49 protein-coding genes and 2 pseudogenes (2 of these 51 cut by a window edge) are annotated in these 57,428 nt (G+C 60.5%); 27 read left to right on the top strand and 24 right to left on the bottom strand.

Annotated features, from left to right (window positions below; translation table 11 throughout):
- The 8 genes from PSEBG33_RS11850 to PSEBG33_RS11885 all read left to right on the top strand — a co-directional run.
- Positions 1-328 carry the end of a transporter substrate-binding domain-containing protein gene (locus PSEBG33_RS11850; protein ID WP_005788838.1) on the top strand. The gene continues 521 nt to the left of window position 1, outside the view, so 328 of the gene's 849 nt are visible here — the last part of the coding sequence; its start codon lies beyond the left edge, outside the window; its stop codon occupies positions 326-328.
- A 52-nt stretch (positions 329-380) separates the two neighbouring features.
- Positions 381-1,043 carry an amino acid ABC transporter permease gene (locus tag PSEBG33_RS11855; RefSeq protein ID WP_005788836.1) on the top strand — a complete coding sequence of 221 codons (663 nt, stop codon included), beginning with the start codon at positions 381-383 and terminating at the stop codon, positions 1,041-1,043.
- 12 nt (positions 1,044-1,055) lie between these two features.
- A complete protein-coding gene (locus PSEBG33_RS11860) occupies positions 1,056-1,718 on the top strand; it encodes an amino acid ABC transporter permease (RefSeq protein ID WP_005788834.1) in 663 nt (220 codons plus the stop codon).
- Positions 1,715-2,497, top strand: a complete 783-nt coding sequence (locus PSEBG33_RS11865) for an amino acid ABC transporter ATP-binding protein (protein ID WP_005788831.1) — start codon at positions 1,715-1,717, stop codon at positions 2,495-2,497. Before PSEBG33_RS11860 ends, PSEBG33_RS11865 begins: the two co-directional genes overlap by 4 nt.
- A 15-nt stretch (positions 2,498-2,512) precedes the next feature.
- Positions 2,513-2,902, top strand: a complete 390-nt coding sequence (locus PSEBG33_RS11870) for a RidA family protein (protein WP_005788829.1) — start codon at positions 2,513-2,515, stop codon at positions 2,900-2,902.
- A gap of 106 nt (positions 2,903-3,008) precedes the next feature.
- Complete coding sequence (locus PSEBG33_RS11875; RefSeq protein ID WP_005788826.1) at positions 3,009-3,773, top strand: IclR family transcriptional regulator; 765 nt, start codon at positions 3,009-3,011, stop codon at positions 3,771-3,773.
- A 9-nt stretch (positions 3,774-3,782) separates the two neighbouring features.
- Positions 3,783-4,991: an amino acid deaminase gene (locus PSEBG33_RS11880; protein ID WP_005788824.1), complete on the top strand. Its 1,209-nt coding sequence runs from the start codon at positions 3,783-3,785 to the stop codon at positions 4,989-4,991.
- Positions 4,992-5,100: 109 nt separating this feature from the next.
- Entirely contained in the window at positions 5,101-6,006 is a 906-nt protein-coding gene (locus PSEBG33_RS11885) for a sugar kinase (protein WP_005788821.1), read from the top strand.
- A gap of 110 nt (positions 6,007-6,116) precedes the next feature.
- Here PSEBG33_RS11885 and PSEBG33_RS11890 read toward each other — a convergent pair whose 3' ends face one another.
- The 12 genes from PSEBG33_RS11890 to PSEBG33_RS11945 form a co-directional block, all read right to left on the bottom strand.
- Complete coding sequence (locus PSEBG33_RS11890; RefSeq protein ID WP_003174397.1) at positions 6,117-6,392, bottom strand: peptidylprolyl isomerase; 276 nt, start codon at positions 6,390-6,392, stop codon at positions 6,117-6,119.
- A 43-nt stretch (positions 6,393-6,435) separates the two neighbouring features.
- Positions 6,436-8,973: a PAS domain-containing protein gene (locus PSEBG33_RS11895; RefSeq protein WP_005788817.1), complete on the bottom strand. Its 2,538-nt coding sequence runs from the start codon at positions 8,971-8,973 to the stop codon at positions 6,436-6,438.
- Positions 8,974-9,114: 141 nt separating this feature from the next.
- Complete coding sequence (locus tag PSEBG33_RS11900; RefSeq protein WP_005788815.1) at positions 9,115-11,070, bottom strand: acetoacetate--CoA ligase; 1,956 nt, start codon at positions 11,068-11,070, stop codon at positions 9,115-9,117.
- A gap of 60 nt (positions 11,071-11,130) precedes the next feature.
- Positions 11,131-11,904 (bottom strand): 3-hydroxybutyrate dehydrogenase, encoded by a 774-nt coding sequence (locus PSEBG33_RS11905; protein ID WP_005788813.1) that lies wholly within the window; start codon positions 11,902-11,904, stop codon positions 11,131-11,133.
- A gap of 7 nt (positions 11,905-11,911) precedes the next feature.
- Positions 11,912-13,303, bottom strand: a complete 1,392-nt coding sequence (locus tag PSEBG33_RS11910; RefSeq protein WP_005788811.1) for a GntP family permease — start codon at positions 13,301-13,303, stop codon at positions 11,912-11,914.
- A gap of 292 nt (positions 13,304-13,595) precedes the next feature.
- Positions 13,596-14,987: a sigma-54 interaction domain-containing protein gene (locus PSEBG33_RS11915; protein ID WP_005788810.1), complete on the bottom strand. Its 1,392-nt coding sequence runs from the start codon at positions 14,985-14,987 to the stop codon at positions 13,596-13,598.
- A gap of 22 nt (positions 14,988-15,009) precedes the next feature.
- Positions 15,010-16,581, bottom strand: a complete 1,572-nt coding sequence (locus tag PSEBG33_RS11920) for an ABC transporter ATP-binding protein (protein ID WP_005788809.1) — start codon at positions 16,579-16,581, stop codon at positions 15,010-15,012.
- Between the two features lie 10 nt (positions 16,582-16,591).
- Complete coding sequence (locus tag PSEBG33_RS11925) at positions 16,592-17,614, bottom strand: ABC transporter permease (protein ID WP_005788807.1); 1,023 nt, start codon at positions 17,612-17,614, stop codon at positions 16,592-16,594.
- The gene (locus PSEBG33_RS11930) at positions 17,614-18,672 is read right to left on the bottom strand and encodes a microcin C ABC transporter permease YejB (RefSeq protein ID WP_005788805.1); all 1,059 of its coding nucleotides are present in this window, start codon (positions 18,670-18,672) and stop codon (positions 17,614-17,616) included. Before PSEBG33_RS11930 ends, PSEBG33_RS11925 begins: the two co-directional genes overlap by 1 nt.
- Positions 18,672-20,531: an extracellular solute-binding protein gene (locus tag PSEBG33_RS11935; protein ID WP_005788803.1), complete on the bottom strand. Its 1,860-nt coding sequence runs from the start codon at positions 20,529-20,531 to the stop codon at positions 18,672-18,674. The genes PSEBG33_RS11930 and PSEBG33_RS11935 overlap by 1 nt, the downstream gene beginning before the upstream one ends.
- A gap of 130 nt (positions 20,532-20,661) precedes the next feature.
- Positions 20,662-20,943 (bottom strand): peptidylprolyl isomerase, encoded by a 282-nt coding sequence (locus PSEBG33_RS11940; RefSeq protein WP_005788801.1) that lies wholly within the window; start codon positions 20,941-20,943, stop codon positions 20,662-20,664.
- 107 nt (positions 20,944-21,050) lie between these two features.
- Positions 21,051-21,545 (bottom strand): DUF1543 domain-containing protein, encoded by a 495-nt coding sequence (locus PSEBG33_RS11945; protein WP_005788798.1) that lies wholly within the window; start codon positions 21,543-21,545, stop codon positions 21,051-21,053.
- Between the two features lie 106 nt (positions 21,546-21,651).
- On the opposite strand from PSEBG33_RS11945, the gene PSEBG33_RS11950 reads away from it, so the two are divergent.
- On the top strand, positions 21,652-22,473 hold the full coding sequence (locus tag PSEBG33_RS11950; protein ID WP_005788796.1) for an aldo/keto reductase: 822 nt from the start codon (positions 21,652-21,654) through the stop codon (positions 22,471-22,473).
- A gap of 54 nt (positions 22,474-22,527) precedes the next feature.
- On the opposite strand, the gene PSEBG33_RS11955 is transcribed toward PSEBG33_RS11950, so the two are convergent.
- The gene (locus PSEBG33_RS11955) at positions 22,528-23,043 is read right to left on the bottom strand and encodes an Hcp family type VI secretion system effector (RefSeq protein ID WP_005788794.1); all 516 of its coding nucleotides are present in this window, start codon (positions 23,041-23,043) and stop codon (positions 22,528-22,530) included.
- Positions 23,044-23,525: 482 nt separating this feature from the next.
- Here PSEBG33_RS11955 and tssA point away from each other — a divergent pair.
- The 15 genes and pseudogenes from tssA to PSEBG33_RS12020 all read left to right on the top strand — a co-directional run bounded on the left by tssA (position 23,526) and on the right by PSEBG33_RS12020 (position 40,834).
- A pseudogene (gene tssA / locus PSEBG33_RS28025) lies at positions 23,526-25,079 on the top strand (type VI secretion system protein TssA).
- A gap of 28 nt (positions 25,080-25,107) precedes the next feature.
- Positions 25,108-25,605: a type VI secretion system contractile sheath small subunit gene (tssB, locus tag PSEBG33_RS11965; protein WP_005788788.1), complete on the top strand. Its 498-nt coding sequence runs from the start codon at positions 25,108-25,110 to the stop codon at positions 25,603-25,605.
- A gap of 27 nt (positions 25,606-25,632) precedes the next feature.
- Entirely contained in the window at positions 25,633-27,111 is a 1,479-nt protein-coding gene (tssC, locus tag PSEBG33_RS11970; protein WP_005788785.1) for a type VI secretion system contractile sheath large subunit, read from the top strand.
- 14 nt (positions 27,112-27,125) lie between these two features.
- Entirely contained in the window at positions 27,126-27,527 is a 402-nt protein-coding gene (gene tssE, locus PSEBG33_RS11975; RefSeq protein ID WP_005788783.1) for a type VI secretion system baseplate subunit TssE, read from the top strand.
- Positions 27,517-29,304, top strand: coding sequence for a type VI secretion system baseplate subunit TssF (gene tssF / locus PSEBG33_RS11980; protein ID WP_005788782.1), 1,788 nt, complete (start codon positions 27,517-27,519; stop codon positions 29,302-29,304). Before tssE ends, tssF begins: the two co-directional genes overlap by 11 nt.
- Positions 29,268-30,291 (top strand): annotated as a pseudogene (gene tssG, locus PSEBG33_RS28020) (type VI secretion system baseplate subunit TssG). Before tssF ends, tssG begins: the two are co-directional and overlap by 37 nt.
- Positions 30,292-30,299: 8 nt before the next feature.
- Positions 30,300-31,820, top strand: coding sequence for a sigma-54-dependent Fis family transcriptional regulator (locus PSEBG33_RS11985; protein ID WP_005788779.1), 1,521 nt, complete (start codon positions 30,300-30,302; stop codon positions 31,818-31,820).
- Positions 31,821-31,855: 35 nt separating this feature from the next.
- A complete protein-coding gene (locus PSEBG33_RS28805) occupies positions 31,856-31,987 on the top strand; it encodes a hypothetical protein (protein ID WP_005788777.1) in 132 nt (43 codons plus the stop codon).
- 11 nt (positions 31,988-31,998) lie between these two features.
- Entirely contained in the window at positions 31,999-33,195 is a 1,197-nt protein-coding gene (tagH, locus tag PSEBG33_RS11990; protein ID WP_032803580.1) for a type VI secretion system-associated FHA domain protein TagH, read from the top strand.
- 5 nt (positions 33,196-33,200) lie between these two features.
- A complete protein-coding gene (tssJ, locus tag PSEBG33_RS11995) occupies positions 33,201-33,686 on the top strand; it encodes a type VI secretion system lipoprotein TssJ (protein ID WP_005788774.1) in 486 nt (161 codons plus the stop codon).
- 1 nt (position 33,687) lies between these two features.
- Entirely contained in the window at positions 33,688-35,016 is a 1,329-nt protein-coding gene (tssK, locus tag PSEBG33_RS12000) for a type VI secretion system baseplate subunit TssK (RefSeq protein ID WP_005788773.1), read from the top strand.
- A 5-nt stretch (positions 35,017-35,021) separates the two neighbouring features.
- Complete coding sequence (gene icmH / locus PSEBG33_RS12005) at positions 35,022-35,882, top strand: type IVB secretion system protein IcmH/DotU (protein WP_005788772.1); 861 nt, start codon at positions 35,022-35,024, stop codon at positions 35,880-35,882.
- A gap of 16 nt (positions 35,883-35,898) precedes the next feature.
- The gene (gene tssM / locus PSEBG33_RS12010; RefSeq protein WP_005788770.1) at positions 35,899-39,267 is read left to right on the top strand and encodes a type VI secretion system membrane subunit TssM; all 3,369 of its coding nucleotides are present in this window, start codon (positions 35,899-35,901) and stop codon (positions 39,265-39,267) included.
- Complete coding sequence (locus tag PSEBG33_RS12015) at positions 39,264-39,995, top strand: PP2C family protein-serine/threonine phosphatase (protein ID WP_005788769.1); 732 nt, start codon at positions 39,264-39,266, stop codon at positions 39,993-39,995. The genes tssM and PSEBG33_RS12015 overlap by 4 nt, the downstream gene beginning before the upstream one ends.
- Positions 39,992-40,834 carry a serine/threonine-protein kinase gene (locus tag PSEBG33_RS12020; RefSeq protein WP_005788768.1) on the top strand — a complete coding sequence of 281 codons (843 nt, stop codon included), beginning with the start codon at positions 39,992-39,994 and terminating at the stop codon, positions 40,832-40,834. Before PSEBG33_RS12015 ends, PSEBG33_RS12020 begins: the two co-directional genes overlap by 4 nt.
- Positions 40,835-40,842: 8 nt before the next feature.
- Here PSEBG33_RS12020 and PSEBG33_RS12025 read toward each other — a convergent pair whose 3' ends face one another.
- The gene (locus tag PSEBG33_RS12025; RefSeq protein ID WP_005788766.1) at positions 40,843-41,172 is read right to left on the bottom strand and encodes a DUF6388 family protein; all 330 of its coding nucleotides are present in this window, start codon (positions 41,170-41,172) and stop codon (positions 40,843-40,845) included.
- A gap of 10 nt (positions 41,173-41,182) precedes the next feature.
- Complete coding sequence (locus PSEBG33_RS12030; protein WP_228309798.1) at positions 41,183-41,437, bottom strand: hypothetical protein; 255 nt, start codon at positions 41,435-41,437, stop codon at positions 41,183-41,185.
- Positions 41,438-41,780: 343 nt separating this feature from the next.
- Between PSEBG33_RS12030 and PSEBG33_RS12035 the strand changes: the two genes are divergently transcribed.
- Positions 41,781-43,850: a PTS sugar transporter subunit IIC/EAL domain-containing protein gene (locus tag PSEBG33_RS12035; protein WP_005788763.1), complete on the top strand. Its 2,070-nt coding sequence runs from the start codon at positions 41,781-41,783 to the stop codon at positions 43,848-43,850.
- Between the two features lie 72 nt (positions 43,851-43,922).
- Here the strand turns inward: PSEBG33_RS12035 and PSEBG33_RS12040 are convergent, their stop codons facing one another.
- Entirely contained in the window at positions 43,923-45,380 is a 1,458-nt protein-coding gene (locus PSEBG33_RS12040) for an alpha/beta hydrolase (RefSeq protein WP_005788762.1), read from the bottom strand.
- A 173-nt stretch (positions 45,381-45,553) separates the two neighbouring features.
- Between PSEBG33_RS12040 and PSEBG33_RS27440 the strand changes: the two genes are divergently transcribed.
- Positions 45,554-46,141, top strand: a complete 588-nt coding sequence (locus PSEBG33_RS27440) for a LysE family translocator (RefSeq protein ID WP_032803577.1) — start codon at positions 45,554-45,556, stop codon at positions 46,139-46,141.
- On the opposite strand, the gene PSEBG33_RS12045 is transcribed toward PSEBG33_RS27440, so the two are convergent.
- The 8 genes from PSEBG33_RS12045 to gloB form a co-directional block, all read right to left on the bottom strand.
- Positions 46,083-46,976 carry an AraC family transcriptional regulator gene (locus tag PSEBG33_RS12045; RefSeq protein WP_005788760.1) on the bottom strand — a complete coding sequence of 298 codons (894 nt, stop codon included), beginning with the start codon at positions 46,974-46,976 and terminating at the stop codon, positions 46,083-46,085. The genes PSEBG33_RS27440 and PSEBG33_RS12045 overlap by 59 nt on opposite strands.
- A 77-nt stretch (positions 46,977-47,053) precedes the next feature.
- Positions 47,054-48,655, bottom strand: a complete 1,602-nt coding sequence (locus tag PSEBG33_RS12050; protein ID WP_005788759.1) for an ABC transporter ATP-binding protein — start codon at positions 48,653-48,655, stop codon at positions 47,054-47,056.
- 1 nt (position 48,656) lies between these two features.
- Positions 48,657-49,676: an ABC transporter permease gene (locus tag PSEBG33_RS12055; protein ID WP_005788757.1), complete on the bottom strand. Its 1,020-nt coding sequence runs from the start codon at positions 49,674-49,676 to the stop codon at positions 48,657-48,659.
- Position 49,677: 1 nt separating this feature from the next.
- Positions 49,678-50,751 carry a microcin C ABC transporter permease YejB gene (locus PSEBG33_RS12060; RefSeq protein ID WP_005788756.1) on the bottom strand — a complete coding sequence of 358 codons (1,074 nt, stop codon included), beginning with the start codon at positions 50,749-50,751 and terminating at the stop codon, positions 49,678-49,680.
- Complete coding sequence (locus PSEBG33_RS12065) at positions 50,752-52,590, bottom strand: extracellular solute-binding protein (RefSeq protein WP_005788754.1); 1,839 nt, start codon at positions 52,588-52,590, stop codon at positions 50,752-50,754. It abuts the gene before it with no gap.
- Complete coding sequence (locus PSEBG33_RS12070; RefSeq protein ID WP_005788753.1) at positions 52,587-54,416, bottom strand: extracellular solute-binding protein; 1,830 nt, start codon at positions 54,414-54,416, stop codon at positions 52,587-52,589. Before PSEBG33_RS12070 ends, PSEBG33_RS12065 begins: the two co-directional genes overlap by 4 nt.
- Before the next feature lie 211 nt (positions 54,417-54,627).
- Complete coding sequence (locus PSEBG33_RS12075; protein ID WP_005788751.1) at positions 54,628-56,028, bottom strand: transglycosylase SLT domain-containing protein; 1,401 nt, start codon at positions 56,026-56,028, stop codon at positions 54,628-54,630.
- A 98-nt stretch (positions 56,029-56,126) separates the two neighbouring features.
- Positions 56,127-56,894 carry a hydroxyacylglutathione hydrolase gene (gloB, locus tag PSEBG33_RS12080; RefSeq protein WP_005788750.1) on the bottom strand — a complete coding sequence of 256 codons (768 nt, stop codon included), beginning with the start codon at positions 56,892-56,894 and terminating at the stop codon, positions 56,127-56,129.
- Between the two features lie 65 nt (positions 56,895-56,959).
- Here gloB and PSEBG33_RS12085 point away from each other — a divergent pair, with 65 nt between their 5' ends.
- Positions 56,960-57,428 carry the 5' portion of a class I SAM-dependent methyltransferase gene (locus PSEBG33_RS12085; protein ID WP_005788749.1) on the top strand. The gene runs 290 nt beyond the window's last position, so 469 of the gene's 759 nt are visible here — the first part of the coding sequence; the start codon lies at positions 56,960-56,962; its stop codon lies beyond the right edge, outside the window.

Below are 57,428 nucleotides of genomic sequence, written 5' to 3'. Positions count from 1 at the left end.
CAAGGTCGACCAGTACGACAGTGTCGACCTGATGTACCAGGCCGTGAACTCCGGCCGCGCCGATGCGGCTGCCACCGATCAGTCCTCGGTCAAATACCTGATGGTGCAGAACCCCGGTCGCTACCGCAGCCCCACTTACGCCTGGAGCCCGCAAACCTACGCGTGTGCGGTCAAGCGTGGCGACCAGGATTGGCTGAATTTCGTCAACACCGCGCTGCATGAAGCCATGACCGGTGTGGAGTTTCCCACCTACAAGGCTTCTTTCAAGCAGTGGTTCGGCGTTGACCTGCCAGAACCGGCCATCGGTTTTCCCGTGGAATTCAAATGATCCGGAACAGCCGGGGCGTGCTTGAGCACGCCTCACTCAGGTATTGCCGACCATGAACTATCAGTTGAATTTTGCCGCCGTCTGGCGTGACTTCGACACCTTGCTGGCGGGGCTCGGCCTGGGCCTGCAGTTGGCCTTGCTGTCGATTGCCATCGGCTGCGTGATCGGCCTGCTGATGGCGTTTGCCATGCTGTCCCGGCACCGCGCGTTGCGCATCCTGGCCTCGGTGTACGTGACGGTGGTGCGCAATACGCCGATCCTGGTGTTGATCTTGTTGATCTATTTCGCCTTGCCGTCCCTGGGGATTCGCCTGGACAAAATCCCTTCGTTCATCGTCACCTTGTCGCTGTACGCCGGTGCCTACCTGACCGAAGTATTCCGCGCCGGGTTGTTGAATATTCCCAAGGGCTTGCGCGAAGCGGGGTTGGCGATCGGCCTTGGCGAATGGCGGATTCGTGCCTATATCACCGTGCCGGTGATGCTGCGCAACGTGTTGCCGGCACTGTCGAACAACTTTATCTCGCTGTTCAAGGACACATCCCTGGCCGCCGCGATCGCGGTGCCGGAGCTGACCTATTACGCCCGCAAGATCAACGTTGAAAGCTACCGGGTGATTGAAACCTGGCTGGTGACGACCGCGCTCTATGTGGCTGCCTGTTACCTGATTGCCATGCTGCTCCGTTACCTGGAGCAGCGTCTGGCGATCCGTCGTTAAGGAAGGGTTTGCATGTATGAATCCCCCAGTTGGCTGCATGAATTGTGGATCGCCCGCGAGACCCTGTGGGTCGGCTTCCAGGCCAGTGTGTCGGTCTCGGCACTGGCGATTATCTTCGGCACCCTGATCGGTATCGTCGCCGGGTTGATCCTGACCTACGGCAAGTTCTGGATGCGCGCGCCGTTTCGTCTGTACGTCGATCTGATTCGAGGCACCCCGGTGTTCGTGCTGGTGTTGGCGTGTTTCTACATGCTCCCGGCCCTGGGCTGGCAGATCAGTGCATTCCAGGCCGGTGCGGTCGGGTTGACCCTGTTCTGTGGCTCCCACGTGTCGGAAATCGTGCGCGGTGCACTGCAAGCCATTCCCCGTGGGCAACTGGAAGCGGGCAAGGCCATTGGCCTGACGTTTTACCAGTCGTTGGGCTATGTGTTGTTGCCCCAGGCGTTGCGACAGATTTTGCCGACCTGGGTCAATTCCTCTACCGAAATCGTCAAGGCCTCCACCTTGCTGTCGGTGATCGGCGTGGCCGAATTGCTGCTCAGCACCCAGCAGGTGATCGCCCGCACCTTCATGACCCTGGAGTTCTACCTGTTCGCCGGTTTCATGTTCTTTGTCATCAACTACGCCATCGAATTATTCGGGCGCTACATTGAAAAGCGGGTGGCCTTGCCATGAACCAAGCTCAAACCAAACCAGCGCTGCTGGACATTCGTGGCCTGCGTAAACAGTACGGCCAGGTGGAAGTGCTCAAGGGTGTCGATCTGTCGATGCAGCGCGGCAATGTGGTGACGTTGATCGGCTCCAGCGGCTCGGGCAAGACCACCTTGCTGCGTTGCGTGAACTTGCTTGAGGAGTTCCAGGGCGGGCAGATCACCCTGGACGGCGAGTCCATTGGCTACAGCGAGGTCAGCGGCAAGCGCGTACGGCACCCGGAGCGGGTGATTGCCCAGCACCGCGCCATGACCGGCATGGCGTTCCAGCAATTCAATCTGTTCCCGCATCTGACCGCGCTGCAAAACGTCACCCTTGGCTTGCTCAAGGTCAAGAAGATGGGCAAGGATGAAGCCGTGGCCCTGGCCGAAAAGTGGCTGGACCGCGTCGGCCTGCTGGAGCGGCGCAACCACTTTCCCGGCCAATTGTCTGGTGGTCAGCAACAGCGCGTGGCGATTGCCCGCGCCATTGCCATGAACCCCAGTCTGATGCTGTTCGACGAGGTCACATCGGCCCTCGATCCGGAGCTGGTAGGCGAAGTGCTCAGCGTGATCAAGGGGCTGGCGGAGGAGGGCATGACCATGTTGCTGGTCACCCACGAAATGCGCTTTGCCTATGAAGTCTCCGACCAGATCGTCTTCATGAACCAGGGCTGCATTGAAGAGCAGGGCACTGCGAAGGACATCTTCGAGCGGCCGCAGTCGCCGCGGCTGGCGGAATTTTTAAAGAACATTCGTTTTTAACAAGGAGCAACTTTTATGAGCATTACTCGTTACGGTACCGGCAGCACCGCAGGTGGCGGCCAGCCACGCCCGTTCGCACGCGCGGTGGAGGCCGATGGCTGGCTGTATGTGTCGGGCCAGGTGCCGGCGGTGGATGGCGAAATCATCAGTGGCGGCATCGTCGAGCAAACCCGGCAGACCATGCGCAACGTGGTGGCGATCCTCGAAGAAGCCGGCTATGAACTCAAGGATGTTGTACGCGTGGGCGTGTGGCTGGAAGATCCACGGGACTTCTGGAGTTTCAACAAGGTCTTCGGCGAATACTTCACCCCCGAGCACGCCCCGGCGCGGGCTTGTGTGCAGGCCAATATGATGGTTGATTGCAAGGTTGAGATCGACTGCGTGGCCTACAAGAAAAAGGGCTGAATCCACATTCTAAAGCCCACAGAAAATCAACTGTGGGAGGGAGCAAGCCCCCTCCCACAGGGAATCTCTGCCAAACCCTGGAACTTTGACCGGACCCATCACTGCCATGACCGAAGACACCATCAAACGCCGCGCCAAAGGCCTGGACCGTGCGTTCGATATCCTCGATTTTCTCAAGGAAGTCGGCCAACCCCTGCGCCCGAATGACATTGCCAGCGGCATCGGCAGCCCCAAGTCCACGGTCTACGAATTGGTCGCGTCGCTGCTGGAGCGGCGCATTCTGGAAACCGTGGGCAAGGACGGTCACGTGTATCTGGGGCGCCAGTTGTATTTCCTCGGCCAGGCGCACCTGCGGCACTTCGACCTGACCCGCGAGGCCGATCACGCCCTGCAGGAAATCGTCAGCCAGACCCACGAAACCGCGCAGATGTGCCTGCTCAACGGGCGCAAGTACACGGTGGCGCTGATGCGCGAAGGCCAGCGGCATTTTCGTATTTCTTCGGATATCGGTGAAAACGCGCCGATCCCGTGGACCGCTTCCGGGCGTTTGTTGCTGGGGCATTTGAGCGACCAGCAGATCATCGAGCTGATCGACCCCGACGATTTCATCCTGCCGGACGGCCTGCGCCTGCCGCTCGATACCTTCCTGGTGCAGATCCGCCAGGCCACCGTCGATGGGTTCTTTTCCTTCGACAGTGTGGCCGACACCTTCACCCATTGCTTCGCCGCCCCGGTGCGGGACGCCCAGGGCATCAGCATTGCGACCCTGTGCATCGTTGCCCCGCGAGCCGATGCCAGCAAGCACTACCACGACTATCGCCGGGTGCTGATCGACAGCGCCAACAGCCTGGCCCGGCGCATCAACGAATAGGAGTTTTCCATGTCTGCCCTCAATGCCGTTGAAAAAGGTGCCGCCGCCGTCGGTGCCCATTTGGTCCGCGATGTCAGCCTGCCGGCGCTGGTGCTGCACCGTGACGCCCTGGAGCACAATATTCGCTGGATGCAGGACTTTGTCAGCCACAGCGGCGCCGAGCTGGCGCCCCACGGCAAGACCAGCATGATGCCTGCGCTGTTCGAGCGCCAGATCACCGCCGGTGCCTGGGGGATCACCCTGGCCAACGCCGTACAAACCCGCGCCGCCTACGCCGGTGGCGTGCGTCGTGTGCTGATGGCCAACCAATTGGTGGGGGCGCCGAACATGGCGCTGATCGCCGACCTGTTGGCCGATCAGGATTTCGACTTCCATTGCATGGTCGATCACCCGGACAACGTCGCGGACCTGGGCCTGTTCTTCGCCGCGCGCGGCCTGCGTCTGAACGTGATGATCGAGTACGGCGTGGTCGGCGGCCGGTGTGGCTGTCGCAGCGAACAAGAAGTGCGTGAACTGGCCCGGGCGATCAAGGCCCAACCGGCATTGGCGTTGACCGGCATCGAAGGCTACGAAGGGGTGATCCACGGTGAGCACGCCATCAGCGGCATCCGTGACTTCGCTGCCAGCCTGGTGCGCCTGGCGGTGGACCTGCAAGACAGCGGCCTGTTCGACCTGCCCAAACCGATCATCACGGCGTCGGGCTCGGCCTGGTACGACCTGATCGCCGAGTCGTTCGAGGCGCAGAACGCTGCCGGTCGTTTCCTCAGTGTGTTGCGCCCAGGCAGCTACGTGGCCCACGACCATGGCATCTACAAAGATGCGCAATGCTGCGTGCTCGACCGACGCAGCGACCTCAACGAGGGCCTGCGCCCGGCGATGGAGGTCTGGGCGCACGTGCAGTCGCTGCCGGAGCCGGGGTTTGCGGTGGTTGCCCTGGGTAAGCGCGACGTGGCCTATGACGCCGGCTTGCCGGTGCCGCTCAAGCGCTACAAGGCCGGGATCGTCCCGGCGCACGGTGATGATGTGAGCGCGTGCAAGGTCACGGCGGTGATGGACCAACATGCGTTCATGACCGTAGCGCCGGGGGTTGAGTTGCGCATTGGCGACATTATTTCGTTTGGCACGTCCCATCCCTGCCTGACTTTCGACAAATGGCAGGTGGGTTGCCTGGTGGATGAGCAGTTGCAGGTGGTCGAGTCGCTGCGTACCTGTTTCTAGACCGAGCCGCACCTATCGGGGGCAAGCCCCCTCCCACATTTGGAATGCATTCCCCTGTGGGAGGGGGCTTGCCCCCGATGAGGCCATCAGCCCCACCGAGACAGCAGCCATGACCACCCAACCCCGCATCGCCCTTATCGGCGAATGCATGATCGAACTGCAACACCGCGCCGACGGCAGCCTGCACCAGAGCTTCGGCGGCGACACCCTGAACACGGCGGTGTACCTGCGCCGTGAGCTGGGCGAGTGCGCCAGTGTCGACTACGTCACCGCCTTGGGCGATGACAGTTTCAGCGACGCCATGTGCCAGCAGTGGCAAACCGAGGGCCTTGGCCTGGGTATGGTCCAGCGCCTGCCCGGGCGTCTGCCGGGCTTGTATTGCATCCAGACCGACGCCAATGGCGAGCGCAAGTTTCTCTACTGGCGCAACGAAGCGGCCGTGCGTGACTGCTTCACCACGCCTGCGGCCGAGCCGATCCTGGCAGCGTTGCCGGACTATGACGTGGTGTATTTCAGCGGCATTACCCTGGCGGTGCTGGGCGAGGTCGGGCGCGAGCGCTTGCTGGACACCCTGGTCGAAACCCGCCGCCGAGGTGGCAAGGTGGTGTTCGATAACAATTACCGGCCACGGCTATGGGCCGATGTGCAAGCGGCCCGTGCGGCTTATCGCAAGGTCTTGGCTGAAGTGGATATTGCCTTGTTGACCGAGGATGACGAGCACGCGCTGTTTGGCTATGAGGACAGCGAGCAGGTGTTTGCGGCCTATCCATCGATTGCAGAAGTGGTGCTCAAGCGTGGCGCGGATGCGTGTTTGATTCGCTGTGCGGGAGAGCGTTTTGCGGTGCCGGCGTTGAAGGTGGAAAAGGTGGTGGACACTACGGCGGCGGGAGATTCGTTCAGTGCGGCGTATCTGGCCGGGCGGCTCAAAGGTGGCTCGCCGCAAGAGGCTGCATTGGCGGGGCATCGATTGGCGAGCCGGGTGATTCAGCTGCCGGGGGCGCTGATACCGAGGTGAATGGCCGCTTGCGGCGGATCGCGGGCAAGCCCGGCTCCCACATTTTACCGGGTGTACACCGCTAAATGTGGGAGCTGGCTTGCCTGCGATAGCGGTCTGGAGCCAAGTGCTCAATCCCGGTAAAACACCTGCACCAGGTGATAGCCAAACTTGCTCTTGATCGGCCCGTGCACCACCTTCACCGGCTTCTTGAAGATCACCGCATCAATCGCGCCTACCATCTGCCCGGGCCGCACTTCGCCCAGATCGCCGCCACGCTTGCCCGACGGGCAGGTGGAGTACTTCTTGGCCAGCACGTCAAAGGCTTCGCCCTTGGCAATGCGCTGCTTGAGTTGTTCGGCTTCTTCGCTGGTTTTCACCAGGATATGACGGGCTTGGGCTTTCATTGATTTCTACCAGGTGTGCGACGGCGCGCGATTATGCCTGAACTCAGGCCTCGACGCCGATCATGCTGCGGATTTTGGTGGCCAGCAGGTCGATCGAAAAGGGCTTGGCGACCATGTCCATGCCGTCTTCCAAAAAGCCCTGGCGCTCAGCGGCTTTCTCGGCATAGCCGGTCATGAACAACACCCGCAGGCCGGGGCGATGCTGGCGCGCGATTTCCGCCAGTTGCCGGCCGTTCATGCCCGGCAGGCCAACGTCGGTCACCAGCAAATCCACGCGCAAATCCGACTCCAGCAGCGGCAGCGCGGCACGGGCGTCGGCCGCCTGGTGCGCGGTATAGCCCAGTTCGTCGAGGACGTTGACCACCAACATGCGCACTGCGGGGTCGTCCTCGACCACCACCACGGCTTCACCGGCCAGGGCCACCGGGGCTTCGGTGAGGCTGACGGGCAGGTCGCTTTCCAGTGCGGTGCCGTACAGGCGCGGCAGGTACAGGCGCACGCAGGTGCCCTGGCCCGGTTCGCTCTGGATCGTTACATGGCCACCGGACTGCTGGGCAAAGCCGTAAATCATCGACAGCCCAAGGCCGGTGCCTTGGCCGATAGGCTTGGTGGTGAAGAACGGGTCGAATGCCTTGGCGAGGATTTTCGGCGCCATGCCGCTGCCGTTGTCGCTCACGCCGAGCATCACGTAGTCGCCGGCCTTGACCGGCTCCAGGGTGGTGATGTCGGTGCCGTCCAGGTAGCTGTTGGCGGTTTCGATCAGCAACTCGCCGCCGTCGGGCATGGCGTCGCGGGCGTTGATCACCAGGTTGAGCAGGGCGTTTTCCAATTGGCTGGCATCGGTATTTACCGGCCAGATGTCTTTGCCCAGTTGCACCTTGAGCGCGATATGCGCGCCCTTGGTGCGCTGGAACAGATCTTCCAGGGATGCCACCAGCTGGTTGGGGTCGGTGGGGCGGCGGTCCAGCGACTGGCGCCGCGAAAACGCCAGCAGGCGGTGGGTGAGGGCGGCGGCGCGATGGGCCGAGGATACGGCGGCATCGGCAAAGCGGCCAATCTCCTCGCTGCGCCCGGCGGCAATATAGCGCTGCATCAGGTCCAGGCTGCCGATGATGCCGGTGAGCATATTGTTGAAGTCATGGGCGATACCGCCGGTGAGCTGGCCCACCGCTTCCATCTTCTGCGCATGGCGCAGGGCGTCTTCGGCCCGTTCACGCTCGAACATCTCGTTTTGCAGGCGCTGGTTGGCCTCGGCCAGCGCCTGGGTACGCTGGGCCACGCGCTCTTCGAGGTTCTCGTTGAGATGGCGCAGGGCTTCTTCGGTGAGTTTGCGTTCGGTCTCGTCGATCACAAAAATGTAGAAGCCATTCACCGAACCGTCATTGCTGAAGCGCGGCAGGTATTTCATCAACGCGTGGCGCGGGCGGCCGTCGCGATGGGGCGTGAGGGTCATGAAGCTGCACGCCTTGCCGTTCAGGGCCGCTTCGATCTTGTCGATTCGCCCGGCATACACCTCATCACCGAGCACTTCGCGGATGGTCTTGCCGTACAGTTCCTGGGGCGTCTTGCCGTACCAGTCGAGGTAGGCGCTGTTGTTCAGGCGAAAGCGCTGTTCATGGTCCACGTAGCCGATCAGCACCGGCATGGCGTTGATGATCAGTTGCAGCTCGGTCTGGCTCTGGCGCAGCGCCTGTTCGGTGTGCTTGCGCTCGGTAAGGTCCAGCGCGGCACCGAGGAAGCGTGCGGGTCGGCCTTGTTGGTCCTTGTAGCAGCGGCCACGGGCAAACACCCAGCGCACCTGACCGTCGGCTTGCAGCAGGCGGTACTCCTCGGCGTATTCAGTGCCGAACGTGATGCAATGCTTGATGCTGCGCGTGACCATGCCACGGTCTTCGGGATGCACGCCGAGCAGATAGGCGCTGATGGGCAGCAGGCCGGCGTCACTCGGGTCGACACCGTGCAGGTAGGCGAAATGTGCATCGGCGATAAAGTGGTCTTCACCGATGTCCCAGTCCCAGGTGCCCACGGCATCGGTCGCTGCCAGTGCCAGTTGCAGGCGCTGCTCGGTGTTGTGCTGGGCCTTGAGGCTCGCTTCGGAGCGCTGCTGCAGTTCCAGGGTTTTGCTGCGCCGTTCATTGGTTTCGATGGCGGTGACCAGGATGCCTGCCACCTGGCCGCTTTCGTCGCGCACCGGGCTGTAGGTCAGGTCGAGCCAGATTTCGGTGTCGCGACATTCGCGTTGCAAGACAAAACGCTGCTCGCTGAAGGTGCGCACCTGGCCACCGAGCACCGCGTCGTACACCGGCGCAGCGAAGCTTTGCAGCTCCGGCCAGGTCTGATGCGCAGGCTGGCCCAGGGCGCCGGGGTGCTTGTTGCCCACCAGTTGGGCAAAACCATCGTTATACAGTTGTATGAGTTGCGGGCCCCACAGCAGCACCATCGGCATCGGCGAATGCACGACGATATCGACGGCGGTACGCAGGCTCTGCGGCCACTCGCTGGCCTCACCGAGGGGGCTTTGCGCCCAGTCCAGCCGCTTGATCAATGCAGCGGCTTCGCTACCGGTGGATGTTCCATTCATGAAAAAAAGCCCTGAACACGACGCTTTGAAAAATGACCACATCCATTGTCCCAAGGATCATCAATGGATGACTACCCCGGAAAAATAGCACGCATTGACGGCTTTTCTTCAAAACAGCGGTTCAGCGCTGAAACCTTTCATCTAAAAACCCAGTTCAGGGCGTCGGCGAAACTGCTCCAGTGCTTCGGGATTGGCGAGGGCATCGGTGTTCTTTACCGGCTCCCCATGTACCACGTTGCGCACCGCCAACTCCACGATCTTGCCGCTGATGGTGCGCGGGATGTCCGTGACGGCGAGGATCTTGGCCGGTACGTGGCGCGGCGTAGTGTTGGCACGGATTACCTGGCGGATCTGCTGTTGCAGCGCCTCATCCAGCTCGACACCGTCATCGAGGCGCACAAACAGCACCACACGCACATCGTCCTGCCAGCGTTGGCCGATGGCGAGGCTTTCCAGCACCTGCGGGACTTTTTCCACTTGGCGGTATATCTCGGCGGTGCCGATGCGTACGCCGCCAGGGTTGAGCACCGCGTCTGAGCGCCCATGAATCAGCAGGCTGCCATTGGCCCGCTGCTCGGCATAGTCACCCTGGGCCCATACGCCGGGGAACTGGCTGAAATAGGAGGCGCGCAGCTTGTGCTGGTGCGGGTCGTTCCACAGCCCAATGGGCATGGCCGGAAAGTGCCGGGTGCAGACCAGTTCACCTTTTTCCCCGATCAGCGGCCGGCCCTGGTCGTCCCACACCTCGATGGCCATGGCCAGGCTCTTGCACTGCATCTCGCCACGCCGCACCGGCAGCACCGGGTTGCCGATCACGAAGCAGGAGACGATATCGGTGCCACCGGACATCGACGACAGGCACAGCTCGTTCTTGATCTCGCGGTACACATAGTCGTAGCTCTGGGGTGACAGTGGCGAGCCGGTGGAAATCAGGCCCCTGAGGCTGCTCAGGTCGTGGCTCAGGCGTGGCTGCAACCCGGCTTTCTCCAGGGTAGCGAGGAATTTCGGGCTGGTGCCGAATACACTGATTTTTTCCGCATCGATCAAGTCGATCAAACGCTCGGGGCCGGGGTGGAACGGTGAGCCGTCATACAGCACCGCCGTGGCGCCAATCGCCAGCACCGACACCAGCCAGTTCCACATCATCCAGCCGCATGTGGTGTAGTAGAACAGGCAGTCCTCGCGGCTCAGGTCGGCGTGCAGGCCGTGTTCCTTGAGGTGCGTGAGCAGCACGCCGCCGGTGCCATGGATGATGCATTTGGGGATGCCGGTGGTGCCGCTGGAATAGAGGATATACAGCGGATGATCGAACGGCACTGCGACAAAATCGGGCACGCCGCCGGCCTGATAGAAGTCGTCCCACAGCGTGACCCGGGCTTGACTCAGGTAATCGTCGACCTGTGCCTGAGGCCGGGCGTAGGGCACGATGATCAGCTGTTGCAGGGAGGGCAGGCGCGCGAGGATTTCATTGAGCTTGGCGCTCTGGTCGATGTTTTTGCCGGCATAGCGGTAGCCGGCGCAGGTAATCAGCACCTTGGGTTCGATCTGGCCGAATCGATCGATGACGCCCTGGGTGCCGAAATCCGGCGAGGAGCATGACCAGATCGCGCCGAGGCTGGTAGTGGCAAGCATACCCACCAGGGTTTGCCAGGTGTTAGGCATGCACGCGGCCACCCGGTCACCCATGCCAACCCCGGCCGCCCGCAAGCTTTTTTGCAGGCCGGCAACGTGTTCCGCCAGTTGCGCATAGCTCAATTGTTCACGTTGGCCGTCTTCGCTGACAGCCACCACCGCAGGATGATTGTCGCGGCGGCGCAACAGGTGCTCGGCAAAGTTCAGGGTGGCGCCGGGAAACCATTGGGCGCTGGGCATCTCGATGTCTTCGATCAGCGTGACGCTGGGCGGGCTGCGAAACTGCACGTCGAAGAACGCGACAATCGCCCGCCAGAAGTCCGGGCGCTGGTCGATGCTCCATTGGTGCAGGGCAGCGTAGTCGTGGAGGTGCAGGCCGTGGCGTTGGTTGATGAAGCGGCGGAACTGGTCCATCCGTGTGTTGGCGATGCGTTCGGGCGAGGGTTGCCAGAGGATGTCGGACATAGCGAAATCTCTTGTTCTAGTATCGGTCTTCCAAACAGTGAAGTTCCAATGTGTCTGGGGTTATTGGGCCAGCCAGCCACCGTCGATATTCCACGCCGCACCGCGCACCTGGGCGCCGGCCTCGCTGCACAAAAACAACACCAGCTCGCCCAGTTGCGAAGGCGTGACGAACTCCAGGGACGGCTGTTTTTCAGCCAGCAAATCCTGCTGCGCCTGTTGCGGGTCGACTCCATTGGCCACGCGATCATCAATCTGCTTCTGCACCAGCGGCGTCAGCACCCAGCCCGGGCAGATCGCATTGCAGGTCACATTGCTGGTGGCGGTTTCCAGGCCCACCACCTTGGTCAGGCCGATCACCCCATGTTTGGCCGCCACATACGCAGCCTTGCCCACTGAGCCGACCTGGCCGTGCACCGAGGCGATATTGACGATACGCCCCCAGCCCTTGGCCTTCATGCCCGGCAAGCTCAAACGTGTGCTGTGGAACACCGAGGACAGGTTGATCGCGATAATCGAATCCCAGCGCTCCACCGGGAAGTCTTCCACCGCCGCCACATGCTGGATACCGGCATTGTTGACCAGAATATCCACGCCACCGAACTCGCGCTCGGCGTAGGTGAGCATGTCGGCGATCTGCGCCGGGTCGCTGACATCCGCCGGGTGATGCCCGACCTTGCCGCCAAACGCCTGCACCTGGGCGATCACCGCGCTGGCGTCGCCAAAGCCGTTGAGAATCAGGTTGGCGCCGGCCTTGGCCAGGCTCAGTGCTATCCCTAAGCCGATGCCGCTGGTGGAGCCGGTGACCAGAGCGGTCCTGCCATTCAAAGTCGTCATGAAAACCTCACACAATGCCGGTGGCATAGAAAGTACCGATCACCACGAACACCGCGAGGGTCTTGATAATCGTGATGCCGAAAATGTCCTTGTAGGCTTCGCGGTGGGTCAAGCCGGTGACCGCCAGCAGCGTGATCACCGCGCCGTTGTGGGGCAGGGTGTCCATGCCGCCGCTGGCCATGGCCGCGACCCGGTGCAGCACTTCAAGGGGGATATTGGCCGCATGAGCGGCTGAAATAAAGCTCTCGGACATCGCCGCCAGGGCAATGCTCATGCCGCCGGAAGCCGAGCCCGTGATGCCCGCCAGCAGGGTCACGGTAATTGCTTCGTTGACCAGCGGGTTGGGGATGCCCTTGAGCCAGTCCGCCAGCACCAGAAAGCCTGGCAGCGAGGCGATTACTGCGCCAAAGCCGTATTCCGAGGCGGTGTTCATTGCCGCCAGCAGCGCGCCGCTGACCGCACTTTTACTGCCTTCGGCCAGCTTGCTTTTGATCGCGGAGAAGCCGAACACCAGTACCACGATAATCCCCACCAGCAACGCTGCCTGCACCGCCCAGATCGCGGTGAGCTTGGCGATTTCGGTGGTCACCGGCGCGCTCATGCCCGGCAGGCTGAGGCTGTGGGTCTTGCCGTACCACTGCGGGATCCAGTGGGTAAACAGCAGGTTCATTACCCCGACCAGAATCAGCGGCGACAGCGCGATCCAGGGATTGGGCAGGCTGAGGTTCTCGGCGGTTTCCGGCTCGTTACGCAACTCGGTGCCATAACCTTCCCCGGCCCGCTGGGCCTTGTTGCGCTGGCGGGCCAGGTAGAGCATACCGGTGCAAAACACGAAGATCGTGCCGATCAGCCCCAGCCACGGCGCCGCCCAGGCAGTGGTGTTGAAGAAGGTACTGGGGATGATGTTCTGGATCTGCGGCGTGCCGGGCAGGGCGTCCATGGTGAACGAGAACGCGCCGAGGGCGATGGTCGCCGGGATCAGGCGCTTGGGGATATTGCTCTGGCGAAACATCTCTGCCGCGAACGGGTACACCGCAAACACCACCACGAACAGCGACACGCCGCCATAGGTGAGCAGGGCGCAGACCAGCACGATCACCAGCATTGCCTGGCGCGTGCCCAGCAAGCGGATCGCAGCCGCGACGATCGAGCGCGAGAAACCCGACAACTCGATCAGCTTGCCGAACACCGCACCGAGCAGGAACACCGGGAAATACAGCTTGATAAAACCGACCATCTTTTCCATGAACACCCCGGTAAAGGCGGGGGCGACGGCTGATGGGTCGGTGAGCAGCACCGCGCCGAGGGCGGCGATGGGGGCGAACAGGATAACGCTATAGCCACGGTACGCAGCCAGCATCAGCAGCGCGAGCGCAGCCAGGGCAATGATCACACTCATGGTGTGTCTCCATCGGATTGTTATTGTTGTGGGGTGAAGCGGTGGGAGGGCTATAGCTAGATGTGTGCCAGATTTATAACTTGTTGATATGTATGGATTTATTGTGGATTGAGAGTGATTTTCGAGACGGCAGTCTCAATCTTGAGACGAGTGGAGATCCTTGTGGGAGCTGGCTTGCCTGCGATAGCGGTGGTTCAGCTGGCTTGTAGGGCACTGTTAGACCGCTATCGCAGGCAAGCCAGCTCCCACATAAGAATGTCTTGATATTGGGAATGTCGTCTCTTTTTTGAGACTAGGTTAGTCCCAGCGCCAACATTTTTTTATACAACGTCGACCGCCCAAACCCCAACCGCTTGGCCGCTTCTACAACATTTCCGTCACTGGCTTTGAGCGCCCCCGCAATCACCTGCCGATCAAACCGCTCCCGCGCCGCCGCAAAGGTTTCACCCTCGATCGCGTCCACCGGGCCACGGACTACTGGACTGAACGTACCAATCGCTGCACGAACCTGCACGGCATTCAACACCAGGTCATCACTCAACAGCGCCGCCCGCTCCAGCACATTGCGCAGTTCACGGATATTGCCCGGCCATGCATGTTGTGCGAGCAACGCCAGCGCCCCATGCTCCAGTTCGTGCTGGCTGCGCAGTTCCTCGAGGATCGCCTCGCTCAACGCCGGGATGTCCTCCAAGCGCTCACGCAACGGCGGCACCTGGATCGGCAGCACATTCAGCCGGTAATACAAATCCGCACGAAACTCGCCGCGCTTGATCGCCGCTTCCAGGTCCATGGAGGTGGCTGCAATCACCCGCACATCGCTGTGCAGCATCTCGTTGGAACCCACTGGTTCGAATTCTTTTTCCTGCAACACCCGCAGCAGTTTGCTTTGCAGCGGCAGCGGCATGTCGCCGATTTCATCGAGAAATAGCGTGCCGCCCTGGGCGATCTGAAACTTGCCAGGGCGGCCCTTGCGGTCGGCGCCGGTAAACGCGCCGGGTGCGGTGCCAAAGAACTCGGCTTCGAGCAGGTCATGGGGAATGGCCGCGCTGTTGATGCTTACGAAGGCTTTGTGCGCCCGCGGTGACGCGCCGTGGATGGCCTGGGCGAGCAGTTCCTTGCCGGTGCCGGTTTCGCCGAGCAGCAACACCGGCGACTCGGCGCTCGCACTGCGCCGCGCCCGGCGCTTGACCTCCAGGCTGGCGGCGCTGGTGCCGATAAAATGCGCGAAGTTGTATTTGCTTTGCCGCGAGCGCAGCAGCGAGCGCGTCGAGGCCAGCTCTTGTTGCATGCTCAGGTAGCGCTCGATCAGCGGCGACAGGTTGCGCAACTCGTCGAACAGCGCAAAGCCAATCGCGCCGATCACCGCTCCGGCATCATCGTGGATTGGCAGGCGCATCACCACCAGCGGGCCCTTGGGGGTGTCCTGGATATCCAGCAGTATCGGCCGGTCATCGCGCACCACCTGGCGCAACAGGCTATTGGAAATCACCTGCTCGCAGGGTTGGCCGATGGCCTCATCGGCGCTGTGCAGGCCGAAGCGCTTGGCGTAACGCTCATTCATCCACACGATATTCGCGTCGCGGTCGACGATGACCGTGCCTTCGCTGGACTGCTCGATGATCTCGAACAACGACTGAATGGCCAGGCCGCGAACGTGTTGGTAGTCCTTGAGGCTCGTGCTCATGGAGGCAGAATCCTGTTAATGATCACAAGGGAATATGCGCCGCTGCCAGCAGTTCCTTGGTGTAGGGGTGCTGCGGTGCTTCGAAAACGTCATGGCTGGCGCCGCGCTCCACCACCTTGCCATCCTTGACCACGATCATGTCATGGGCCATGGCGCGCACCACGGCCAAGTCATGGCTGATAAACAGGTAAGTCAGGCCATATTTGTCCTGCAGTTCACGCAGCAACGCTACCACTTGTTTCTGCACCGTACGGTCCAGGGCCGAAGTGGGTTCGTCGAGTAGCATCAGCGCCGGTTTGAGCACCAGGGCGCGGGCGATGGCGATGCGTTGGCGCTGGCCACCGGAAAACTCATGGGGGTAGCGATGCCGGCTGGCGGGGTCGAGGCCCACGTCCTTGAGCACCTGGATCACCTGGGCATCGCGCTCGGCCACGCTGCATGGCGCATGCACTTCCAGGCCTTCGCTGATGATCTGCTCGACCGACATGCGCGGGCTGAGGCTGCCGTAGGGGTCCTGGAACACCACCTGCATCTGCTTGCGCCACGGGCGCATCTGCTGATGATTGAGCGGGTCGAGGGCCTCACCCTGGAAGCGGATGCTGCCGGTGGAGTCAAGCAAACGCAGGATCGCCTGGCCCAACGTCGATTTGCCCGAGCCGGACTCACCGACAATCCCCAGGGTCTTGCCGCGCTGCACGCTGAGGCTGATGCCGTCGACCGCACGCAGCCAGGTCTTGCGCCGAAACAATCCGCCGCCCAAGGGGAAATCGACGTTGAGGTTGTCCACTTGCAACACCGTCTCGCGCGCGTCGCTGCACAGCGCATCGCCCGTGGGCTCGGCGTCCAGCAGCAAGCGGCTGTAAGGGTGCTGTGGGGCGGTGAACAAGGTCTGGCAGTCAGCCTGCTCGACAATTTCCCCGGCGCGCATCACGCAGACCCGCTGGGCGATACTGCGCACCAGGTTAAGGTCATGGCTGATCAGCAGCAGCGACATGCCCAGGCGTTGCTGCAAAGACTTGAGCAGCAGCAGGATCTTGCGCTGCACGGTCACGTCCAGCGCGGTGGTGGGCTCGTCGGCAATCAGCAACTCCGGCTCGCAGGCCAGGGCCATGGCGATCATCACCCGCTGGCGCTGGCCGCCGGACAGCTGGTGCGGGTAGGCCTTGAGCCGTTCCTGGGGTTTCTGGATACCCACCAGCTCCAGCAGTTCGAGAATCCGCGCCTGCGCCTGCTTGCCGCCCAGGCCCTTGTGCAGCAGCAGGGTTTCGCCGATCTGCTTTTCGATGCTGTGCAATGGGTTCAGGGACGTCATCGGCTCCTGGAAGATCATCGCAATACGGTTGCCGCGCAGTTTTTGCAGGGTAGACGGCGCTGCACCGATTAACTCCTGGCCACGATACTTGATCGAGCCCGTGGTTTCGGTACCGGCTTGCGGCAGCAGTTGCAGGATTGAATGGGCAGTCACTGACTTGCCCGAGCCCGACTCACCCACCAGTGCCAGGCACTCGCCGGGGCGCACGTCCAGACTCAGATTACGCACCACGGTCTGGCCGCTGAACGCGACGCACAGGTCGCGGATTTCGATCAGGTTCATAGGCAATTACTCATGAGCGAGGGTCGAAGGCGTCACGCAACGCCTCGCCGATAAACACCAGCAACGACAGGATCAGCGCCAAGGTGAAAAACGCGGTCAGGCCCAGCCAGGGGGCTTGCAGGTTCTGCTTGCCCTGGGCGATCAGCTCACCCAGGGACGCGCTGCCGGCCGGCATACCGAAGCCGAGGAAATCCAGGGCGCTCAAGGTGGATATCGCCCCGGTCAAGATAAACGGCAGATAGCTGAGCGTCGCGGTCATGGCATTGGGCAGGATATGCCGGCGAATGATCTTGGCGTCACCCAGGCCCAGGGCGCGCGCGGCCTTGACGTACTCCAGGTTGCGCCCGCGCAGGAACTCGGCGCGCACCACATCCACCAGCGCCAGCCAGGAAAACAGCGCCATGATCCCCAGCAACCACCAGAAATTCGGCTCGACGAACCCCGACAGGATAATCAGCAGGTACAGCACCGGCAGACCGGACCACACCTCCAGAATGCGCTGCCCGAGCAAATCCACCCAGCCGCCGTAGTAACCCTGCAACGCCCCGGCGGCAATGCCGATGGCGGCGCTGATGGCGGTCAAGGCCAGGGCAAACAGGATCGACACCCTTGCGCCGAAGATCACCCGCGCCAGCACATCGCGGGACTGGTCATCGGTGCCCAGCCAGTTCACCGCCGACGGTGGGCTCGGGGCAGGGCGGGTCAGCTCATAATTGGGGGTGTCGTCGCTGAAGGGAATCGGCGGGAACAGCATCCAGCCGCCGTCCTGCTTGATCAGCTTTTGCACGTAGTCACTGCGGTAGTCCGCCTGGAACGGCAGCTGGCCGCCGAACTGCTGTTCGGTGTAGCGCTTGAACACCGGGAAATACAGCTCGTTCTTGAAGCTGAGCACCAAGGGTTTGTCATTGGCGATCAACTCGCCGCCCAGAGTCAGGATAAACAGGCCGATAAACAACCACAGCGACCACCAGCCACGCCGGTTTTTCTTGAAGCGTTCGAAACGCCGACGCGCAACGGGAGACAGGTCAAGCATCAGGCGTTCCTCGCAGCAAAGTCGATACGCGGGTCCACCAGGGTGTAGCAGAGGTCACCGATGAGTTTTATCAAAAGGCCGAACAGGGTGAAGATAAACAGCGAGCCGAATACCACCGGGTAGTCACGGGACACTGCCGCCTCGTAGCTCATGCGGCCCAGGCCATCGAGGGAGAAGATCACTTCGATCAGCAGTGAGCCGGCAAAAAATACGCTGATAAACGCTTGGGGAATCCCCGAGATCACCAGCAGCATGGCATTGCGAAACACATGGCCGTACAGCACCCGGCGTTCGCTCAGGCCCTTGGCACGGGCGGTCACCACGTACTGGCGGGTAATCTCATTGAGGAACGAGTTCTTGGTGAGGATGGTCAAGGTGGCAAACCCGCCGATCACCAGCGCCGTCACCGGCAAAACCAGGTGCCAGAAATAGTCGGCAATCTTGCCCACGGTGCTCAGTTCGGCAAAGTTTTCCGACACCAGCCCGCGCACCGGGAACCAGTTCAGCGACGTACCGCCGGCGAATACCACAATCAGAAACATCGCAAACAGGAACGCCGGCATCGCGTAACCGATCACGATGGCCGTGCTGCTCCACATATCAAAGCTGCTGCCATGGCGCACGGCCTTGCGTATCCCCAAGGGTATCGACACCAGGTAGGTGATCAGCGTCGCCCACAGGCCAAGGGAAATGGTAACTGGCATCTTTTCCAGGATCAGGTCGGTCACCGTCGCGCCGCGAAAGAAACTGTTGCCGAAGTCCAACTGGGCGTAGTTCTTGAGCATCAACCATAGGCGTTCCGGTGCGGACTTATCGAAGCCGTATTGTTTTTCGATGTCCTTGATCAGCTTCGGGTCCAGGCCACGACTGGCCCGCGAGCCGCTGATGCCTTCGCCGGATGCGCCCGCTACACCGCCGCCGCCAATGCCTTGCAGATGGGCAATGGCCTGTTCCACCGGCCCGCCGGGCGCGGCTTGCACGATCACGAAGTTCACCAGCAGGATGATCACCAGCGTCGGGATGATCAGCAGCAGGCGCCGTACGATATAGGCAAACATCAACGGGCTCCTCCGCGTTTTTTCAGCTCGGCCTGCATTTGCTCGTTAGTCAGTGGCGTGGGGCTGACTTCCCACCAGGTTTCCAGGGCTTCGTCATTCTTCGCCTCGATCGCCGGGCGGCCGAAACGGTTCCACCACGCGGCGGAGGTGCCCGGGGGGTAATAGTTGGGGATCCACAGGTAATTCCATTGCAGCACACGGTCCAGGGCGTGGGCGTAGGTCAGCATCTGTGCCTGGGTGTCGGCCTTCACCAAACCGTTGATCAGCGTATCGACGGCCGGATCCTTGAGTGCGATGTAGTTGTTGGCGCCCGGATCGAACGCAGCGGCGGAGCCGAAGTAGTTGTACAGCTCCATGCCGGGCGAGGTGGTGACCGGGAAACCGGTGACGATCATGTCGTAGTCGCGGGCCATCAGGCGGTTCACGTACTGCGAAGAGTCGATGCGGCGGATATTGAGGGTGATGCCGATCTGCGCCAGGTTGCGCTTGTAGGGCAGCAACAGGCGCTCAAGCCCGTTCTGGACGTTGAGGAAGGTGAACTCCAACGGCTCGCCCTGGGCGTTGACGAGTTTGTCACCCACCGGTTTCCAGCCCGCGTCCTCAAGCAGTGCCAGGGCTTGCAGTTGTTTATCGCGGATCATGCCGCTGCCGTCGGTGACCGGGGCCTTGAATACCTGGGTAAACACTTCATCCGGGATTTGCCCGCGCAACGGTTCCAGGATCGCCAGTTCTTCCTGGGTCGGCAATTGGCTGGCCGCCAGCGGGCTGTTGGAAAAGTAGCTTTGCTGGCGGATGTACAGGTTGCGCATCATTTGCCGGTTGGCCCATTCGAAATCCCACAGCATCGCCAGGGCCTGGCGCACGCGGCGATCTTTGAAAATCGGCTTCTGCACGTTGAACACATAGCCTTGGGCCGGTTGCGGCATCTCTTTGGCCAGGTGCGCGCGCTGCAGGCGACCATCGTCCAGCGCCGGGCCGTTGTAGCCGATGGAATAGCCGGTGGCGGAGAATTCACGGTTGAAGTCGTAGGCGCCGCCGCGCAGCACCTGGCGCGCCACTTCGGTGTCGCCGAAGTATTCCAGGCTCAGGTGATCAAAGTTGTACAGGCCACGGCTGACCGGCAAATCCCTGCCCCACCAATCCGGATCGCGGGTAAAGGTGATGGTGCTGCCGGCGTCGATCTTGCTGACCTTGTACGGGCCGCTGCCCAGCGGGGCTTCGTAGCCGCCGCCATTGGCAAAGTCACGGGTCTTCCACCAATGTTCCGGGAACACCGGCAAGGTGGCGATATCCAGGGGTAGGGTGCGGTTTTCGTTGCTGGAGAAGTCGAAGCGCACCTGACGCTCGCCTTCGACTTCGACGTGCTTGACGTCGGCAAACAACGTGCGAAAGCGCAGGCTGCCTTGGGTCATCAGCAGATCGAAGCTGTAGCGCACGTCTTCGGCTGTAATCGGGGTACCGTCGGCGAAACGCGCCTTGGGATTGAGGTAGAAACGTAGCGACAGGCCGTCGTCGGCGCGCTCCATTTTTTCTGCCACCAGGCCATAAACGGTGTAGGGCTCATCCAGCGAGCGCAGCGCCAGGGGCGCATACACCCAGCCGTCGACCTGAGACACGCCAATACCTTTGTCGATATACGGCAGCACATGATCAAACCGCCCGACCTCCAGCGCCGAGCGCCGCAGGCTGCCGCCCTTGGGCGCGTTGGGGTTGGCATAGTCGAAGTGGCTGAAACCGGCGGGGTACTTGGCGGGCTCGCCGTAAACCGTCAGGTAGGTTTGCGGGGCTGCGATCGCCGCAGTGCTGGCCATCAGCAGGGCCAAGGTGGAGCAGAGCAGAGATGAAAAAGCCAATCGCATTATCAGCCTTGAACGCCGGGTTAAGAAGAATAGGGATTTGTACGCTAACGGCCTGGGCATCGCCAGTCATCACATGCACAACGGCCCGCCAAAGGGCGGGCCGTTGTTTATCGCATCTGCGCCGATTGAATCAATCCTGGCGGCTGGTGACTTCCAGCAGGTGATAACCGAACTGGGTTTTCACCGGGCCCTGCACGGTATTGACCGGGGCGCTGAATACGACAGTGTCGAATTCCTTGACCATTTGGCCTGGGCCGAACGAACCCAGATCACCGCCCTGGCGGCTGGATGGGCAGGACGAATTGGCTTTGGCGATTTCTGCGAAATCAGCGCCGCCTTCGATTTGGGCCTTGAGCTCGTTGCACTTGTCTTCAGTGGAAACGAGGATGTGACGGGCGGTGGCTTTGGCCATGGGGAATAACTCCTAGAGTAAAAAAACGGTGAGCGTACCGGATTCAGGCGGTTATTTCCTGGCAAAGTTCCGCTGCTGTTCAGTCGTGCCTTTTTCCGTGTGGCGGTTCAAGGCAACACGATGTAGTCGTTGCGCTGCACGATCGGTTGGTGCGGCCCCTGCACCAGGTGGATATAACGGCCGTCCACCAAGTCGATCGGCAGGCAGTCGTCAATATCCAGCACGCCGTCGGTGTGGGCCTGGGACCAGTGGCGCAGCATCTGCTGCTTGCCCTGGCTCATGGCCTGCTGTTTGTTACGAGCGACTACCAGCAGGTAGTGATGGGCCTCGCCGAAGCTATGGGCTTCATAGCCACCGAGGTTGATGAAGTACAGGCGGGGCACGTCGCCATGGGGCGCCAGATGGCTCAGTTCAACTTTCCAGCCGTCGACGCCGTCGACCGCCATCCATGAGTCGATGTGCACACCCTTGGGGCTGCCAAACCAGGCGTCGCGCAATTGCGGGTAGCTGGCCTGCAACGTGTCCGCCACGGCGAACACCACATCGTGTACTTCGATTTTGGCCCGTGGATGCTTGCCCCCGAGCATGACGACAAACAGCATTACCGGTGATTCCTGGCGACTGGCGAAAGGGCAACCATACTGCGATTGAACCCTTTTGTCCGCTCAATGCCACATTGTTAATCAGCACACTCACCAGGAGGTTGTCATGCGTACCATTGATCTGGCCGGTGTTCCCGTCCCTGTCATCGGCCAGGGGACCTGGCGCATGGGCGAAGACCCAAGCCGGCGCCGCGCCGAAGTTGCTGCGCTGCAACTGGGTATCGATGAGGGCCTGACGCTCATCGATACCGCCGAGATGTATGGCGACGGCGGTGCCGAAGAGGTGGTCGCAGAGGCAATTCGTGGCAAGCGCGACCAGGTATTTCTGGTCAGCAAGATCTATCCGCATAACGCCAGCCAAAAGGGCGTGCCTCGCGCCTGCGAAGCCAGCCTTCAGCGCCTTGGCACCGATTACATTGATTTGTATCTGTTGCACTGGCGCGGCCAGTACCCACTTGAAGAAACTGTCGAAGCGTTCGAGCGTTTGCGCGAGGCCGGCAAAATCGGCCGCTGGGGTGTTTCCAACTTTGATGTGGCAGACCTGCAGGAGCTCGCATCCCCTGCATGTGCGACCAATCAAGTGCTCTACAACATTGAAGAGCGCGGGATAGAGTTCGACCTGTTGCCATGGTGGCAACAGCATCATTTGCCACTGATGGCTTATTGTCCCATCGCCCAGGGTGGTGAGCTGCTGTCGAGCCCGACCCTCAAGCAGATCGCACGTCGCCATGAGGTCACACCGGCCCAGGTATCGCTGGCGTGGGTCCTGCGCCAGGAGGGTGTTATCGCAATCCCCAAGGCGGTCACACCTGAACACATCCGACTCAACGCCGCAGCTGCGAAGCTGGTGTTGGATGAACATGACCTGGACGCTATCGATCGTGTGTTCGCAGCGCCCAAGCGTAAGCACCCATTGGCGATGGTGTAACCGGCCAGCAGGAACGGCGCCTTCCCTGGCAGCCGTTCCCGCTTTAAACCGTGGTTAGCCGGCCACTGGGCTGCGCCAGTCGTCCGAGCCGGAAGTTCCGGCCACTTCGTGAGTCCAGATGATCTTGCGATAGGTGAAGTGCACATCCTCCAGATGGGTGAAGTGGGCGTTGTCGGGGTCCTGGCAGTTGGGCATGCGTGACTGGATGTCCACGATAGTCGCACCCTCCAGTTCAATGGTGAAGTAGTGCTCCTGGGTTCCGGCGGACGAGGTGCGCAGCCATTCGAGGCGGCAGGAGACTTCTTCACCGCTGGTCAGGGCGCTGAACAGCAACGGTGACGATTTATCGAAAACCTTGCTGATCATCAGCGGCTTGTGCACGCGCTGACCTGTCGGCTGGCCCGATTGCGGATCGCGAGGAATGATCACCTGATGGGCAAACGCCTGGACCAGTATCTGATCCTCATGACCTTCCTGATAAATGTTGCCTACCGAGTCCTGAGTAAATGTGCCTGCCGTGATCAAGCCTTGTTTGACTCCGGTGATGGAGAGGTACGCGGGTGTTGGCATGATTGGTTTCCTTGCCGGGTTGAGTAGGTTTTGCCGAACAGCGAAATGGCTGAACGGGTAAGTGCCTATAACCTATAACAAGAAGCGTGCCTGAAAGTGTGAAGTTCAATGAAATAAGGGTGAGCACTGTTTGATGCGCTGCGTATTGGATTTTATTCCGGGCGATGGGCTGTTTTTAGTTGTAAAAGTTGCGCATCGATGCGCACTTAGTTGCTCACGTGTTTTTACGGTGAAGTATACGGCTGGCCGAGCTGACAGAGTTGTTGTTACTCGAATGTGTGCGCAAATAGCTGCGCAGGCCAAGATTATAGCGGCGCGTAGGATGTTTCTTAAGTTTTGGTCCGTCGCTTGCTCATTGCTTTATGCGTGGCTAAGGTTCTTGTGTCTCGATATGTTTGAACGGAACTTAACGGCTCTCTGATACGTACTTTAATGGCGTTAAGTTTGCCTATTTTGCCTTGGATGGTTGTGTGCGGCCGAAAATGAGTCATTCAAAAGAACTTTATGCCTATTATTTGGAAGTTGCACGAGCAGCCTGTTCGTCGGGCAATTTCGTGGGCATTGATATGCGCTTTTCCAGCGAGTTCGAAGCGCTGGAAGACGAGCTTGGCAAAGCGCAGTCGGTTCATGGCAATGGGCTGCCGGATTGGCAGCGGGTCAGCGAAATCAGCGAATGCCTGCTGCGTGAGCACTCCGAGGATCTGCGTGTCGCCTGATGGTTGACCTGGGCCTTGTATCAGCGTGATTCATTGGCTGGATTGCTGGCCGGCCTCGGTGTGCTGCGTGAGCTCTGCGAGCACCATTGGGTGCACGTCTACCCTGGCAAACTGCGTACCCGCGTTGCTGCGTTTGGCTGGTTGGTGTCGCGCCTTGAGCAAGCGTTTGCAAAAAAAATCTCGCTCAATGATCAACAGCCTTTATTTCAAGCGTTGCTGGAACACCTCGAACATCTGGACCAACTATGGGCCCAACATCTGGGGAGTGATGCTCCCGTGCTGCTGCCGATTCGACGGCAATTGGCGGAGGGCTTGGCCGATGCGGCGCAAGAGGCGCCAGAAGCTGATGGGCGCGCGGGTGCTATCGCCGGCGTGAGGCAAGCGGCGGTCCAGTTGCCCACCCCCGAGCAACCGGTCAACAGCGAAAAAGAGGCGCACAAATTACTGCGCTCATTACAGGAACAGGCCCGGCCTTTATGCGCCTGGTGGTTGCGTCAGAACGCCACCGACCTGCGGGCTTTGCGCCTGGGCCGAACCTTGGCGTGGCTGATGCTCGTCAACTACCCCGACGCCAACAGTGAACGAGTAACCGCGCTGCGCCCATTGGCCGCCGACAAGCTCAAGCGTTATCAGGAGCGCTTGAGCCAAGGCCATTACGCCGATGTGTTGTTCGAACTGGAAGTCAGTCTGGCCGGTGCGTTGTTCTGGTTCGATGGTTTGCGCATGGCCTGGGAGTGTCTGGACGGCTTGCACGCGGACCTGGCCATGGCCGAACTGGAGATACATTTCGCGTTGCTGCTGCAGCGCCTGCCAAACCTGACGGAGTACCGCTTCGACGACGGCACCCCCTTTGCCGACACTGCGACAGCCGAGTGGATTGCGCTGCACGTGATGCGCCATGTGCGCAAGCCTGCGCCCAGTGAAGTCGTGACCGACCTGACGACCCAGCCCTGGGAGGCGGCGTTGGAGTCGGTAATGCCTTGTCTGCGCAAGGACGGACTCAAAGCCGCAGTGGGCGTGATCAAGCAAGGCTTGCACGGTGCGCGCAGTGATCGCTGCCGTTTTCATTGGCGCCTGGCGCTGGCCAGGTTGTGCATGGCGGCCGGCAAACACGAGCTGGCCAGGATCCAGCTGGAGCAACTCGATCTTCAATTACAGCGCACGGGCCTGGAAGGCTGGGAGCCGGCGTTGGCCCTGCAAGTCGCTCAGCTCCTGTATCGCTGCTACGACCTGTTACCTCAAAGCCAAGCCATACGCGACGGCAAGGATGCCCTGCATCGCCGGTTGTGTCATTTCGACCTGGAAGCAGTACTTCAATAGTGCCTCATCAAATAAAAGGAAAAGCACCATGGCCAAAGACGGTTCGGTAGCCCCCAAGGAACGTATCAATATCACCTTCAAACCCGCCGTCGGCGGTGCGCAGGAAGAAGTCGAACTGCCGTTGAAGCTGCTGGTGCTGGGAGACTTTTCCCAACGTGCGGACCTGCGCAAGCTGGAAGATCGCAAGCCCATCGGTATCGACAAACACACCCTCGACGAGGTGTTGGCCAAGCAGGCAGTGAGCCTGACGCTGAACGTACCCAATCGCCTCCAGGATCAAGCCGACGTGGAAGAACTGGCGATCCAGGTTCGCATCAACGCGATGAAAGACTTCAATCCCGCGAATCTTGTCGAGCAGATCCCGGAGTTGCAAAAGCTGATGGCACTGCGTGAAGCGCTGGTGGCGCTCAAGGGGCCATTGGGTAACACCCCAAGCTTTCGCAAGGCTATCGAGCAGGCACTGACCCATGGTGATTCCCGAGCACAAGTCATGGCCGAGCTGGGGCTGCCCAGCCCAGACGCCTGACATTTTCAGTAAAAGGACACTGACCCCATGACCACGATTCAACACGAACTGCAATCGGTACAAACTATCCACACCTGCAGCATCCTCGACAACATCACCGCCCAGACATTGCTGAGCGCTGACGACGAGGCTTACGGCATCGCCAAGCGCGGCGTATCGGCGTTTATCGCGGAGCTGCTCAAGCCACACAACCGTGACGAACCGGTAAAGAAACGCCTGGTCGACCGGATGATCGCCGAGATCGATACCAAGCTCAGCCAGCAAATGGATGAGATCCTGCACCATCCCGACTTCCAGGCACTGGAAGCTTCCTGGCGGGGGTTGCAGTTGCTGGTCGACCGCACCAATTTTCGCGAGAACATCAAGATCGAGCTGTTGAATGTCTCGCGCGAAGACCTGCTGGATGATTTCGAGGATTCCTCGGAAATCACTCAGTCCGGGCTTTACAAGCATGTTTACAGCGCTGAATACGGTCAGTTCGGCGGGCAGCCGGTGGGTGCGATCATTGCCAATTATTTTCTCTCGCCCAGTGCGCCCGATGTAAAGCTGATGCAATACGCCTCCAGCGTCGCCAGCATGGCTCACGCCCCCTTTATTGCTGCGGCGGGGCCGAGTTTCTTTGGCTTGGAAAGCTTCACCGGGCTGCCCGACCTGAAAGACCTGCGGGATCACTTCGAAGGGCCGCAGTTTGCCAAATGGCAAAGCTTTCGCCAGAGCGAAGACGCCCGTTACATTGGCCTTACCGTCCCGCGCTTTCTGTTGCGCACCCCGTATGATCCCCTTGAGTGCCCAGTCAAGACCTTTGCGTATCAGGAAAACGTGGTTAACAGCCACGAGCATTACCTGTGGGGCAATACCGCCTATGCCTTTGCCACGCGGCTGACAGACAGTTTCGCTCGCTTTCGCTGGTGCCCGAATATCATCGGGCCGCAAAGCGGCGGGGCCGTCGAGGACCTCCCACTGCATCACTTCCAGAGCATGGGCGAGATTGAAACCAAGATCCCTACCGAAGTGCTGGTATCGGATCGGCGCGAATACGAGCTGGCGCAAGAAGGGTTCATCGCCTTGACCATGCGCAAGGGCAGCGACAATGCAGCGTTCTTTTCCGCCAGCTCCGTGCAAAAGCCCAAATCCTTTGGCATCAGTGAAGAAGGCAGGGCGGCAGAACTGAATTACCGCTTGGGCACCCAATTGCCCTACATGATGGTGGTCAACCGCCTGGCCCATTACCTCAAGGTTCTGCAACGCGAACAGTTGGGCGCTTGGAAAGAGCGCACGGACCTTGAGCAGGAACTCAACAAGTGGGTTCGCCAATATGTGGCGGACCAGGAAAACCCCAGCGCCGAAGTGCGTGGACGGCGCCCACTACGTGCCGCGCGCATCGTCGTCAGTGATGTCGAGGGCGAGCCCGGCTGGTACCGCGTCAACGTGACGGTGCGCCCGCATTTCAAGTACATGGGGGCAGACTTCACCTTGTCCCTGGTTGGCAAGCTCGATAAAGAATGAGCAGAGGCCAGGGCATGGTTCAGCACAACAGCCTTTTCGAACGCCTTGAATGCGGTGAGTCAACGCGAGGGTGTCCTGTGGCGTCCATCGCCGCACATCTGGGAAAAATGCTCAGCACACGTGCGGGCAGTGTCCAGACACTGGTTGATTACGGTTTGCCTGATCTCAACGACATGCGCCTGAGCCTGCATGAATCATTGACTCAGTCGCGGCTGCATATCGAGCGTTTTATCCAGGCCTACGAACCGCGACTGGCGAATGTGCATGTCAGGCTGTTGCCCGATGTGCGTGGGTCCCTGGTCCTGGCATTTGCAATTGAAGCTGAGCGAGTTATCGACGGCGTCCTGCAACCGGTCGTGTTTCAGGCCCGTCTTGCGCAAGCCGGGCGGGTAGAGGTTTTCGTCCATGACGTTTAACCGCGACTTTCAAAGTGAACTCAGCGCGCTGCGCCAACAAGGGCGGCGTTTTTCCGAGCGTAATCCAGCTCTGGCGCCGTTTCTTGCTGAGGCCGGCCAGGACCCGGATGTCGAGCGTCTACTGGAGGGGTTTGCATTTCTGACCGCTCGCCTGCGCCAAAAGCTGGATGACGAACTGCCCGAGCTGACGCATTCGTTGATGCACTTGTTATGGCCCCATTACATGCGGCCAACACCGGCCTTCAGCATCCTGCAATTCGACCCCTTGAAACGTGCCGGCCCCAGTGTTCGAGTGGCCCGGGACACCGCCGTGGAAAGCGCTCCCATCAAGGGTGAGCGTTGCCGGTTCCGCACATGCTATGCCACCGACATCATGCCCTTGCAACTCAGTGGCCTGGAATACCGCTGCCAGGGCGAAGGGGCCTGGCTGGAGTTGCAACTGACCATGAGTACCCAAGGTAACTTCAGTGAGTTGGCATTTGATTCGCTGAGGCTGCACTTGGCTGGCGACCACTACATCAGTCAGGGCCTGTACCTCAGCCTGTTGCGCCATGTCGGCAGTATCTGCCTGTCGCTGCTGGATCATGAGGGTATGCCGGTGAGGACCCGCGACGGGCAACCTGTGACGCTGCGCCTCAGTGCCGGCCAGGTCCAGCCAGTGGGGTTTTCCCCGGAGCAGGCGCTGATTCCTTATCCGCAGAACACCTTTGATGGTTATCGGCATCTGCAGGAGTACTTCGCTTTTCCCGAGAAATACCTGTTTGTCGACGTCGAAGGGCTGAACGTGGTGCACACGCTGCCTGACGAGCTGCTCCGGGAGGCGCATGGCATGGTGATGCGCTTCGAACTTCACACCCAGGGCCGTGATCCCCTGCGTCCAACCCTGGACAACGTGAAGCTGTATTGCACGCCCATCGTCAACCTGTTCAAACAGGATGCGATCCCCATTCGCCTGGACGGTAAACAGGATGAGTACCTGTTGGTACCTGGGGAATATACACCGGGCAATGCCAGTGTGTTTTCCGTGGACCAGGTCACCGGGTGGCGCCCCGGCGGGTTGGGCTATCAGACCTATGTGCCGTTCGAGTCGTTTGAACATGACTGCGTTCACGAGGCTTCGGCGGCACCCTCCAGTTACAGCATTCGCCAGCGTTCATCGGTACAGCATGGCGGGCTTGATACCTGGATGGGATTCCCCAGCCGCCGCGAACAGGGCCAGGAAACCCTGTCGGTCGAACTGACCTGTACCAATTGCAACCTGCCGCGCCAACTTCGTGCAGGCGAAATCAGCCTGCCCGGGGAACAGACCCCGGAGTCATTGGGGTTTTGCAACATCACTACACCCACCGCGAGCTTTGCGCCGCCACTGGACCAGGGTTTTTTGTGGAAGCTCATCAGCAATATGTCGGTCAACTATCTGTCGTTGACCGATATCAATGCCTTGAAAGTGATACTCCAAACCTACGACTTGCCAGGCTATCACGATCGACAGGCGTTGAAGGTCAGTCAGAAAAGGTTGAGCGCTTTGCGCTCCATTCGCCATGAGGCGGTGGACCGTCTGCACCGCGGGCTGCCTGTTCGAGGCTTGCAGGTCGAGCTGACGGTTGATTCCCAGGGCTTTGTCGGTCAGGGCGATCTGTTTGTATTCGCCTCTGTTCTCAATCAGTTCTTTGCACTCTATGCCAGCCTCAATTCGTATCACGAGTTGCGGGTCATCAGCACACAAGGAGACGTGTACCTATGGCCATCCCGGATGGGGCAGCAACCGCTGTTTTGACTCAACTTTGCCGTGTGATTCGTGAGTACACGCTATTTCAGGCGATTGTGCAGATCATCGAACGACTGCGCGAGGCCCATCCGCTGCTGGATGACGAGGCGCTGTATGACCAATTGGAGTTCCAGGCCAACCCCGGTTTTGGGTTTGCTGCGCACGATATCGACCGCGTGGAGTTTTTCAGCGAGCACGGGGCCTTGCGCGCTCGCTTGCGTCTCAACGTATTGGGGTTATTCGGTGCTGGCTCGCCGCTACCTGCGTTTTACGCCGAGCAAGCGTTTGCCGAGCGTTCGGGCGGCAACCCGACTCGAGATTTCCTTGATCTGTTCCATCACCGCCTGCAGCGCTTGATGTTGCCGATCTGGCGCAAATACCGTTATCGGGCGTGTTTCCGGGCAGGTGCTGACGACAGGTTCTCCGAGCAGATGTTTGCCTTGATGGGGCTGGGCGACAGCGCAATTCGCAGTGCTTCGCAGTGCTTCGCAGCTTGATTGCAAGCGCCTGCTGCCTTATCTGGGCCTGCTGAGTTTGCGAGTGCACTCGGCTGCGCTGATCGAGGTTGTCCTGCGTTACTACTTCAAGCACGACGCGTTGTTTATCGAGCAATGGGTGGAGCGCACGGTCGAGGTCAGCCAGTTGCAATGCAATCATCTGGGGCGGGCCAATAGTGCCCTTGGTCAGGACCTTGTCCTGGGGCATCGTATCGCTGACCGCAGCGGTAAGTTCAGGGTGCATCTTCCGGCGCTGGGTTGGCAGCGTTTGCATGATTTTCTGCCTATCGCAGAGGCGTACCAGCGGCTGTGCGCGCTGGTGCGACTGACCCTGCGCGACCCTCTGGAATACGACCTGCGCCTGACGTTGGCACCGGGCGAGGTCAGGCCGTTGCACATTGGCGAAAACACGCTTTGCCGCCTGGGCTGGACCACCTGGCTGGCGCATGAACAGGCCGACGGCGTGGTCACGCTTGCCGGCAATTTTCACAGGGGTTGATGATCATGATGAATGTGGACCTGCCAGGCGAATTGTCCGACCCACTGGTATACGCCAATGCGCTGGCCGCCTGCTTTACACGCCTGGCGTTGTACCGTGATGAACAGGCGCTGCCTGACGCGCTCGTCGCCGGTGTGGCACAACTGAGCCAGTGCGAACTCAGCCAGTTTTACCTGTTCAATGAAGTGACCGGTCGCCTTGAACTGATTGCCCAGCATTTGTCCGAGGGGGCATCGATGGTCGCAGATTCTGATCTGCACCCTCCACCCCTGTTGAACCATGCCTTGAGCCAAGGCGCTGTCCTGAGCCTGGAAGATGTGCAGAGCAGTTGCCATGACGTTCATTTCCTGCCCGTACCGGTGAAGCCCTGGCGGGCGCTGTTGAGCGTGCCATTGCTCAATCGTGGTGAGCGGGTCGCCGGTGTGCTGCTGTGCGCTCGGCAACAGCCGGCCCAGTTGCAAGGCTACGCCACCTCCCTGGCGCAGTTGGGCAGCTTCGCCGTGAACCAGCTGCTGGTACTGCGCAGTATGCAGCCCAACGTTGATTCAAGGCTCAGGTGCAACAAGCCGTTGGCCAGGGAGTACGGATTGATTGGCTCCAGTGCGGCGATGAAGCAGACGTGCCATTTGATCAGTAAAGTCCTGCATACCCCGTACACCGTACTGCTGTGCGGCGAGACCGGTACCGGCAAGGAAGTGGTAGCTCGGGCCATTCATGCGGCCGGCCCGCGCCGGGAGAAAGCCTTCGTGGTACAGAACTGCGCGGCGTTCCCTGAAGGGCTGCTTGAGAGCGAGCTCTTCGGTTATCGCAAAGGTGCGTTCACGGGGGCCGAGCGCAATCATGCGGGCCTGTTTGATACCGCGCACGGCGGTACGTTGCTGCTGGATGAAATCGGCGACATGCCGCTGGCACTGCAAGCCAAATTGCTGCGGGTTTTGCAGGAGGGCGAGGTCCGGCCGCTGGGTGCCAGCGCGGCGCATAAGGTCGACGTGCGGATCATTGCGGCGACTCATCGCGACCTCGCTGCGATGGTCGCCGAGGGGCGCTTTCGCGAAGACCTCTATTACCGGCTCGTGCAGTTCCCGATCACGTTACCGGCCCTGCGCGAGCGAGACGGCGACCTGCTGCAACTGGCGCGCTATTTCACTGACGAGGCGTGCGCGGCGCTGGAGAGGTCACCCGTGGGTTGGTCCACCCTGGCCCTTGATCAACTCTCCGGCCACGCCTTTCCCGGCAACGTACGCGAGCTTAAATGCATGGTTGAGCGTGCCGTGTTGTTGTGTGACGCCGACGTGATCTTGCCGGAACACCTGGCGCTGCCACCGACTGCGGCGCCGGCCGCGAGCGACGATGTGACGCTGCGCCAGCGCATGGAACGAGTAGAGCGAGTGTTCCTGCTCGATTGCTTGCACAAGAACCATGGCAATCGCACCCGTACCGCGCGGGAGCTAGGGGTTGCCCGACGCACGCTGCTTTACCGCCTTGCACGCTTGAATATCCCCGTCGGCGATGCCAGGGAGAAATGCTGAATGGCGCACTTGATTTTTACTGTGGGAGAAACCTGATGCCTGACCGTCCATGGCACGCCGTGTTGCTTGTGTTGTGTTTGCTGGGTGGCTGTAACGCCAACTACGTGTTCGATGATACCGAGTACCGTCCTCTGGGTGACCCACAGGCAATTACTCGTGGCCGATGAATAGAGGGATCATGACGATGCAGCTTGTGTTTGAGGTCTGTGCGGTCGACAGCGCCAGCGCCGAACCCTCGGCCCACAAAGTATTTGACGCGGTGGGCGGCGTGATTGGCCGCGGCCCCGGATGTGACTGGGTGATACCCGACCCCAGCCGCGTGCTCTCCAGTCACCATGGATTAGTCGGTTACCGTGAGGGCCGCTATTTCCTGACTGATATCAGCCGTAACGGTATTGGCGTGGCAGGCAGTGCTGAACGCCTGCGCAAGGGGCAGGCGCGATTGATCAATGATGGCGATGTATTCGAACTTGGGGCGTTGGCGCTACGTGCGCGTTTGTTGCAACCCGCACGACCTTGCGGCGAGCTGCGTGCCAGTGCGGCAGTACCGATTCCCGATGATGCCTTCCTGTCCCTGTACCCTCTGCACGCGCTGGACCTGGAGCACCAGCAGCAGGCCATCTCGGATGACCTGGCAGCATTGAGCGAGGCCGTTGATGAGCAAGGGGTGTGGGCCGAACGCCACGGGACCGATAGGGAGCATGTGACATTCCCGCGCCGGGCAGAACCCGGGGTAGACGCTGCTGCAGTGCACGTTAGTGCAATGGCACCCTCGACTGATGAAGTGTTCTGGTCACAGTTCGCGGCGGCCTTGGGCGTGGGGCTCGACGCACTCGACCCAGCGGCCAGGGAGGTGCTGGCGATCAAGGTGGCGGGCTTGTTTCGCTTGACGATCCAGGGGCTGCAACAAGCTCTGCGCACGCGTGAAGAGTTGCATCACGAATGGGGGAGGCCGTCGTTCGACAGTCAGGGCGCAGCCCGGAACCCCTTGAAAATGTTCAGTGATACCAACGCGGCGTTATCCGCACTGCTGGATACAGAGGCTTTGGGCCAAATGCCCGCCTTGCGGGCCATTGGTCAGGCTCATCGGGAGCTGCAGGTACATCAGGTCGCGCTGCAGGCTGCCTGTCGCAGCACCGTGAATAAGGTGTACACGGCCTTCGAGCCGAACCATTTGGCCTGGTGCTTTGAGTCTCAGGGCAAGCCGCCAAGATTTTTTACCGATGGGGCGCGTTGGCGTGCTTACCAGCGTCACTACCAGCGTTTGGTGGCGCAAGGGCCGTTGAACGATCACCCGTTGAACGGCGATTTTGCCACGGCCTATGAAGAACAGGTGCGCCTGATCTCCTCCCTGCACATTGATTTTTCAGGATGATATTCATGTATCGAGCCACCCGCGCTTTGGTGTTGCTTTTGTCTGGTTTCCTGGCGGGTTGCAGCGCCGTATCGCCTTTTTCCACGCTGACCAAGCTGGACGTGGTGTTGACCGCCAACGAGCACGTCAACCCCGACCTGCACGGTCGCCCCTCTCCCGTGGTGGTGCAGTTGATCGAACTGCGCCATGGCGTCGCCTTCGAACATGCCGACTTCTTCAGCCTGTATGACAAGGCGCAGCAATTGCTGGCAAAGGACTGGGTAAGCAGTGAAGAAGTCGAGCTGCGTCCAGGTGACCGCCTGGCGCTCAAACTCCGTATCGGTCCCGACAGTCGTTTTGTGGGGGTGTTGGCGGCTTACCGAGACTTGCCGCACGTTCAATGGCGGCAGTTGATCCCCGTGACTCTGCACCAGCGCAACCGTGCCGATCTGGTGCTGGACCAGGACGGCATACGCGTTGTCGACTCGCTCGCCGTGATGGAGGTGCGCTGAGATGCCTGTTCATAAAGTGATCTGGCAAGAAGGCATGTTGCTGCGGCCACAGCACTTGCAGCACAACGACCGCTATTACCAACAGCAACTCAACCAGACGCGCTTGTTGGGCAGTGATGCCTGGGGCTTCCTTACCCTGGAGTTGAATGAGCAATACCTAAAGCTGGGCAAGCTGGTGGTCAACCAGGCAAGTGGCGTCTTGCCGGACGGGAGCTTGTTTGATTTGAGTACCGCTATGGAACCGCTGGTGTTGCAGGTGCCAACTGATGCGGGAAGGCAGGGCATTTACCTGGCACTGCCCCTGGCCAGCGGCAATCACCTTGAGGTTCGCCAGCCTGAACAGAGCGATGTTCTGGCGCGTTACCTGCGATGCGAAGTGGAAGTGGGAGACTCCAACCTGGGTGTAGATGCGCGTTGCCGAATCAGCTGCGCACGGCCCGACTTACGCCTTGTATTGGGCGAGCAAACGGGTGATCAGAGCTTCGTCAAACTCAAGGTTGCCCAGGTACTGGATGTCAGCGGTGAAGGGGGCGTGAGCCTGGATAACGCGTTCATTCCGACCTTCATTTTCGTGCAGGAGCATGGCTACTTGGCGTCGTGCCTTAACGAAGTCGTCGGTCTGCTTGCCAGCCGTGGCGATGCCATCGCGGCGCGCATTCGTGGCGAGAGCACGGCTGCAAGCACACAACTCGGTGATTTCCTGATGCTGCAGGTGATCAATCGTACCGAACTCGCGCTGCGGCACTGCCTGAGCCAGGCCCAGGTTCGGCCTGAAGCGCTGTTCCGCCTGTTGGTGTCGATGCTCGGCGAGCTATCAACGTTCGCCTGTGACAGTAAACGCGCGCAGCTGGACGTGCATTATCGACACAGCGACCAGGGCGCCAGTTTTCGTGGGCTGATGGAGCGCGTACGCGCCGTCCTGTCGGTGGTGCTTGAGCAACATGCGATCGAATTGACATTGCAACCACGCCAGTACGGCGTTCTGGTCTGCCCGGTCAGCGAGTTGAAATTGCTCGGCACGGCCACGTTCATCCTGGCAGCCACCGCGCAGTGTGAGGCAGAGGAACTGCGCCAGCGCCTGCCGGCCCACCTGAAAGTCGGGCCGGTAGAGCGCATACGTGAGTTGGTCAACCTGCACCTGGCCGGTATCAAGGTCAAGCCGCTGCCAGTGGCGCCGCGGCAGATTCCGTTTCATGCCGGCAAGACCTATTTCATCCTCGATATGAGTGCCCCCGAGATCGCGCAATTGCAGCAGTCGGGCGGTTTCGCGTTCCACGTAGGCGGTGACTTCGCCGGGCTTGAACTCAACTTTTGGGCCATCAGGAATTGAATGCCATGGACAGTGAGTACACACAGGATGAAAGAACCGTCCTGCTCGACCGTGAGGGTCATGGGCCTGCACAGGGGCCATTGACGGACTTCCCATCGCCGCCACGCTATGAGCAGCTGGAAGATCGCATGATCTATGCCGGCCGTATGCTCGATGCGTCGAGCTTCAAGGCCGGGCTCAACCCGCTGGTGGCTGCGGCTTGGGCGGTGTTGTCCGAGATCGTGGCGCTCAGGGTCTGCTCTGGTCGCGAAGACCTGGGCACGCTCAACGACCGATTGTCATTGGCGGTGACTCAATTCGAAACCCGCGCCTTGCAGGGCGGTGTTGAAAGCAGCCAAGTCATGTCGGCGCGTTATGTGTTGTGCAGTGTGATCGATGAGGCGGTTGTTACTACGGCGTGGGGGGCACAGAGTGAATGGTCGAAGGTGAGCCTGTTGAGCCGCTTTCATAACGAAACTTTCGGCGGCGAAAAAGTTTTCCAACTGCTGGAGCGTCTATCACGCGACCCGGTGAAGCACCTGCCGATGCTGGAGCTGCTTTACCTGTGCCTATCCCTGGGGTTCGAGGGCAAATACCGAGTGATGGAGCGCGGCATGTCGCAACTGGAAGGTGTTCGCGATGCCTTGTATCGCCAGATCCGGCACGTACGCGGGGAGCCGTCGCCGGCGCCACCCGTGCCCGCGATGCACGGGGCGAGCCGGCGTACGGGGTTGTGCGTTGTTCCCGTTACCTGGTTAGTCATCTTCACCCTGGTTTGCTTGCTGGCAATGTACACAGGATTTGCCTGGGTGCTGAGCACGGAGCGCGCGAACGCGCTGCAACCGCTTCAATTTTCGGCGTCGGATTTGATCCGCACGTCCTTGTAAACGCAGGGAGCAAAGAATGAGCGCATTCTTCAAGGGTGTGGGCGCCGTGCTGGGCCGGTTTTGGGTTTGGAGCATGTTGCTGGCGCTTTCGTGTGCGGCAGTGGTGTGGTTTTGGGGGCCGCTGTTGGCGGTGAATGATCAGCCTGTTTGGCAGGGCGCGACGTCTCGCCTGGTCACCATCAGCGTCGTGTTCCTGCTTTGGGGGTTGGTGATGGCCCTTGCCCGCGGTGGTCGTGCCGCCCGGCGTCCACGGTCTGAGCGCCAGCCCCGCCAGCAGCCGTCGACACGGGTGGAGAACGAATACCGCTGCGTACGCACTCGGTTCAAGGATGCGGTTCACCTGCTGAAAACCTCCAGCCGTTATGGAGAGCGCAGCGCGCGTTGGCGCCATGAGTTGCCCTGGTACCTGTTGATGGGTGAGCCGGGCAGTGGCAAGACGCAGCTGCTGGCGGCAGCCGGCTTGCAGTTATCGCCTGAACACGCTGACAGGCGACCGACGAGCAGCAGTGCTCATTGCGAGTGGTATTTCGCCGACGAAGGCGTACTCGTCGACACCCCGGGGCGCTATCTGACCCAGCCTGACAGTGCAGTGGATGCCGCAGGCTGGGCCACTCTGCTGAATCTCCTCAGGTGGCGCCGCCGGGTGCGCCCGCTCAACGGCGTGGTAGTGGCTCTGTCGGTAGACACGTTGCTCAACACCAGCGAGTACGACCTGGATCACCATGCCCGTCGTGTGCACGCGCGCTTGCAGGAGATCCAGCAAACACTACATGTGGATGTGCCGATCTATCTGGTCTTGACCCAGGCGGATCGATTGCCCGGATTCGCTGAGTTCTTTGATTCACCCCATGGGGAAGGTGCCGACAGCCTGCTGGGGCAGCCACTGGATGTCGGCAGCGGCATGCCTGAAAATACCCAGGTTCACGAGGCCGTCGAGGGATTATTGCAGCGTTTGAACGGTGAGCTGATTGCGCGACTGCACCAGGAGGGCAACGTTGAACGTCGTGGTCAGATCCTGGAGTTTCCCCAGCAGGCGGCACGCGTCGGTGAGCGTGTAAGCCTGTTCGCTGAAATGGCCTTTTCTGCTCATCGCTACCAACCCATCAATGGTTTGCGAGGGTTCTTCCTGACCTGTGCCGATGACAGGCATGTACGTTTTGTGAGGGGGCTGTTCAGCCAGGTGATCTTTGCCGAAGCCGGTCTTGCCAGCCTGCAAGCCCAGGAGCAGCGGCGCATCCGTCAGCGCCAGGGCCTGCAAGCGATGACAGTCGCGCTGATTCTTGGCGGGGTCAGCGGTCTGTGGATGTACAGCTACAGCGTCAACCAGCAACGCCTGGTCCAACTGGCGGCATTGGTCGCCCAGACGGCGCCGGCCGCAGGGGCTCAAAGCGATGAAAGCCCGGCGTTGTTGGGGCTGTTGGATGCGCGGTTGGCGGCGACCCGGGTGTTTCCGGCGGCGCAGGATGTGCGCCTGGTCGAGCGCCTCGGCCTGTATCAGGGCGAGGTGAGTCGTCCCTGGGTAGACCAGGCTTATGAGCAGGCGCTGCAACAGCAACTGCTGGTCTGGATAACCGCGCAGCTTGAAGAACAGATAGAGGCAAGCCTGGGGGACCGCGAACGGTTATTGGATAACCTGCGTGCGTATTTGATGCTCAATCTGCGCGAGCGCCGTGACGCGACCTGGCTGGCACAGCATGTGACAGGCCTTTGGTCGGTGCGTTTTGCCGGGGATATGCCCACGCAGAAGCGTCTGGGGGAGCACTTGGCGCGGCTGCTTGAACGGCCGTTTGTCACACCGCTCAACGATGAGCGAGTGGCCCAGGCCCGCGAAGTGCTGAGGGGGGAATCGTTGGCCGATGGCGTGTATCGAGTATTGCGCGAACAAGCGCGCAACCTGGAACCATTGCGCCTGGCCGAGGGTAAGGTATTTGCCACGATCGACCCGCCTGTTCCCGGTTTCTATACAAAAAGATATGTGCAGTACTTTGAGGCGCAGGGCCCGAGGTTGGTCAATGCCATCGCTCAGGATAATTGGGTGCTGGGGCAGGGCACCGACCTGGGGCCACAGGATCTGCGGCGGTTGATGGCAGAACTGCAGCAACGCTACTTCAGTGAGTATGCCGATGCCTGGAGCGACGTACTCGGACGAGTCAGGCTGCAACAGACCGACAGCCTGCGCCAGGATGCCGACCAGCTCATGAGCCTGACCTCGGCACAGTCCCCGTTGATTCGGCTATTGCAGCAGTTGCGGGAAAACACTCGTTTGCTGCCAGGCCATGTGCTGCTGGATAAGGTGTCCCAGCATTCGGGAGAGCTGGCAGGGCTGGCCAAGGCGACGTTGACGGATGGGCAGTCGGTTTTTGACGATGCGCCACGGCGGGCATTGCAGCAGCGGTTTGAACCCTTGCATCAGTTGCTCGATGAGCAGCACAACCCCGGCGCAGAGCTGGCCCAGGCGTTGCGTTTGCTCGGTGAGCTGCACCTGCAACTCACGGCATTGAACCGTGACAGCGCGCCGGAGCAGGCGGCCTTCCTGCGTGCTCGACAGCGTATGGAGGGGCAGCAGGATGTACTGGGCAATTTGCGTGATGCTGCTGCGCGTCTGCCGCTGCCGCTTGCCGGTTGGTTCGAGGGCGTGGCCGACGACAGTTGGCGGCATTTGCTGGAGCAGGCGTATGTGCATGTCAACCAACGGTATCAGGGCGACGTACATAGCCTTTATGCCAAGGCCCTTCGCCGACGTTATCCATTCAATGCCCATGCAAGCAGTGATGTTGCGCTGCATGATTTTCAGGAGTTCTTCAAGCCGCAGGGGGTGATGGCGCGTTTTTATGAGGGATATCTTCGGCCTTTCATCAGCGCCGATGGCAGCCGTTACAGGTTGCGTGGGTTGGATGGCCAGAGTTTGCCGGTTTCGCGCTCGCTGCTGGACCAACTGACGAAAACCCAGGTAATCCGCCGCGGCTTTTTCAGCGAGGACTCGGGGGAGTTGTCTGTGCGATTTACCTTGGCGCCCTACAGCCTGGACCAATCGGTCAGCCGAGCCGTACTGCGGTTTGGCGACCAGCAGTTGGAATATCGGCACGGCCCGATCACGCCCATGGCGTTTCATTGGCCCACCGAGGCAGAGAATGGGCGCAGCAGCCTTGTGCTGGACAGAGGTACAGAGCAGCGCCCGTTGGGCATCGAGAAAAACGCAGGGGCCTGGTCGCTGTTCCGGTTTTTCGATCTGCTGCAGAAAGAACCCGCAAGTGGTGCAAATATGCAGATTTTCAAGGCAGACCTCGCCGGTCTGCGCGCCAATTACCTGCTGACCAGCCAGCGCACGCCAGGGCCGTTTGATATGGACACATGGCGCACCTTTCGATTGCCGGAGCAACTGTGAGCCAGGCCGGCGCCCATTGGCGCAGTGCCGGGCGCACCCAGCGAGGGCAGGCGCGACTGCGTAATGAAGATGCGTTTCTGGACAACCCGCATGGCGGTTGCTGGGCTGTGGCGGACGGAATGGGCGGCTATCGGCACGGTGATGTCGCCAGTCATTGGGTGGTCAGCCACCTGGCTTCAGTGTCGGCTCATGGCAACCTCCATCAACGGATCAATACCGTTCGGGAAAGTTTGCAAGGCGTTAACCAGCGATTGCGGCGTGCGTGGACAGAGCCCGACTCAAATGATGGCGCGACGATGGGCAGTACCGTGGTGGCCTTGCTGTTGGAGAACGGTCGGGCAGCCTGTGTCTGGGCCGGAGACAGTCGCTGCTATCTATGGCGGGGCCAGAACCTCTACCAGTTATCCAAGGATCACTCGCTGCTGCGGCGCCTGATGGACGAGCGTCATATCAGCGTGGCGCAAGCCCAGGCGCACCCCGATGCCAGGGCCTTGACCCGCGCCGTTGGTGCGCGCTCGCGTTTGGACCTTGAGGTATTGGAGCTCAGTACTCGCCCTGGGGATGTATTCCTGTTGTGCAGCGATGGCCTGTATCAGACCCTCAGCCATGTCGAGGTGGGACGGGCGTTGAGCAGGAGAACGCCCCGGCAGGCGGTGGAACAATTATTCGCCGGGGCGTTGCGCAGGCCGGTGCGAGATGACCTGACCGCAGTTGTGGTGCAACCTTGAACCTGACGGTTGCACCATCCCGTCTGCTGGCAGGGCGTTATCACCTTGAGCACGTCCTGGGCAGCGGCGGCATGGGCGTGGTGTACCGCGCGCGCGATCTGCTGCATGAGCAATTGGGCCAGCCTTGCTCCAGGGTGGCACTTAAGCTGCTGGGCGAGTCCATTTCCCAGTGCCCCGACGCGCATGTGCTGTTGTACGGCGAGTTTGCGTTGGCCCGCAGCCTGCGGCACGACCGTGTGGTACGGGTGTTTTCCTTTGAGGTCGACACCCACAGCAAAATTGCGTTTTTCACCATGGAGCTGCTGCAAGGGGTGACCCTCGACCGGCTGCTGCTGGAGTGCCCCTATGGTTTGCCCTGGCAGGAACTGCAACCCATCGCTCTGCAGTTGCTTGATGCTTTGGCCTACATCCACCAGAAGAACGTCCTGCATGGCGATGTGAAACCCGCCAACGTCATGGTGGGAGAGGAGGGCGTATGTTTGTTCGATTTTGGCCTGGGGCATGCTCAGGCGCACGAGGCGATGGGCTTGCCAAGTGTCAGCCGTACTCGTTTCAATGCCTGGACACCCGCCTACGCGGCCCCGGAATTACTGGACGGCGGTGCGCTGAGCGGCGCTGCGGAGGTATACGGCATGGCCTGCATTGTGTATGAGCTGGCTAGTGGTCAGCGCATCGGCGCACGCTCTTTCACTGACCGGCTGGCCCGGCCCGCGCAATTACCCAGGCACTGCTGGCCGGCATTACATTCGGCGTTGGCGATAGATCCGCAGCGTCGAACGGTAACACTCGCCGAATTGCGCGAAGTGATGGCCTGCAGCCGGCCACGCTGGTACTTGTAGGGTAAAGGTCAGACCGCCAGGCCATGCAGCTGGCAATACTCCACCCAGTCCATGCCGGCCATCTGTGCGACTTCTTTATGCACTTCGCGGCGCTGGGCCTCGAAGGTTTCGGTGGAGTCGGCCGTTAGTTCAAGGGTCAGTTCCCAGGCGAACAGATGTCGCTGCTCCGCGTGGGCTTCGAACGCTTCGTGCAAGCGCTCGGCGCGATACTGCGCCAGGGTTTCCCCCCTGGCCTGGGCGGCCAACGGGTTGAGGCTGTCCAGCTCAGCGGCGATATGTGGCTGATCGCGCAAAAACCTGTCCAAGGCAAGCTGGTAAGTATCGCTGGGTGCTGACAAAGACATGCCCTTAGTGCGAAGGACGGGACTTGGAATCGCCTGAGTGCGCGCTGGGGTGAAGGCGCGCACGTTTTCGGGCTCTGCGTCGCATCCAGTTCTGCAACGGCGCCAGCAAGAAGAACATCAGGTAAGCGACTAGCACCAATGCCAGGTCAACCCAGGTTTCAGCGACTGGCCCGGTGAACAGCTCAATGACATTCTTGATTACAAACAGCAGCACCACACTGCACAACCACAGCAAAATGGTGACAAATAGGGGACGCATGTTGCTTGACCGCTTGTCTTGCATAATGAAGCTCTCTCCTTTGTGCCTGTTGTCGTTCCAGGCCTGATTCCCTGACTGCGTACCTGCTGGTTTGCAAGTTGTAACATCCTTTAACACGCAGACAGACGCGGATGATACCGACTCAGATAGCCTTAGGGGTTGCTTCAAGTCAGAAAGTTCGATAATTCGGTGGGAAATAAGTGCAGCTATCGTGCGTTTTATCCCAAGAAGCGCGGTACGGGCTGGCAAAAGTCTTTCGCTCCTGCTCTCAGGGCGTGTAGCGTTAGCGTGTGTTTCCGGCCCTGGCTTCCAGCGGCAATAGGTGACGGGCAGAGGACGGCTCATGGCGCAAACGCTGTTCAAACTTTTCCTTACCCAGCGCCTGGCGGCCTTGGCCAGCACCGAGTCGTTGCGTGCGATTCGCGAGGGGTTGTTGTGGATACTGCCGTGTCTGTTGGTATCCGCCGGATTCCTGATCCTGTCCGAGTGCGCCCAGGCGTTGGGGTTCGCCCCCCCGGTAGTGAGTTTCCTGGCGGGGTTGCACAACCAGATCAGCTCGGTGATTCCCTTGCTGGTTGCGGCCTCCATCGGTTACATGTTGGCGATCCAGCATCGCCTGCCCCAGCTGCCGGTCGCCTTCCTGTGCCTGGCCCACGTGGTGGTTGCCACGTTCGTATTGCGCGAGTATCCCCGGGCGTCGGCCACCTTCCTGCTGTTTATTGCCATCGCTTCGCCCTTGATCAATGTGCCGGCCATTGCCTGGCTGCACCGTTTTCGCTGGACACGCCTGGTCAACGAAGACCTGGTTGGGCATAACCTCAAGGGCACCATCAACATGGTGATCCCTGGCGCGATCACGGCGTTGTCACTGGTGATGATACTGACGTTGCTGTTGCTGATTCCCTACGTGGCGCAATTGCAGGGGCCCCGGGTGCTCGATGCGTTGCAATCGCCTTACAGCACTGGGTTGTTTGTAACGCTGATGAATTCGCTGCTGTGGTTCTTCGGCATTCACGGCGTCTATGCCATGCAGCCGTTGTTCGATGTACTGGACCAGGCCGTGGTGCTTAATGGTGCGGCGCTGGCGGCGGGGCAGCCGGTCCAATACCTGCTCAATAACGGCCTGCTCGGCAGTTTTGCGTTTATCGGCGGATCGGGCGCTACCTTGTGCCTGCTGCTGGCGATCCTGGTGTTCTCCCGCAGCCACTCCATGCGGTTGCTGGCGATCGCCAGCTTGCCGTTGTCGTTATTCAACGTCAGCGAGGTGCTGTTGTTTGGCTTGCCGATCATCCTCAACCCGCGTTTGTTCATACCGTTTCTACTGGTGCCGGCGTTCAACGCGATGGTGGCATTGACGGTGGTGCAATTGGGCTGGGTCTCGCCGGCGGTGGCCAGCGTGCCGTTTACCGCGCCGGTGCTGCTCAATGCCTACCTCAGCACCCATGGCGACGTGGCGGCTGTGGCCCTGCAAGTGTTGCTGTTGGGCTTGGGCACGCTGGTGTATGCGCCCTACGTGCGGGCCATTCATCGTCAGTCCATCGACGGTGGCACGGTTTACCTCAAGTCTCTGGACATGACCTTTCGCGGCCTCGAAGAAAAAGGCCGCCTGCTGGAGTTCGACCCGGTAATGGCCTCCCACCGGACCCTGGCGCGGCAGGCCGTTGAATTGAGCCGGATCCAGCAGATCAGCGATTACGAGTTCTACCTTGAATTCCAACCCCAGGTGTCTACCCGTACCGGCTTGTGCACCGGGTGCGAGGCATTGATGCGCGCCCGGGACAGCCACGGCACGGTGCATTCACCCTGGGAGTTCCTGCAATGGCTGGCGCAAGCCAGGCTGATGCCGGACGTGGACGTGTGGGTGGCGTCCCAGGCCGTGCGCCAGTATCAGAAGTGGCGCAAGATCGGCTTTGAACTGCCCATGACCATCAACATTTCCAGTGCCACCTTGAAGGACGCCGCCTATGGTGATCGCCTGGTAGAAATTCTTGCCCAGGCCGATGGCCGAGTGTCGGTGGAAATCACCGAAGATGCGCTGGTCAGCGATATTCCCGCCGCCCGCCAAACCATCCATAAACTGCAGGCCACCGGAGCAAAAGTGTATCTCGATGATTTTGGCACCGGGTTTTCCGCGTTGAGTTACCTGCACCAGTTTCCTGTGGACTTTATCAAGATCGACCGCAGTTTTGTGGTGGCCCAGCGCGACCCCAAGGGCGCCCAGGTGCTGACCGGCATGTTGCGGTTTTGTGAGGCGTTGAACCTGGGCGTGGTAGTGGAGGGGGTGGAGACTGCCGAGCAACTGGCGTTCTTGAGTACGGGACCTGAGTTGTTTATCCAGGGGTGGTATTTCAGCAAGGCATTGCCGGGTGATCAGTTGCCGCGCTTTGTGCGCGAGCGGGCGGCGGTGGTTTGATCCGGCGGTGGGGACGACCGGATAGCCAGACGCTCTTGCCCCAGCACTCGGCACTCGGCACTCGGCACTTGGCTAGCGGCAGGTCTTGTCCGTTCTGGTCTCACGAGGCGCCAGCAGATAGTCGACGACAGCCTCATCCACGCAGCGGTCGATACCGTTGAGCACCAGGGTGTGACCGTCTCCCTCACGGGTGACCAGTGGGCTTTTAAACCATTTCGCCATCTGCCGCGCGTTGATGTAGGGCGTAGTCGGATCGAATCGCTGGCCGACAAACAGCAACGGTGGCAGGCTCGGTGCGGCCACCGGCACGTGGGCTGAAAGTGTGCCGCGCCATGGCCACAGGTCGCACAGTTCCAAGCCCGACTGCTGCACCGCCAGGTAATTGGTGAAGGGCGAGGCCTCTCGAATCGCCTGTCTCTGCTTGCGCAATAACTGAACATCGCGACCCGGGATTGCGACGTCTACACAAGAGATTACGCTCAGGGCATCATCGGCATCTTCCCCGACGTTCTCGTCAATCAGCCCGGCTACCTGTTCATCGGCGATCCCGTCGTTGGCCTTGTGCAACAAAGCCATCAGCTCGGGCCAGCGGTCGGACCACAGCAGCAGCGCTTGAGTGGTGGTCAATAGGTCGTCGGCGGTCACTTCGTCCCCATCGGGCGTGATCAAGGCTGTGTCGTATACCTGGCGTAATAGTTGATGAAACGCCTTGGTCGCTCCCGCCTCATCGGACGGTAAAGGGCAGTCACGGTTTTTTGCGCAGTACGCTGCAAAGCGTTTGAAGGTTTGCTGGTAGCCGCGAGCCTGATTCAGTAGCTGGGTGTAATCGTCCTCTGAAACGTCCACCACACCGTCCAGCACCAATGCACGGGTTTGCGCTGGAAAACGTTCGGCATACAGTGCCGCGACCTGGGTGCCGTAGGAGTAGGCTACTGCGGTTAAACCGGGTTCGCCCAACGCAGCCCGGATCACATCAAGGTCATTGACCGCGTCGTCGGTGCCCATGTGCTGCAAGACCTTTGCGCCGGTATGTTCGATGCAGGCGGCCAGGGTTTTGCGGACCTGGGCTTCCAAGGCGCCAGCGTCGTTTTCGTCGATGACCGTTTTTTCGTCCCGCTCGGGCAAGGCACAGGAAATCTTCGGTGTTGACTGCCCCACGCCTCGCGGGTCGTAGCCGATAATGTCGTAGGAGCGCGTGAGCCTGGCCACGGTGTCGTCATCGGCCAGGAAGGGGTTGATCCCGGGCAGACCCGGCCCCCCGCTGATCACCACTACGCTGCCCTGTTTGACGCTGGTGGCAGGCAAGCGGGTCAGCGCGAGTCGTACCTTGTCCGCCTTGGCGTTGCCCGAATATCCCAAAGGCGCCTCAACATAGCCGCACAGCAGATCCTCCGGTGGCTCAGCGTCAAACCAATTGTCGAAGGGGCTGTTGGTGCACGGCTGCCAACGCACAGCGCCGGGCTGGGCGTGGGCAGACTGGGACATGATGATCAGCGGGAGCAGTACCAGCAGGTGCTTGAGTGTTGACATGAAGAGTGAGTCAAGGCCAAAGGGCGCCTACCTTAACCGAGATAGGTGGCCTGGAATCACGCCTTTACAGAATCACCACAAATGTTCACCAAGGGGCATTTTGTTCAATATCCGCAGTGTCTGAGCCTTTACCGTGAAGTCACCTGTGTTTGACATAACAAGAAGGGACTGCAATGAGCTTGATCATTTCCATGGCCGCTTTCGCCCTGGCCACCTCCATCACCCCTGGGCCGGTCAATGTGGTTGCCCTGAGCAGCGGTGCACGCTTTGGCTTTGCCGCCAGCCAGAAACATGTGTTCGGCGCGGCAGTCGGCTTCACTTTACTGCTGGTGCTGATCGGCCTGGGGCTGCATGAAGTGCTGGTGCGCTGGCCGATACTGACTCAGGTAATCCAGTGGGGCGGGGTGGCTTTCCTGTTGTATATGGCTTGGAAACTGGCGATGGATGACGGTCGCCTTGACGCTGAAGGCGCCGCTACCGCGCCATCGATGCTGTACGGCGCGATCATGCAATGGCTCAACCCCAAAGCCTGGCTGGCCTGCGTGGCCGGGATGGGGTTGTTCGTGGCCGATGGCGATGCGGGGCAGGTATGGCTGTTTGCGGCGCTTTACCTGGTGATTTGCTACCTGTCGGTGGCGTGCTGGGCGTATGCCGGGACGTTCTTGCGTCGCTACTTGAACAACCCGCAGGGCGTGCGCCTGTTCAACCGCTCAATGGCCGCGTTGCTGGTGGCCAGTGTGGGTTATTTGCTGATGGCTTGAGGTTCTCGCGGTACTGCCCGGGCGTGGCGGCAAAGTGTTGTTTGAACGTGCGCTGGAAGTGCGCCTGGTCGGCAAAGCCTGCGGCCAGGGCGACATCGGCAATCAGTTCGCCGTCGCGCAATCGAGCGCGGGCGAACTGGATACGGCGATTGACCAGGAAGGCATGGGGTGTCAGCCCGTAATATTGCTTGAACGCGCGAATCAGGTACGACGGCGACAGCTCGGCCGCCAGGCAAATGTCCTCCAGCTTCAACGCCTCGGTGCAGTGTTCACGGATGAAGTCCGCCGCACGCTCCAGCTTGTGATTGACCTCTCGTATCGGCGTAAGCGACGGGTTCAAACGCTGCTGGACTTCGCTGAAGTAACCTACCAGCGCGCTCTGTTTGTGCAGCAGTTCGGCCTGCTCATCCACCAACAGTCGGTACAACGCCAATAAGCCGTTATACAGCGAGACGTCTCGGGTATAGGGGGTGCTGAACGGGCGATAACCCTGGTCGGTGCTGAAACCCAACTGGTGCTGCAGGTCGGTCAGCCAGGGTGTATCCAGGTAGAGCATATGATAGGACCAATGCTCATTCTGGATAGGGTTACAGGCGTGCACGTCGCCGGGGTTCATCAGCACCACGGTGCCAGCGCTGATCTCGAACGTTTGTGTGCCGTAGTGGTAATAGCTGCGCCCGGTGGTGATCGCACCGATGGAAAAGTGCTCATGGGCGTGCCGGGTATAGGTAACCTTGCGCCCGTCGGCAATGGTGCGCGCCTCGATAAACGGCACGCGTTCGTCACGCCAGAAACAAGGCGCCTGAGCGGGGCGGGCAGTGGTGTTCAGCGACATGGCGGTGGTTCCATCCCTTGAGAGATCGAGGGCTGATCTTTACACACACCGCCCGTGGCGTCAGCCTTGATGTGATGTCAGGCAGGTACCAAAAAGGCGGCCTTGAGCAACTGGCGGGTGTAGGCATGTTGTGGGTCGGCAAAAATCGCCTTGGCATCGCCTTGCTCCACCACCTGGCCTTGCTTGACCACCATCAGTTGGTGGCTGAGCGCCTTCACCACCGCCAGGTCATGGCTGATAAACAGGTACGTCAGGTTGTACTTGGCCTGCAAGCCGCGCAGCAACTCAACCACCTGGCGTTGTACCGTGCGGTCCAGGGCGGAGGTGGGCTCGTCCAGCAAAATCAGGCGCGGCTTGAGCACCAGGGCGCGGGCGATGGCGATACGTTGGCGTTGGCCACCGGAGAATTCGTGGGGGTAGCGATGACGGGATTCGGGGTCCAGGCCCACTTCCCTGAGCGCTGCGATAATCGCTGCTTCCTGCTCGTCAGGCGTGCCCATCTTGTGGATACGCAAGCCCTCGCCGACGATTTCGCTGACGCACATGCGCGGGCTCAGGCTGCCGAACGGGTCCTGGAACACCACCTGCATTTCCCGGCGCAACGGCCGCACCTGTTGCTGGGTAAGCGTGTCCAGTTGCTGGCCTTCGAAGCGTATCCCGCCCTTGCTGCCGATCAGGCGCAAAATCGCCAGGCCCAGGGTGGACTTGCCCGAGCCACTTTCACCGACGATGCCCAGGGTTTGCCCCTGGGGCAGGCTGAAGTTGATGCCGTCCACCGCCTTGACGTAATCCACGGTGTTGCGCAAAAAGCCCTTCTTGATCGGGAACCAGACTTTCAGGTCGTCTACTTCCAGCAACGCTGGGCCGACCTCATTGCCGGCCGGGCCGCCGCTGGGCTCTGCTGCCAATAATTCCTGGGTGTAGGGGTGCTGGGGCGACTGGAACAATGTTTCGCACTCGGCCTGCTCCACGATGCAACCTTGCTGCATCACGCACACGCGATGGGCGATGCGTCGCACCAGGTTGAGGTCGTGGCTGATCAGCAACAGCGCCATGCCCAGCCGCGCCTGCAACTCCTTGAGCAACTCCAGGATCTTCAACTGCACGGTGACATCCAGGGCCGTGGTCGGCTCATCGGCGATCAGCAGCTCCGGCTCATTGGCCAACGCCATGGCGATCATCACCCGCTGGCGCTGGCCACCGGATAATTCGTGGGGCAGCGCCTTGAGGCGTTTGTGCGGTTCGGGGATGCCCACCAGCTCCAGCAACTCCAGGGTGCGCCGGGTAGCGACCTTGCCCGTCAGGCCCTTGTGCAGGCCGAGTACTTCGTTGATCTGCTTCTCGATGGAGTGCAGCGGGTTCAACGAGGTCATCGGCTCCTGAAAGATCATTGCAATGCGGTTGCCGCGAATATGCCGCAGGGTCTTTTCTTTAAGGGTCAGCAGGTCTTGCCCGGCGTATTCGATAGTGCCGCTCGGGTGTCGCGCCAACGGGTAGGGCAGCAGCCGCAGGATCGAGTGGGCCGTTACCGACTTTCCGGAGCCGCTTTCGCCGACCAGCGCCAGGGTCTCACCCCGCTTGATGTCAAAGCTCACCTGGTTGACCACGCGGTGGTGATGTTCACCGGTGACAAACTCGACACTGAGGTCACGGATTTCAATCAGATTGTCCGGATTCATCTCATTTCCTCGGGTCGAACGCATCGCGAGCGGACTCGCCGATAAACACCAGCAGGCTCAACATGATCGCCAGTACGGCAAAGGCACTCATGCCCAGCCACGGCGCTTGCAGGTTGGATTTACCCTGGGCCACCAATTCACCCAGCGACGGCGAACCCGCCGGCAGGCCGAAGCCAAGGAAATCCAGGGCGGTGAGGGTGCCGATGGCGCCGGTAAGGATGAACGGCAGAAAGGTCATGGTCGAGACCATCGCATTGGGCAGGATATGGCGGAACATGATCGCGCCGTTCTGCATGCCCAGCGCCCGCGCTGCGCGCACGTACTCAAGGTTGCGCCCGCGCAGGAACTCGGCGCGCACCACATCCACCAGGCTCATCCAGGAAAACAGCAGCATGATCCCCAGCAGCCACCAGAAGTTGGGCTGCACGAAACTGGCGAGGATGATCAGCAGGTAGAGCACCGGCAGCCCCGACCAGATCTCCAGAAAGCGCTGCCCGGCCAGGTCGACCCAGCCGCCATAGAACCCCTGCAACGCGCCGGCAATCACGCCGATGATCGAGCTGAGCACGGTCAGGGTCAGGGCAAACAGCACCGATACGCGAAAGCCGTAGATCACCCGCGCCAGCACGTCACGCCCCTGGTCATCGGTACCCAGCAGGTTCACGCTTGAAGGGGGCGCAGGGGCGGGGACCTTCAGGTCGTAGTTGATGCTCTGGTAGCTGAACGGGATCGGCGCCCACAAGGTCCAGGCGTCCTTGGCCTTGAGCAGTTCCTGGATATACGGGCTCTTGTAGTTGGCTTCCAGGGGGAATTCGCCGCCGAAGGTGGTCTCGGGGTAGCGCTTGAGCGCCGGGAAATACCAGTCGCCGTCGTAATGTACGGCCAGGGGTTTGTCGTTGGCGATCAGCTCGGCGCCCAGGCTCAGCCCGAACAGGATCAGGAACAGCCACAGCGACCACCAGCCACGTTTGTTGGCCTTGAACCGCTCGAACCGGCGGCGATTGAGGGGGGACAGGTTCATCTCAATGCTCCCGGCTGGCGAAGTCGATACGCGGATCGACCAGGGTATAGGTGAGGTCACCGATCAGTTTCACGACCAGTCCCAGCAGGGTGAAGATAAACAGCGTGCCGAATACCACCGGATAGTCGCGGTTGATGGCCGCTTCAAAGCTCATCAGGCCCAGGCCGTCGAGGGAGAAGATCACCTCCACCAGCAGCGAGCCGGTAAAGAAGATGCCGATGAACGCCGAGGGGAAGCCGGCGATCACCAGCAGCATCGCATTGCGGAAGACGTGGCCGTAGAGCACGCGGTGGTTGGTCAGCCCTTTGGCCTTGGCGGTGACCACGTATTGCTTGTTGATCTCGTCGAGAAAGCTGTTCTTGGTCAGCAGGGTCATGGTCGCGAAGTTGCCGATCACCAGTGCGGTGACAGGCAGCGCCAGGTGCCAGAAGTAATCGAGGATCTTGCCGCCAACGCTCAACTCGTCGAAGTTGTTGGAGGTCAGCCCGCGCAAGGGGAACCAGTCGAAATAACTGCCGCCGGCAAACACCACGATCAGCAAGATCGCAAACAGGAACGCCGGAATCGCATAGCCGACGATGATGGCCGAGCTGGTCCACACATCGAAGTGGCTGCCGTGTCGCGTGGCCTTGGCGATCCCCAGAGGGATCGACACCAGGTACATGATCAGGGTGCTCCATAACCCGAGGGAAATGGACACCGGCATCTTTTCCTTGATCAGGTCGATGACCTTGGCGTCACGAAAAAAACTGTCGCCAAAATCCAGCCGTGCGTAGTTCTTGACCATGATCCACAAGCGTTCCGGCGCCGATTTGTCGAAGCCGTACATCTTTTCGATTTCCTTGATCAGCGCCGGGTCCAGGCCTTGGGCGCCACGGTAGCTGGAGCCGGCCACCGCGACTTCGGCCCCGCCCCCGGCAATGCGGCTGGTGGCGCCGTCGAAGCCTTCCAGCTTGGCGATCATTTGCTCCACCGGCCCGCCGGGGGCGGCCTGGATGATGACGAAATTGATCAGCAGAATCCCGAACAGCGTGGGAATGATCAGCAACAGGCGGCGAACAATATAGGCCAGCATTCAATCGCCTCCGCTCGCCGCATCGGCGTTTTGTGTGGTGTCCAGGGAGACCGCCGGTTTGACATCGGGTTTGGCCCACCAGGTGGCCGTGCCCACGTCGTAGCGTGGCGAGACCTTGGGATGACCCAAGTGGTCCCAGTACGCCACGCGGAAGGTCTTGATGTGCCAGTTGGGCACCACGTAGTAACCAAACTGGAGTACGCGGTCGAGCGCCCTGGCGTGGGCAATCAGGCTTTGGCGCGAGCCGGCATCGATCAGCTCTTCGACCAGTTGGTCAACGGCCGGATCCTTGAGACCCATGTAGTTACGGCTGCCGGGCTTGTCGGCGCTGGAGGATTTCCAGAATTCGCGCTGCTCGTTACCGGGCGAGGTGGACTGTGGGAAGCTGCCCACCAGCATGTCGAAATCCCGTGAGCGCAGGCGGTTGACGAACTGCGAGACATCCACTCGGCGAATCACCAGGTCGATGCCCAGGTCGGACAGGTTGCGCTTGAACGGCAGCAGGATGCGTTCGAATTCGGTCTGGGCCAGCAGGAATTCAATAGTCACCGGCTTGCCGGTGGTATCGACCATCTTGTCGTCGACGATCTTCCAGCCTGCCTCTTGCAGCAGTTGGTAAGCCTCACGCTGCTGGGTGCGGATCATGCCGCTGCCGTCGGTTTTGGAAGGTTCGAACGCCTGAGTGAAGACTTCGGGCGGGATCTTGTCGCGCAAAGGCTCAAGGATCGCCAGTTCATCCGGGCCAGGTAAACCGGTGGCGGCCATTTCCGAGTTTTCGAAATAGCTGCGGGTTCGGGTGTACGCGCCGTTGAACAGCTGCTTATTGCTCCATTCGAAATCCAGCAACAGGCTGATGGCCTTGCGCACGCGCACATCCTGGAACATCGGCTTGCGCATATTGAACACAAAGCCCTGCATGCCGGTGGGGTTGCCGTTGGGAATCTCTTCCTTGATCAGTCGGCCCTGGGTCACCGCTGGAATGTTGTAGGCGTTGGCCCAGTTCTTTGCGCTGAACTCCAGCCAGTAATCGAACTGCCCGGCCTTCAAGGCCTCCAGGGACACGGTGCTGTCACGGTAGTAATCCGTGATGCGGGTGTCGAAATTGTAGAAACCCTTGTTGACCGGCAGGTCCTTGGCCCAGTAGTCCTTGACCCGCTCGTAGCGAATCATGCGTCCGGGTTTGACCTGCGCCACTTGGTAAGGCCCGCTGCCCAGGGGAGCTTCCAGGTTGCCCTTGGAAAAGTCGCGGGTCGCCCACCAGTGCTTGGGCAGTACCGGCAACTGCCCGAGTATCAGCGGCAATTCGCGGTTGTTGGTGCGCTTGAACTTGAACAGCACACGCAACGGGTCTTCGGCCACCACTTCGTCGACATCGGCGTAGTAGTTGCGATAAAGCGGGTTACCGTCCTTGATCAGGGTCTGGAAGGTAAACACCACGTCCTCGGCGCGCATCGGATGGCCATCGTGGAAGCGCGCTTCGGGGCGCAGGTAGAAACGCACCCAGCTGTTGTCCGGGGCTTTTTCGATTTTGCCCGCCACCAGCCCGTATTCGGTAATGGGCTCGTCCAGGCTTTGCATGGCCAGGGTGTCGTAGATCAACGGCAGGTTATCCGCCGGCACACCCTTGCTGATGTAGGGGTTGAGGCTGTCGAAGCCGCCCATGGCCGATTCGCGGAAGGTGCCGCCTTTGGGGGCGTCGGGGTTGACGTAGTCGAAATGCTTGAAGTCGGCGGGGTATTTGGGGGGCTCGTTGTAGAGGGTCAGCGCGTGTTGCGGGGCGGCTTGGGCCGCGGTGCACAGCAACAGGCTGGCGAGCAGGGTAGTACGCAAAGACATCATTGGGCTTTCTCCGAAGCTTTCAGCCACCACGCACTCAGGCCCAGGCTATAGGGCGGCGTGGTAACGAAGGCGAACCGGTTGCGGTACGCCAGGCGATGATAGTTGAGGTACCAGTTGGGAATGCTGTAGTGCTGCCACAGCAGCACGCGGTCCAGGGCGCGGCCGGCCGCCAGTTGTTCTTCGCGGGTCTGCGCCGCCAGCAGTTGATCCAACAGATGGTCGACCACCGGGTTGGTGATGCCGGCGTAGTTCTTGCTGCCTTTGATCGTGGCCTGGCTGGAGTGAAAGTACTGCCACTGCTCCAGACCAGGGCTCAAGGTCTGGTTGAGGGTCATCAGAATCATGTCGAAATCGAATTGATCGAGGCGCTGTTTGTACTGTGCCCGGTCGACGGTGCGCAAGCGGGCGTCGATGCCGATGCGGGTCAGATTTTCGACATAAGGTTGCAGGATGCGCTCAAGGTTCGGGTTGACCAGCAGGATCTCCAGGCGCAGCGGTTGCCCATCCTTGTTGAGCAGGCGTTGGCCCGACAGTTTCCAGCCGGCTTCGCCGAGCAGTGTCAGGGCGCGCCGCAGCGTGTCGCGGGGGATACCGCGACCGTCGGTCTGCGGCAGGCTGAACGGCTGGGTAAACAGTGCGGCCGGCAGTTGGTCGCGATAGGGCGAGAGCATCAGCCACTCATGGCCCACGGGCAGGCCGGTGGCCGAGAATTCGCTGTTGGGGTAATAGCTCACCGAACGCTTGTAGGCGCTGCTGAACAGGGTGCGGTTGGTCCACTCGAAGTCGAACATCAACCCCAGGGCTTCGCGGACCTTGGCCTGGCTGAAGGCGGGCCGCCGGGTATTCATGAACAGGCCCTGGCTCTGGGTGGGGATCTGGTGGGCAATCTGCGCCTTGATCACATCGCCACGATTGACCGCCGGGAAGTTGTAGCCCGTGGCCCAGTTCTTGGCCTGATGCTCGATGTAAATGTCGAATTCACCAGCCTTGAAGGCTTCAAAAGCCACGTCGCTGTCGCGATAGAACTCTACCTCGACCTTGTCGTAGTTGTAGAAGCCTCGGTTGACCGGCAGGTCCTTGCCCCAGTAATTCTTGACCCGTTCAAACACCAACTGCCGCCCGGGGGCGACCTTGGTGATGCGGTACGGTCCACTGCCCAGCGGCGGCTCGAAGGTGGTGGCCTTGAAGTCACGGTCCTTCCAATAGTGTTGGGGCAGCACCGGCAGTTCGCCCAGGCGCAGGATCAGCAACGGGTTGCCCGCGCGCTTGAATACAAAACGGATGCGGTGGCGGTTGAGAATATCGACCCGGGCCACTTCCTGCAGGCTCGTACGGTATTGCGGATGGCCTTCGGTCAACAGCGTGCGATAGGAAAACGCCACGTCTGCGGCGGTGATCGGCTTGCCGTCGTGAAAGCGCGCTTCGGGGCGCAGGTTGAACACCACCCAACTGCGGTCCTCGCTGTATTCCACCGACTGGGCAATCAGGCCATAGCTGGAAGTGGGCTCGTCGCCCGACGGCGCGTACTGGCCGGTGCCGACCATCAAGGGTTCGTTCAGCTCATTGACGCCGTATTGCAGGAAATTGCCGGTGGAAACCGGGCTGGTGCCCTTGAAGGTATAGGGGTTGAGCGTGTCGAAGGTGCCAAAGGCCATAACCCGCAGTGTGCCGCCTTTGGGCGCTGCAGGGTTTACCCAATCGTAATGGGTGAATTTGGCCGGGTACTTGAGTGAGCCGAACTGCGCGTAACCGTGGCTCTCGGTAATCGTCGCGTTCGCAGCAAAGCTCAAGGCCAGACTTGTTAGTAGAAGGAGAGGACGCTTCAAGTCAGAGATCCGATCCAGGCGGCTTGGGCTTTATGATCGGTACAGTAACAGCTTGTTCCGGTTGGAAAAAGCATCTTGAAATTGGCTATAGGCCGATGTGGGAGGGGGCTTGCTCCCGATAGCGGTGTGTCAGTCAATACCAGGCTGGCTGACACATCGCTATCGGGAGCAAGCCCCCTCCTACATTAGCTCCTCGGTGTTCTTGAGGGCCTTATCTTGGCCCCGACACCACCAGCATTTGCCCCGGTTTCAGTGCCTGGCCGGTGCGTGGGTTCCAACGCTTGAGATGTTGCATCTCAACGTTGAAACGCTTGGCGACCATGTACAACGAGTCGCCTTTCTTGACCTTGTACTGCACCGGTTTTTTCGCGACGGCCTTGCGGGTATCCTGCATCACCAGGGTCTGGCCGACCTTGAGTGCCTGGCCGTTGAGCTTGTTCCAGCGTTGCAGGTCATGCACGTCGACCTTGTTGGCCTTGGCGATCAAGGTAAGGTTATCGCCACTGCGCACCTTGTAGCTGCGGGTACGCCCGGCCACCGACTTGGTCTCGACTTCGTCGAACACCGGCTTCTTGGGGCGCATGCTCAGCAATTCTTCCGGCTTCATCGTCGAAAGGGTGCTGGTGAGCAGCTGCGCCTTGGAGGTCGGCACCAGCAAATGCTGGGGGCCGTCCAGGGTGGTGCGTTGTTTCAGGGCCGGGTTGAGCTGGAACAGTTCGTCTTCGTCGATCTCGGCCAACGCGGCAACCCGTGACAGGTCCATGCTTTGCTTGACTTCAACCACTTCGAAGTACGGCGTGTTGGCAATCGGGTTCAGGTTGACGCCGTAGGCCTCTGGCGCCAGAACCACCTGGGACAGGGCCAGGAACTTGGGCACATAGTCCTTGGTTTCCTGGGGCAGGGGCAGGTTCCAGTAATCGGTGGGCAGGCCGAGCTTTTCGTTGCGCTCGATCGCCCGGCTGACCGTACCTTCGCCGGCGTTATAAGCCGCCAGGGCCAGCAGCCAGTCGCCGTTGAACATGTCATGCAGACGCGTCAGATAGTCCAGGGCGGCGGTGGTGGAGGCGGTGATGTCGCGGCGGCCGTCGTAGGCACGGGTCTGGCGCAGGTTGAAGTAGCGCCCGGTGGAGGGAATGAACTGCCACAAGCCGACCGCATCGCTGCGCGAATAAGCCATCGGGTTGTAGGCACTTTCAATCACTGGCAGCAGGGCCAGCTCCAGAGGCATGTTGCGTTCTTCAAGGCGTTCGACGATGTAATGAATGTAGAGGCTGCCGCGTTCACCGGCGTTCTCCAGAAAGGACGGGTTGCTGGCGAACCACAGACGCTGTTGCTCGATGCGTGGGTTGACGCCTACACCGTCCTGCAATTGAAAGCCCCGACGCATGCGTTCCCAGACATCCTGGGGCACTTCGGGGCTGGGCTTCTCTGATAGCCAAATAGGTTTTTGCTTGATCTTGGCAGCAAGATTGGGTTTGGGTTGCACGGTGGATTGTGCAGCGTAATTAGTCGATTGGCAGCCCGCCAGAGTTGCGGAAACGGCCACCGCCACGGCTTGAGCCAAGCGGGTCAATGCGTCTGAAGAAATGGATTTACGAATAGATGACGACATTGGCTGGAAGTAAGTTCCGGGCAAAAATGTCGGGCGATTCTAGAAAGCGCTTTGGTTCCGGTCAACCATTCAGAAATTACGTATCAGATTGCATCCTCTTAGAACTTATCTTTCCAAGCCCTCAAGCTAGCAAACACCTCGGCCCCAGAGCGGTTGTCGCGGCCATTCCGTTCGTCCGCTTTTTGTTTAACGGATGTTTCAGCGGTGCGCAAAAAGGGATTCGTGAGTTTTTCCAGCGCCAGGCTCGAAGGCAGCGTGATCTCGCCACGGGCGCGGAGTTGGGCAACATTTTCCACCCGTTCGGCGATATCGGTGTTGTCCGGTTCAACGGCCTGGGCAAACTTTAGGTTGCTTTGTGTGTATTCATGGGTGCAGTACACAAGTGTATCGGCAGGCAGGGCGGCCAGGCGCTGCAGGGAGGCATGCATCTGCTCCGGCGTGCCCTCGAACAGGCGGCCGCAGCCGGCAGCGAACAGCGTATCGCCACACAACAACACGCCCTGGTGATAAAAGGCGATATGCCCCAGCGTGTGCCCCGGCACGGCGTACACGTCGAAGTCCCAGCCCAGCACGTTGATGCGGTCATTGTCGTGCAGGGCTACATCCCGCGCCGGAATCTTTTCATTGGCCGGGCCGTAAACCTTGGCGCCGGTGGTATTTTTCAGTTGCTCGACACCGCCCACATGATCATGGTGATGGTGGGTGACCAGGATGTCGCTGAGGGTCCACTCGGTGTTGTGCTTGAGCCAGGCCAGCACCGGCGCGGCATCGCCCGGGTCGACTACGGCGCAGCGCAGGGTGGAAGGGTCTTGTAACAACCAGATGTAGTTGTCGGTGAAGGCGGGTAGGGCACTGATCTGTATCATTCTTCGATTCGCCAAGCTGAACACATTGGTGCATCTTAGAACGTCTAGGCGAGTTGGAGAATGCAATGACTGATAAAGCGTTCGCCCAGGCCGATCCTGAGTGGCTGGCCCTGATCAGTTCGGCTCGTGAATGGTTGTCCGGGCCGATTGGGCAATTTCTGCTGGACGAAGAGCGGCGTATGCTCGACGACGAGCTGGGCCGGTTCTTTGGCGGCTATCTGGTGCATTACGGCCCCTCGGCCCAGACGCCGCCTTCGGCGCCTCAGGTGCAACGCAATGTTCGCCTGGGCGCGCCGCTACCGGGGGTGGAAATCGTCTGTGAGGAACAGGCCTGGCCCTTGAGCGAGCACGCCGCTGATGTGGTAGTGCTGCAGCATGGCCTGGATTTCTGCCTGTCGCCCCATGGGTTGCTGCGCGAAGCCGCGAGCAGCGTGCGCCCAGGTGGCCATTTGCTGATTGTCGGTATCAACCCCTGGAGCAGCTGGGGCTTGCGCCGTGTGTTCGCCCGTGATGGCCTGCGTCAGGCGCGCTGCA

This window comes from Pseudomonas synxantha BG33R (genome assembly GCF_000263715.2).
Classification (GTDB): Bacteria; Pseudomonadota; Gammaproteobacteria; order Pseudomonadales; family Pseudomonadaceae; genus Aquipseudomonas; species Aquipseudomonas synxantha_A.
The sequence above is the reverse complement of the archived record's forward strand: the minus strand, read 5'-3'. Positions and strand labels throughout refer to the sequence as shown.

What these genes read in the sequence shown, in the direction of transcription:
- PSEBG33_RS11855 (WP_005788836.1), top strand. Translation starts at nt 381, where the DNA reads ATGAACTATCAGTTGAATTTTGCCGCCGTCTGGCGTGACTTCGACACC.
- PSEBG33_RS11860 (WP_005788834.1), top strand. Translation starts at nt 1,056, where the DNA reads ATGTATGAATCCCCCAGTTGGCTGCATGAATTGTGGATCGCCCGCGAG.
- PSEBG33_RS11865 (WP_005788831.1), top strand. Translation starts at nt 1,715, where the DNA reads ATGAACCAAGCTCAAACCAAACCAGCGCTGCTGGACATTCGTGGCCTG.
- PSEBG33_RS11870 (WP_005788829.1), top strand. Translation starts at nt 2,513, where the DNA reads ATGAGCATTACTCGTTACGGTACCGGCAGCACCGCAGGTGGCGGCCAG.
- PSEBG33_RS11875 (WP_005788826.1), top strand. Translation starts at nt 3,009, where the DNA reads ATGACCGAAGACACCATCAAACGCCGCGCCAAAGGCCTGGACCGTGCG.
- PSEBG33_RS11880 (WP_005788824.1), top strand. Translation starts at nt 3,783, where the DNA reads ATGTCTGCCCTCAATGCCGTTGAAAAAGGTGCCGCCGCCGTCGGTGCC.
- PSEBG33_RS11885 (WP_005788821.1), top strand. Translation starts at nt 5,101, where the DNA reads ATGACCACCCAACCCCGCATCGCCCTTATCGGCGAATGCATGATCGAA.
- PSEBG33_RS11890 (WP_003174397.1), bottom strand. Translation starts at nt 6,392, where the DNA reads ATGAAAGCCCAAGCCCGTCATATCCTGGTGAAAACCAGCGAAGAAGCC.
- PSEBG33_RS11895 (WP_005788817.1), bottom strand. Translation starts at nt 8,973, where the DNA reads ATGAATGGAACATCCACCGGTAGCGAAGCCGCTGCATTGATCAAGCGG.
- PSEBG33_RS11900 (WP_005788815.1), bottom strand. Translation starts at nt 11,070, where the DNA reads ATGTCCGACATCCTCTGGCAACCCTCGCCCGAACGCATCGCCAACACA.
- PSEBG33_RS11905 (WP_005788813.1), bottom strand. Translation starts at nt 11,904, where the DNA reads ATGACGACTTTGAATGGCAGGACCGCTCTGGTCACCGGCTCCACCAGC.
- PSEBG33_RS11910 (WP_005788811.1), bottom strand. Translation starts at nt 13,303, where the DNA reads ATGAGTGTGATCATTGCCCTGGCTGCGCTCGCGCTGCTGATGCTGGCT.
- PSEBG33_RS11915 (WP_005788810.1), bottom strand. Translation starts at nt 14,987, where the DNA reads ATGAGCACGAGCCTCAAGGACTACCAACACGTTCGCGGCCTGGCCATT.
- PSEBG33_RS11920 (WP_005788809.1), bottom strand. Translation starts at nt 16,581, where the DNA reads ATGAACCTGATCGAAATCCGCGACCTGTGCGTCGCGTTCAGCGGCCAG.
- PSEBG33_RS11925 (WP_005788807.1), bottom strand. Translation starts at nt 17,614, where the DNA reads ATGCTTGACCTGTCTCCCGTTGCGCGTCGGCGTTTCGAACGCTTCAAG.
- PSEBG33_RS11930 (WP_005788805.1), bottom strand. Translation starts at nt 18,672, where the DNA reads ATGTTTGCCTATATCGTACGGCGCCTGCTGCTGATCATCCCGACGCTG.
- PSEBG33_RS11935 (WP_005788803.1), bottom strand. Translation starts at nt 20,531, where the DNA reads ATGCGATTGGCTTTTTCATCTCTGCTCTGCTCCACCTTGGCCCTGCTG.
- PSEBG33_RS11940 (WP_005788801.1), bottom strand. Translation starts at nt 20,943, where the DNA reads ATGGCCAAAGCCACCGCCCGTCACATCCTCGTTTCCACTGAAGACAAG.
- PSEBG33_RS11945 (WP_005788798.1), bottom strand. Translation starts at nt 21,545, where the DNA reads ATGCTGTTTGTCGTCATGCTCGGGGGCAAGCATCCACGGGCCAAAATC.
- PSEBG33_RS11950 (WP_005788796.1), top strand. Translation starts at nt 21,652, where the DNA reads ATGCGTACCATTGATCTGGCCGGTGTTCCCGTCCCTGTCATCGGCCAG.
- PSEBG33_RS11955 (WP_005788794.1), bottom strand. Translation starts at nt 23,043, where the DNA reads ATGCCAACACCCGCGTACCTCTCCATCACCGGAGTCAAACAAGGCTTG.
- tssB (WP_005788788.1), top strand. Translation starts at nt 25,108, where the DNA reads ATGGCCAAAGACGGTTCGGTAGCCCCCAAGGAACGTATCAATATCACC.
- tssC (WP_005788785.1), top strand. Translation starts at nt 25,633, where the DNA reads ATGACCACGATTCAACACGAACTGCAATCGGTACAAACTATCCACACC.
- tssE (WP_005788783.1), top strand. Translation starts at nt 27,126, where the DNA reads ATGGTTCAGCACAACAGCCTTTTCGAACGCCTTGAATGCGGTGAGTCA.
- tssF (WP_005788782.1), top strand. Translation starts at nt 27,517, where the DNA reads ATGACGTTTAACCGCGACTTTCAAAGTGAACTCAGCGCGCTGCGCCAA.
- PSEBG33_RS11985 (WP_005788779.1), top strand. Translation starts at nt 30,300, where the DNA reads ATGAATGTGGACCTGCCAGGCGAATTGTCCGACCCACTGGTATACGCC.
- PSEBG33_RS28805 (WP_005788777.1), top strand. Translation starts at nt 31,856, where the DNA reads ATGCCTGACCGTCCATGGCACGCCGTGTTGCTTGTGTTGTGTTTGCTG.
- tagH (WP_032803580.1), top strand. Translation starts at nt 31,999, where the DNA reads ATGACGATGCAGCTTGTGTTTGAGGTCTGTGCGGTCGACAGCGCCAGC.
- tssJ (WP_005788774.1), top strand. Translation starts at nt 33,201, where the DNA reads ATGTATCGAGCCACCCGCGCTTTGGTGTTGCTTTTGTCTGGTTTCCTG.
- tssK (WP_005788773.1), top strand. Translation starts at nt 33,688, where the DNA reads ATGCCTGTTCATAAAGTGATCTGGCAAGAAGGCATGTTGCTGCGGCCA.
- icmH (WP_005788772.1), top strand. Translation starts at nt 35,022, where the DNA reads ATGGACAGTGAGTACACACAGGATGAAAGAACCGTCCTGCTCGACCGT.
- tssM (WP_005788770.1), top strand. Translation starts at nt 35,899, where the DNA reads ATGAGCGCATTCTTCAAGGGTGTGGGCGCCGTGCTGGGCCGGTTTTGG.
- PSEBG33_RS12030 (WP_228309798.1), bottom strand. Translation starts at nt 41,437, where the DNA reads ATGCGTCCCCTATTTGTCACCATTTTGCTGTGGTTGTGCAGTGTGGTG.
- PSEBG33_RS12035 (WP_005788763.1), top strand. Translation starts at nt 41,781, where the DNA reads ATGGCGCAAACGCTGTTCAAACTTTTCCTTACCCAGCGCCTGGCGGCC.
- PSEBG33_RS12040 (WP_005788762.1), bottom strand. Translation starts at nt 45,380, where the DNA reads ATGTCAACACTCAAGCACCTGCTGGTACTGCTCCCGCTGATCATCATG.
- PSEBG33_RS27440 (WP_032803577.1), top strand. Translation starts at nt 45,554, where the DNA reads ATGAGCTTGATCATTTCCATGGCCGCTTTCGCCCTGGCCACCTCCATC.
- PSEBG33_RS12045 (WP_005788760.1), bottom strand. Translation starts at nt 46,976, where the DNA reads ATGTCGCTGAACACCACTGCCCGCCCCGCTCAGGCGCCTTGTTTCTGG.
- PSEBG33_RS12050 (WP_005788759.1), bottom strand. Translation starts at nt 48,655, where the DNA reads ATGAATCCGGACAATCTGATTGAAATCCGTGACCTCAGTGTCGAGTTT.
- PSEBG33_RS12055 (WP_005788757.1), bottom strand. Translation starts at nt 49,676, where the DNA reads ATGAACCTGTCCCCCCTCAATCGCCGCCGGTTCGAGCGGTTCAAGGCC.
- PSEBG33_RS12060 (WP_005788756.1), bottom strand. Translation starts at nt 50,751, where the DNA reads ATGCTGGCCTATATTGTTCGCCGCCTGTTGCTGATCATTCCCACGCTG.
- PSEBG33_RS12065 (WP_005788754.1), bottom strand. Translation starts at nt 52,590, where the DNA reads ATGATGTCTTTGCGTACTACCCTGCTCGCCAGCCTGTTGCTGTGCACC.
- PSEBG33_RS12075 (WP_005788751.1), bottom strand. Translation starts at nt 56,028, where the DNA reads ATGTCGTCATCTATTCGTAAATCCATTTCTTCAGACGCATTGACCCGC.
- gloB (WP_005788750.1), bottom strand. Translation starts at nt 56,894, where the DNA reads ATGATACAGATCAGTGCCCTACCCGCCTTCACCGACAACTACATCTGG.